Raw genomic sequence first — 57,671 nt, 5'->3', positions numbered from 1 at the left:
TTGGAGGACCCGGGCTTGGTCTATTCGCGATTCGCTTCGACAAGGCCCATCGCAACGAGATTCGCAACGCTCCTGGACGTTTCGTCGGAGGTGCAAGGGATCGAGCCGGCAACAATGGAAAAGTCATGGTTCTCTCCACTCGCGAACAACACATTAGAAAGGAAAAAGCGACGTCGAACATCTGCTCCAATCAAGCGTTCCTCGCCACCCTTGTAGGGGCATCGCTGCTCACTCGTGGAGCCGAGGGCCTTGAAGAGGCGGTCAATTCAGCAAAGGCAGATCGAGCTTACTTCCTCAAGGAGCTAGAGAAGATCCAAGGCGTTCGCAACGCCTTCCCCGAAAGCCCTGCCTTCCTCTCCGTCACCCTTGAGACCGAATACTCAGTTGATGAGTTTATTGAATCGGGTCTTTCCGAAAACCTGTTGGTAGGTACGGCTGTGGGAGACCGCCTTCCTGGCGAAAAGCGCAACCTTATCAAGCTCACTTTTACGGACAGAACGAGCCGCCGCGAGGTCGAGCAAGTGCTTGCCCTCTTTAAAGAATTGGAGACCGAATCCAGTTTCACGTTCACTGCACCACCCTCACCGACCGCCGACCAGCATCGCGCAAGCGGACCGGCGATTCCCCGATTTTCCGAGGATGAGATCTACCATTATTACACACGCCTTGATGCCTTAAACGCTGCACCCGAGGAAGGCCCTTACCCTCTCGGATCGTGCACGATGAAATACAACCCTTATTTGAACGAATGGGCTGCGGGTCTGGAAGGATTCACCCGTATCCATCCATCGGTTCCGGAAAGCTGCGCCCAAGGTTCGCTCGAGGTGCTGTTCGAAATTCAGGAATGGTTTCGCGGCCTTACAGGTCTCGCGGGGGTGACGACTCAACCTGTTGCCGGAGCACAGGGAGAACTCGTCGGCCTAAAAATGTTTCAGGCCTATCATCGAGCCCGGAATGATCTTCGGCGCGATGTCATGCTCATTCCGAGTTCTGCCCACGGAACCAACTTTGCCTCAGCCGCGATGGCTGGTTACCCGGCAGGAACAGGGATTGCCCTTTTGAAAGCAGACTCGACCGGCTGTATCGATCCCGAAGATCTTGATGCAAAAATCGAGGAGTTCGGATCACGAATCGCTGGAATCATGATCACGAACCCGAACACCGGAGGCATCTTCGAAACCGCGTTCGCCGAGATTGCCGAGAAAATCCACAACGCCGGTGGCCTGGTCTACCTTGACGGGGCAAATCTAAACGCTATCGCTGGTTGGATTGATCTGGGTGCGATGGGCGTCGATGCGGTGCACAGCAACCTCCACAAGACATGGACCATTCCCCACGGCGGAGGAGGCCCGGGAGACGGAATCGTGGCCGTTAGCGAGAGACTCCTCGACTTTCTCCCCGGAAAGCAAATCATTCGAAAAGACGGTAGGTTTACTTCAGTCACACCTACCCGTTCTATTGGCACGTTTCACCGCAACTTTGGAAATTTCGCTCACAAGGTGCGCTGCTATGCCTACCTCCTGCGCTTGGGGAATGAGGGAATTCCCCGCATGAGTGGAACTGCAGTTCTTGCGGCCCGCTATCTCCAGACCTCCCTTCAGGACAACTTTCCCTTGCTGCCAGCAGGAACAGAAAAAGCTCCAAGAATGCATGAGTTCATCCTGACGCTGACCGAGGCGCAGTTTGCGGCACTGGAGTCCATCGGCGTATCCCGCCAGCAAGCCATCCCCTCCTTTGGCAAAATGTTCCTCGACTTCGGATACCACGCACCAACCGTCGCGTTCCCAGAGGCTTTGGGATTGATGTTCGAACCAACCGAAAGTTACACCAAAGCTGAGTTGGATCGACTCGCCGAAACCGCAAAGGCCATCGGCGATCTCGTCATCAATCATCCGGAGATTATCCGGGATGGACCTCATTTCTCTCCCACTAGACGCTTTGACGAAGTTGCTGCGAATCGGACTCCGATTCTCCGAGAGTCTGTTCAAGAGCTACCACCGATTCCTAAGATCGGCCGCACCTCAGTAAGCCTGATCCAGAGACCTGTTGAGGCGATCGTAGACGAACTGAAGTCACTCTCCGAAATTGAAGCACCCATAGTAGCGTAAACCGTCTTTCCGGGAACAAGGGCGGTTTCATTGCTCTTACCCTTCCGTTATTGTTCGACGAGTCTTCTGCCTTTCACCACCGTAGTTATACCGAATTCGGTATTACAAACCCATGGTGAACGGTGCGAAAGCTAATCAACAAGGAGCCTCCACACTCCTTTACGTTTCAGCCGTCCTCCTCGTTGGCCTTATCGGTCTTGCAATCTGGCGTTGTTCGCTTCCCTGGAGAGTTCTTTCTCCACTTGCCGGGAGCGAGGCTAGTTGGGACCTGCGCTCGGACTCAGTTCGCATTCAGCCTCTCCGAATCAGTGACGGTCCCCTCACTCTCATCGCACCAATTGCGCGAGCAGAAAGCCCGTGGCTAGATCTTCTCGCAGACGGAACGATCAATCTCCTCCGAATCGTCGATGCCCGAATCGAATTTGCGGACCCTCCGGATCGTTTTCAGGAGATAGACTTTTCCAGATGGAGCGAACAACTACGCCCTGACCGACTACCCGTCGACAAGCTCGATTTTCCAAATGCCAAACTAAAGATTCCCATCTTTCCAGCCACTCTTGAGCTGGACGTATCTGCTATTCGGAACCGAGCAGGCGCACTCGAATCAACTGCCCACGTTGAGGGAGGCGGGCTTACCCTTGAAGGGTTTTGCCGCCTCGGATGGGACTCTCTCGAAAGCGGTGGATCGTTCGACGGTACCTACCTCAGGCAGGACAATCCCTTCTTCTTTGCATTCTTTGGAGAAGAGCCATTTCGATCTCTACTTCGTCCGTTTCGGCAAATTCAGTTTGAAGGTAGCTTTGTCCTTGATTCGTCGTGGCGGTTCAGTGAGGGGATCCGGCTGATCACCGCGGCGCAGCAGAGTGCTGATTTTGGAGGAGAAGAGCTACGGGAGCTCGCTTTTTCCGGTGCTACTGTCTTTCCCAACTCCTCTCATCGAGAGAATCGCGCGATCCTCGAAGGCCTTCTCGCAGATGAGACGACATTCTTCCAAATCGAGATCAACCGCCGTGCAGATGGACCGATTCGTATCGATGTATCCGTGAACGAATCCAAACTGTTCCGAGTCGAAGCCAGCGCATGGGTCGATGACGCTTCTGCAAGAATGATTCTGGATGAAAACGAACGAGAGATTCCAGGCCGTCTACGAGTGGATAAGGCCGGAGGACTTGTCTTCACCCCCGCAGAGACAATCCGCACATCCTACGAACCATTTCATCTTCCTGGGATTTTCGGACTCGCTGAGAGCCTATCCTTTTAAGAATCTAGAAAGGTTTGTACTAGCCGACGCAACTGCAATGAATGATCCGCAATCCGCTCTACACAAATCTCTGCTTTTCTCTCTAGCCCTCTTGTTTATAGCTGGGTGTTCACGCCCTGAGAAAAAGATGATTCCGGCAGGTAATGTATGGGACTTTGTTCAGGATCGTGCCGCTGATCACCAGCTTGATCCCGGTTTCGTTTTCTCAATCGCCTTCGCAGAGAGTTCGTTTAACGCCTACGCGGACAGCGGAAAAGCGCGAGGGATTACCCAAATGAGTGGTATGGCTTGGGAGACGGTTACCGACATCTCTTTCAACCGCGCTTGGGACTGGAGAACCAACCTCAATACCGCAATGCTTTATCTAGTGCACTGCAGAGAGCTTCTCACTGAGGCAGAATCATTCAACTATCCACTTTTAGCGGCGGCCTATCGATACGGACCAAATGCAGTGAAGGACGCCGGCTACCAGATTGAACAATTGCCCGAGCCTAAAAACGACATCTACCGAGCTATTTTCAACGGACACATCCATCCGCACCCGCCACCGGACGAAGATGGTTCGTAATACCCTTCGGGTTAAGTCTTGCCTAATCCACTCTCTGATACGAACCCCGTTCCAAACGGTTAATCGAGATCGTCTTCGCCGAAATAGTCCTCATCAAACTCCTCTTCTTCTTCAAGATCGCTGGACCGCTTTTTCTTCCACTTGGATCCTACCCATATTGCAATCTCATAGAGGCCGTAGAGAGGTCCGGTCATGATCATGAGAGTGATGGGGTCTCCGGTCGGGGTGATAATCGCCGAAAGAACCAGGATTCCGATGAAAACCAGCTTCCGCTGGCCTCGTAATGCTTCTGGTGTCAAAATCCCAAGGTGAACGAGGAGAACCAAGACTACAGGAAACTCAAAGAGCGCCCCCATCAATACACAAAGCCAGACCACTAAACTGTAGTATTCGGATGCGCTCCACAGAAGCTCGAGACCCAACATTGAGTTGAGAGCGATCGACACCCGAAAAGCCGCGGGGAGAATGACAAAGAAGGCGAAGGCAACGCCGAGGAGAAAGAGGAAAAACCCCACTGTTAAAGCTGGGACGAGGACTTCCTTCTCCTTTTCGGTCAAGGCAGGTGCTACAAACTGCGCGAGGGCGAATAGCATAAATGGCAACGAACAGGAAAGCCCTCCGAGGAAGAGCACCTGCAACATCACAGTAAATACCCCCATTGGGCGGCGGGAGAAAAGCCCTTCCAGCATATCCGGATCGCTAGCACCCTGAGCCCAAACAAAGGGCATTCGTAGAAAATCGGTCAACGAAGGAAGAAAAAATGCAAGGATGATTACTCCTACAGCGAAGGCTCCGATGCAGCGTGCCAGGGTGAACCGCAGTTCCTCGAGATGCTCGAGGAAAGTCATCTCGTCATCCCCGCGAATGATATTTCTAGATGGCCGTTCTTCGGATTCCTCTTCCTTATCCTCGGAAGAGTTCAATTACGAAACCTCCTATCGTTTCCATTACTTCCTTCACGAAGACGGTTCGCCGTTGATTCGTCCAAGCCACTCTGTTGCAGGTAAGTTTCCAATCCAGAGGGATCTGTTTCCTGCCAGCTAGACGCCACCCTCTGCATGACCCGGTTTCGGGTCTGCTCAGTAGCAATTGACTCCGCCCATGACATCGCTCCTGCGGGATCTTCCCTTGACGCTCGGACAGAATAGACTGCTACCGCACGATCAATCTCTGGCGAGGGCGGGAGCTCATTCAACCATTCAGCAGGACCCTCCAGATCGTATCGAGACCATCTTTCGATTAACGAGGAAACCGCTACTTCGAAAGCTGGATCAGAAGTATCCAGAGCAGCAACGAAATCCGATGCAGCTTCAGGATCAGACTCTGCCCAGTTACGAACAATCCCCGCAGCCACCCGTTCACTATCTCCTGATCGGTTCTGCAAAAAATGTTCTGATGCCTGAACAGGGTCTTGCTCTGCCCACTCTGAGTAAAACTCTTCCAGAGCTTCTCTGCGGACCGGCCCTTCCGGGAGGGTTTGAAGCCAAATCTCCACTTGTTCAAGGTCACCGTTCGCGACCTGAGAAGATATCACTTCTTCGACAAGTTCCCGTTTGAGGCGGGTTTCCAGAGAGCTTCCCTCTGGAAGAGCACTGGCATAAGCAAAAGCGGCACTAGGGTTCGAACGGGCGTAACCCTCTATCCAAGCTTCAAGCCTTTCAGAACGAACGCGCCCTGGAAGTCCAACTGAATTCTCCTCGAGCCACATCTGTGCTGCCGCAGGATCGTGCCCACCCCAAACCTCTAGTATGCGTCTCCTTGCCTGTTCTTCTGAAGTAACGGAAGTGATTTGACTCGCCAAAGCCATTGCCACCTGTGGATCTTTTAAAGCTACTCTTCCTAGGAGTGTAAGGAGGAGGTCATCGCGGCGCGGACCCTGAGGAGTTTCGAGGAGTGCCTCAACCCAAGACCTAGCCTCCTCCGAAGACAGTAGCCCGGCTTCCAAACTCGCCTGTTCCCATACCAGAGGGGCTCCCGCTCCCGCTAAAACTGCCTGCAAGCTATTGGTTTCTGAACCTAAAGAATCAACCACAACGGGAGCTTGTAGCTCTTCTGAATCCATACCCTCAAAACTCTCTTTTGAACCCGTAAGTTCCCAATCCTCTTGCAGAACAGCACCAGGTTTCATAACCGATTCATCTGCGGTTCTCGTCGGAGTAGAGGTCATCCAGTAGCCCGCCCCAAAGGCAGCCAGTAAACTGGCAAGCCAACCGGATAAATAAAAATACAGCCTGCGGCCCACCTTCATCCTAAAAGATTACCAAAGGCACCCTTAGTTGGTCGACCGCAAAGTGCCTCAACCGCAGAGAGCTGGCTAACCTTAAGTCTTACGACCGAACGATTCTCGTATTCTCTCTCGGGGACTCTCTTTCCCTCAACATGCTCACTAAGCAACTAGACCCAAGAGGTATTGAGGATGAGGATTTTAGTCCTCTGTAGCGGTAGACTTGTCTCTTGACAAGATTCCTCCGGGGCTGATCAGAGTTGGGTTCTGGAAGAGCGAGTTGGATTCTGTGCCAGCGAAAGACTGTGCCGCCGGCGAACCCCCTGGGCTGATCAGATTTGCTGTGACAAAGATGATCAAGTTGAGTTTTTGATTCGTTTCACCTTCCGAACGGAAAATTCTGCCGATCAAAGGAATATCCCCAAGAACCGGGATCTTTTCGTTGTACTCCTTCACCTCTTCTCTCGTAAGACCGCCGAGAACAACTGTAGCGCCGTCAAAAACAGTTACTTCCGTCTCCACCGTGCGGGTTGAGAAAATAGGTTGAAAATAACCAGAAGGAGATTGGACTGACGAAAAACTGGTGAGCGCGATGTTCGGACCTCCATAGGATACGTATCCTTCGAACTCAGTAACTCGAGGTTGGAGCGCCAAATTGATCTTATCATTAGGTTCGACTGTGGGAGTAACGGTTAATTCAACCCCTAAGTTACGAGTTTCAAAATCTTCCGGCACACCTGATGCGACCGCAACAGCGCCACCGCCGCCACCGGTTATGGAGCTACCTCCTCCAGAGTCCGCAGTAACCGTCGGCTCGCCGTATGAAGTTGGGTAGATAAACTCCTGAGCAACCACGATATTTGCTGATTTTCCTGACATAACGGTCACACGCGGGGCTGAAAGGAGATCGGACCCCTCCAGCCGGGAGACCGCACGAACCAAGAGATTGATATCAAAGTTCCCGATCACCCCACTTGTAAAAAAGTTGCTGATAATATCAGCTCCGAGATCAAGGGCGTTTGGAGGATCACCCGGTGAAACATTAAAGTTCTCAGGAACACCTCCTGTCGTTATGGTTCCAATTGCAGTTTGAGAATTGGTTCCGAAGATCGTCGCGAGTGATGTTGCGTTATTTTCGAATCCTCGGCTTGGCGTGGTCGCCGGATTTCCAAACGAATCAAAAACCGGTGATACAGTGGACGTAGTCGTCGAAGTGCTTGAAGAGTTATTGCCAACCGTGGAAGAAGAATTGGTGCCGAAAAGGTTCGTAAAACTGGAGGTCGCAGGCGGACCAACAGTAGTCTCATTAAAGTCGTTAGTAGTGGTGCTAGTAAAATCCCTATTGTCGCCGAAGGTAGAACTGGTCGTCGTCGCCTGCGTCCGATTGATCTGGGCCTGTCCCTGGTTCGCGATATCCCATTGAAACGCTAGTTCGTCCAAGTTCCCTTGAAGAACCTCCATAAATTTCGCTTCAATCTCAACTTGGTCGGTAATGTCGAGTTCGCGCAAGGTCTGGCGAATCTCCTCAATATTACGAGAGGTCTGGTTGACAAGCAGCCGCGAGCCTCGGTTTACAATACTGGCACCTTGAATATCACGGAAGTTGATACCAGAAGCTTCGAAGAAATTCACTAGCGCATCTTGACGGTCATCCGTTGCCGGGCCGGTTGGACCCGTAGGCGCAGCGAACGGATCATCAGCGATTCCACCGCCACCGCCACCGCCAGCCGCGGATTGAATGTCCAGAATAAGGTCCAAAGTTCCCTTGGAGATCGGAATGATGGCCCGTTGAAGGCGGTTGTTTCCACCAGCCGCTTCGCTTGGATTGAACACCACTACCTGATCCACAACATCCCACTGGAACCCGGTTTGGTCAGCGACGATGTCTAGAATGCGAAGAAGCGAGAGGTTGCGAACCGAAAAATTCACCAAGCTGTCGGTCCCCCCAGTTCCAGTCACAACCATGTTCACTCCGCGGGTTCCGTCTGCACTTGCCGACCTGTCAAACTCTTCAGACATTTCCGACAGAGACTGAACCGCGCGAGGAAGACTAGTGTCGCGGAAGGTGACCCGCGGTATGATGATTGCCTCCAGTTTCTCTAGAACTAGATTTCCTTCTCCCGGTCCCGGTCCCGGTTCAACATCCTCGATATAAACTCTAGGCTGCTGCCATCCACGGCTCACCTGGTTCAGCATTTCCTCTCTGGTCTTAGTCCGGTCTAGGTAACCCTCTTCATTCGCCCGTTTTGCGATTTCATACAGAAACGCTTTGGCTTCGACGTTTTCCGGGCTGATCGTTTCGACGAGCGCAAAAGTCTGCCGTGCCCCATCAATATCCCCATTCACAAACTGAGCTCTCCCCCGAACCAGCAAATCCTGAACGCGCTGAAACTCGGCGACAAAACCAGGGCTTAGATCACGGATGTTGTACGCGTATGGATTCTGGACCATTACCTCGACCTCTTTCGCCTTATTCTGAAGAGACTTTCTACTGCTTGGGTCTCTTTGGTAGCGCTGAAATGCTTCAAGGGCCTCGTTTCCTTCCCCTTTGTCTGCCAGCTCCTCAGCTTGATCTAAGAGAATTTCTCGCCGCGTATCCTCCAGTTTTTCGATCAAGTCCTCCGTGCCGGTGTTTAGCGGAAGGCGCGTGATTGCCGCATCCAAAAGGCTGTAGGCAGCGGCGTAACGTCCTTCGGATGCCAAATCTTCCGCTCTCTCCATGTCATCCTCGGAATTCTCCATCGCTGTTTCCAAGGTTCCTGCCTCTTGCTCGATGATGTAGGCAGCGATCAAATCTCCAGCCTCAGCTTGAGCACCAGGATCGTCACTCTCTGCCTGGACATTATTTAATAGGGCAATGGCTTGAAGGTATTCTCCTGCAGCGGCAAGGTCCTTAGCATCTTCAATCGTCGCTGCGGAATTCATTCCCTCCGGTTCGGGAACGTTGACCAATACATCATCCCCGACCGAGTCAGTTCCCGGAGACTCCTCCATGGAGTCCTCCATATCGGTGTCAATCACTGCAAAAGGGATACCTTCTGCATCCATCAAATCGACTAGTTCCTCGTAGAGGCGATTCACCGACGGATCTTCCGGAGAAACTTCCCGCAGAATCATCACCCTCTCGAAAGCCTGAGCGTACTCGCCCTGATCCTTGAGCCGAAGTGCCGAGGCCATTAACCCGACCTTTTCGGAAGGATTCACTTCCGCACTTAATGCGGCGGAAGGAAGACTCAATGCCCCAACAGACAAGGCAACAGACGTAATAATTATTCGAGGAAGGCTATGCAGGGTTTTCATCAATAAAATTTGTCTCAGGGATGTGGATTCAGGGAGGATAGTCTGGTTAGTTGAAGAAGAAGTCGATCCCCGAACCCTCATCTTCTGACGGGGTTGGCTCAGGAGCAGGCTCTACAGTGACTGGAGAAGTGGGTTGAGGGTTGAGAGTTTCGCGTTCGGGAACATCGAGATATTCAGCCTCTTTTACTAGCTCCACCGTTGAGCGTTCAAGGTTAATCTCTGATACCGTGTAGGTTGCATCGTTCATCACGAACGTCTCCCCTACATTACGAACAATTGCCTCTTCTCCAGTGTCTACAGTTGAAGCAAATATCAGGGTCACTCCCTCCTCAAAAAGTGGCTCGCTATCTGACAAGAGGACGATTCTCCCGCTATCAAGATCCGTCACGGTTACAGTGTGGACGATTTCGAGGCCTCCGTTTTCCGCACGGATTTCAATTCTCTCAATATCATCAACCCGGAAATTAAATTCTTCATTCACCTCCTCTTTTCTTGCCCTGATCGTTGGAAGCTGAGTCTCCGTCGCGTACACATTTTCGAAGCTAAGAATGGCAGAATCAATGTTGTCCATGTCTTGCTCAAAAACAGCGGAGAGCTGAAGCCGATAAAGCTTTCGGTCGATCTCCACCAGACGAACACCAAATGGTGGTGGGGGATCGGGCTCCGGTGGAGGTGGCCCAACGAACGGAAGCTCTGGATCGAACGCTCCGTCTACAATGTAAAGCTTTGGTGGCGTAAATACGCGATAGAGCCATTTGCCCTCCGCATCTTGGAATTCAGGTTCAGGCCACTCTGCATCATCAGGGATAAACATTCTCTGATAAGCTTTTAACTCAAAACCCCTATTGATGGCTGGAACGTCTCCCTCACTGGGTCGTTCTCCTGGGCCACCAATAAAGACCCAAGCAGCAACCCCAGCGACCAGCAGGAGAACAATAAAGAAGACTATTTTCTCCAGATACTTCACGCTCCGGCCTCCGTTTCGTCGTCGTCCATGTCGATTTCCAGCTCAACGAACTCGATTACAATCGTAAATTTAGACCGCGTTTCGGTGATGACGGGCTCCCGATCATCTTCGGGCACTGACTCTTCTACTTCCTCTTCCTCCTCTTCGGCAAAAGAGGTTCCGAACAATGCTGCAAGCGGATCATTATCATCTTCATTCGCCGCTTCTTCCTCTTCTGGGACATCGTCTTCTTCAGCAGGGCGGACCTCGATACTTCTTACAATGAGCGGTAACTCAAAATCGGCTAGCCGATTGATAAAATTCCTCAGCACGTCGGTTTGACCCGTGAAGACGAGGCGAAATGCAAAGGTGTCGATAAACTCGTTGTATCGTGCAGTGACCAGTTCTTCGATCGTAAAAACATCATCTTCGGGATCCTGATTCCCTTGATTTGCCTGCGAGCCGTCCACCGGCTGAACCCGCTCAACCTCTTCACGCTCCACGGATAAAATGGCTTCCGGCTGGGAGGCTATTAGCTGCCTAAGAATGTACTCCAGAACCTGACGCTGATGATCAAGAAGAGGGATCTTGTCGATTGGTGGCTGATCCCCGATCCGTGCGTATCGCGCAAAGCCAAACGCCTCGTCCGGCTGCAGTCCTACATCATCTTCGGCGAGAGACCTCATTCTTGAGATGTAGGACTGGAGTCGCGGCAAAAAAGTGAACTCGTCTGCAGGTGGCACCAAAATGTTTTCAGACCGGGCCAGCATGTCGTCGCGAATCTGAACCAAATCCTCGTTTACTTCGAAGAGCCTTGCCTCGAGTATCGCCGTATTGTCAGAGGTGGGTGTTATCCGCGCCCCAGTTTCCTCATCATACAACGCTCCGCGAGAGACTTGTTCAATCTGTCGCACGTCAGAATCATACCTGTCCATAGCCTGAGCAAGCTTGCCACTTTCACCAATGGCCAGATAGATCCCGCAGCCAAAAACGAGAAGCAAAACCAACAAGGTGATGCAGAAGATCGGGTATCGTTTAAAGAAGGCCATATCTACAAGGCCCGTTGGGGCTCAATCGCAAAGGTAAACTCGAATGGAAGCAGCGGCTGTCCTTCCTGAATTGATTGGAAATCGATCCGGAGGGATAAACGTTCAGAGATAAAAGGAGACGCCAGGAACACGTCGGAGAGCGTTCGTATCCGTTCGGAAAGAAGAGTCTCATCAATCTCGGCCATTCCGACCACGCGATCAGAGTCCGGATCGCGAACAAGCAGTCGACCGTCAACGGTCAACTCGAACTGAATGTTGTTTCCACTCCCGGTTCGGTTGACGACAAGCTCGTCCAGCCACACGTCACCGATGTCAAAAAGAGCCGATTGCAGCTCGGAAAAGAACAGGATCCAGTTCGATTTAGAGTTTACCAAATCATCGAATCGATCCACCTCTACCTTAGCAGCGTCGATCTCTTCGATCAAAGCTTCGATCTTAGCCAACTCTCCCTGCCGCGCGGGCAACTGACTCCGAACCCGTTCTGCAGCATCGTTGTAAACCGCATACTCCTGTTTCGCCTGCACAATAAACGGCAGGGGGGATACTGCCAGTAGAGCTGCAGCTGCAACGATCCACGGGCGCTTTTTCTTGAAGCTAATCTCCTTCCGGAGCTCCTCGGGGAGGAGATCGACTCCCACGCCATTCTCAACCTTTTCCTTAGCAGCCTCTCCGATGAGCTCTGACGCTTGGAAAATCTCCATCGAATCTGCGGCCAGATTCGCCTCTGCACCAAGCTCGATCTGATGTCCGGGCTGGAAAAACGCGACCTCAACCCGCTGTGATTCTGTAAGGAACTCTGTCAGTCCCGGAATCAGAGCTGACCGGCCCGTAAGATAGATCTTCTTAGGTGCACCACCCTTCTTTTGTTGCCGGAAGTTTACGATAGAACGCGTCACCTCTTGGGACAACTTCCGCATAAAAGTCATCGAAGCTGAGTCAATGATCTCGGTCGACGAATGGTCCGTGTGCTCGGAGACGAAGTAGTTGACCTTTATTTTCTCAGCCTCAGCGAAGCTCTTACCCAATCCGTCTGCAAGGCCCTGAGTCAGAGCGTTTCCTCCGAGATTGATATTTCTTACGAAGAAACCTGACTCTTGAACGAACGTTAAATTGGAGGCGCGGGCACCAATGTTGATCACCAGTGCATTTTCCGATTCGTCAGGATAGGCCAGCTGAAACGCGTTGTAGTCTAGAATGGTAGACGCGTTTACCGATACTGTCTGAAATCCCAGTTTGGAAATCTCGTCGCAGAATCGCTGGCAGATCTCTGACCGGATCCCAATGAATAGAACCTCAGTCTCAATCCCATCGTCAGAAAGAACCTGGAAACTCCAGTTGAGGTCGGACAATTGGTAGGGAATGCTCTGCTGCGCTTCGTAGGCAATCATCTGTGCCTGCTTTCCTCCCTCTACATGCGCAATCCGCAACGTCTTTGTGAGGAGCAGAAACCCAGGAAGAATAACCTGAACTTCTCCAGAAATCTTGTCTTCACTGGTTGCTTCCCGCAGTGCACCGAGGGTGGCACTCAGCCACTGATCTTCTTCAGAAAAGTCATAAGACAAATCCCGGGTGACCATTCGCTCCAACGTGGGGGCGTTTCCATCTAAGGAAAAAACGCCGAACGCGAACTGGCTTGCCCCGCAGTTAAGGATGGTAATTTGGGAAGAACTCATACAGGGAACCGTCGATATAGGACTACCGAATACTGTGGATCAAGGATCGAATTACCCGGTTCAATTATCAGGCTCGAATCGGTAGAAAGAAGGCACGTCCCGAAGGTTTGGCCTCGACTCGTTGACGATAAAAATCGGCGCGAGATAGATAGGTAGAAGTATTCCATCATTAACCGCGCCTTCGGAATTCGCTTTCGAGAGAAAGTTTGCAAAGCCTTCCGGTGAGACTTGGATATTCCCGCCAGCTTGGTCGGCTGCCGGAGCCACCTTCTGGCCCCCTGCTTCCATCTCTATCAACCATGCGAACGGATCCACTTTCAGGTCGTCACGATCCCGCACCACCCCTGGAAGATAGAACTTCATGGAGTAACGCTTTGAGCTTTCCAGGGAAATGATACGCACCGTGGAGCGATAAAACGAGTATTGGTTACCGCCTTCGGGAGCATCGACTTCAAAGCAGACGTATATCGTAAAAAGAACGTCGTCCAAAAAATCGCGGTCTCTCGCGTCAGGCGAAGGATTCTTACCAGCTTCAATTTGGATCGTTGGAACAATCCAATCGTTGCCAACTCGATCAAACCGAACGTTCGTGACCTTGATTTCAGGTGCCTCCTGCGCAGACAGGAATGCCGGAAATGATGAGAGTAGAAGGAAGAGGGCTAGAGGGGTTAATGCACGGGACATCTGCTCTAATAACGAACAACCGAAGCCAGTGGTGCAAGACTTTTCCTGCTCTCCTGCAAAACCATTTTCTCAAGGAAAACGGTCCTGACGATCCGATCTCCACCCGATCTTCTGTATCGGAGTGTTAACGAAGTAGCCCTCGCTAACACTCCACAACCTCGCTACTGCTATTTTGCAAGTCAATCTAAGTCCATTTTCGCCAGCGTTCGCGCTGGTTCATTGCTTGGACTTGCGATCAATTTCATCGTTCTTTCGAAACTAGACTTTCTCTCTCTTTACTTAATCGCCACCAAGTTCTTCTTTCCAGGTTCTCTTCTTAGCATTATCGTGGTCTGCCCTTATGCTGTCCGCTATCAGCGAAACACGGAAGCGCATCACCTCTACGAATAGACGATCAACGAATCTCATCTAACCATCAGCCCTTACCTATTATGGACAGAATCCGAATCTTCCACCTAACCGAGTACCATTTCAACGAATCGGTCCAGCTTTCCGAACACACCCTGCTTCTTCGTCCCCGTGAGGGTCATGATATTCGGATCGAGTCCTCTCAACTGCGGGTAACTCCGAACCACACGGTAAAGTGGTACCGCGACATCTACGGAAACTCCACTGGCGTTCTTTCCGAACTCGAGCCTACAGATTGTTTACGGATCGAAAGCGAAGTAGTCATCGAACACTACGCGACCCAACCGCTGGATTTTGTTGTCGATGATCGAGCGGTTACCTTCCCATTTGCCTTCGAGCCAGAAGAGAGATTGGACCTGCTCGCCTACCGGACTCATACCTGGCCCAATGATAGCAAACACCTGAAGCCCTGGGTATCCCAATTTTGGATACCAGGACAAGCCATCGAGACCTATGTCCTGCTGGACCAGATGGCTAAAGAAATAGTCGCTGCCTTCTCTTACGAAATGAGAGAGGAGCCCGGAGTTCAGTCACCGGCAACCACACTCACCCGGGGATCGGGGAGCTGCCGTGACTTTGCCGCGCTATTTATTGAAGCCTGTCGCTACCTTGGTCTAGCTGCCCGCTTCGTGAGTGGCTACCTCTATAACCCCGGCGCTGAGCAGCACGGCGCTACTCACGCATGGTCCGAAATATACCTTCCCGGAGCCGGCTGGATCGGGTTTGACAACACCAGCGGTCTTGTTACGGGATCAGCGCACATCGCCACTGCAGTTCACCGGCACCCCGAATCCGTTCCTCCTGTATCCGGTGGATTCACCGGGACTTCTTACGCCAGTCCAACTCTCTCCGTCGAAGTCAATGTAGCGAAAGTGTAAAGCACTTCACGGTTCTTCCGCTTTCTGAAAAGTGCTCGCAGCGACTTCCCTTTCAGAGATGATTGTCGCTCGCACTCCAAGAGAAAGTCCGACCTCAAGTGTAGTCCCGCCAGTCGTATAAAACTGGATCTTTGCGGGGACCACGGTCACGGTAATTTCTCATAAGCTTGCGCAAGGCATCATTCCCACTCGGCTCGTCGCCGCCTTCTTCAGCGCCGACCTCTTCATCATCCATCGCATCGCCAAACTCTTCCTCCAGAGCCTCCATGTCCTGACCCTCTTCCATTTTGCGGACCATCTCTTCCATCTGCCCATCCAGAGACTCTCCTGTAAGCTCGGACATCCTCCTCATCAGCCGCCCCATCTGCCGTGGATCGGGATTTTCCTCATCCATACCCGACATCTCGGACTCCAGCTCCGCCATCGCCGCTTCCATGCGCGAGTCGTCCATATCCCCGAGACCATCGCCGGCCTCCTTCTCAGCGTGGCGACCCGTCACCGAAAAACCCGAGACCAGTCGCTCCATCTTGAAACGGGAATCCGCAGGACAACGCGGGATTTCTTCACCGGAAATAGATCGCTGACTCAGGAAACTGTAAACGGTGTTGTTTTTTGGACAATAGAACTCGTAGATGGGCATGTTGAATTCTCTCTTCATACATGAATTGAACCTGATCCCGTCAATCTTTTCCGCTCTATCCTTGAGCGTAGGGCATCATTTACTTTTCCTCCCTACTTCGCCCTATCCCTGAATGTCCGAACGCAAACTGATCACTTTCAACATCGCCCACGGGCGTGGTCTTTCTCTCTATCAGGGATTTCATTCGCCAACGGGTATACTTAGACAATTAGAGAGAATCACCCGCCTCCTCTCCCGCTTCCATCCTGATATTGTCTGCCTGCAAGAGGTCGACGAGGCGTCGTATTGGAACGGAAACATCAATCTTCTTCAAGAGATACAGAACAAGGAATCCCTTCCTTACTCTTACCTCGGTGTCCACAATCGCCGTGAAGGCTCGAAGCAACTGGCCTATGGCAACGCAATCTTGTCACGGTATCCTATTCGAGAGGCAAAGACGGTGCCATTTGGAAAACAAAAGCTTGGCGAGAAAGGTTTTGTCTTTGCGAGAATAGAGTTTCCAGAGGGTCTAGTCTCTGTCCTCAACCTGCATTTGGATTTCCGGTCCCGTGTGAAACGATTGGAACAGGTGGAGCAGGTGATCCGGTTCTTGCACAAAGAGCTCGATTCCCCAGGAGATCCGCTCATCCATCGCCCAATCATCTGCGGTGATTTTAATTCCAGAGCAGCCATGAGACGCGACGCGGTTGCTCAGCTTTTTGGCTACATGAAGAGCCACCATGAGTATGAGCTCTACCCCAAGAAAGCCCGCTCCTTTCCTGCTCACAGTCCCGTGAAGTGCATTGACTTCATTTTTCTTCCTCAGCCAATGGAGTGCAACGCCTGCCAAACGGTGCGCAGCTACGTCAGCGACCACCGTCCGGTCTTCATGAAATTTGAAATACCCGAACCAGGACTGACCCAAGAGCAATAAAGACTACGTTTTCTCCGAAGCTCCAGTCTGCCAGTCGTACTTAGGCGTTAGTTCTCGGTCTTCCACATGTTTCCGGTCGCCTTTGTGCCACCAGAAGAAGATCGGGCTTGCGATGTAGATTGACGAAAAGGTTCCGGTCACGATTCCGATCAGGAAAACGAATGCAAAGTCAACGATGATCCCTGCTCCGGCGATGTAGAGCGCAAGAGCTGCCATAAAGGTAGTCACACTTGTAAGAATCGAGCGGCCGAGAGTGAGGTTGATCGCAAGATTGACCACCCGCTTCAAGGTGTGGGTCGGATTCAGGTCCAACTCTTCGCGGATTCTATCAAACACTACAATCGTATCGTTGATGGAATATCCCACGATCATGAGGATGGCAGCAATCATCGGTGCGGTGAATTGACCATCTGCAAGGACGAAAATTCCTATCGTCATCAGCACGTCGTGAATCGTCGCGACTACCGCACCGACTCCGTAGCCCACCTCAAAGCGCAACGCGATGTAGAGCAAGATCCCAACCAAAGCCACCACGACCGAGATAATCGCATTCCTCTGGATCTGCTCACTCACTGCAGCACCGATGCTCGTCTGTCCTTCGAATGAGAGTCCTGAATCCGGAAAAGCGGTCTCAAGTGCTTCGTAAAACTCCATTCCTTTGCCGACCTCCGTCTGTATTGCAAGGGTCTCAGATCCGTCAGCCAAGCTCACTTGATAGACCGACGAAACTTCACCAAATCCACCATCGGATGCCACCCCCTCAATTCCCGTGACTGGAAGGCGTTCTTCAAAAGCCACCGTAATCTCGTCTCCGCCCACAAAGTCGATCCCGAAAAGACGATCCCAGTGAGACCAAATGGCGAACACACCGCAACCGACGATGATCCATGAGATGAGGAACGCAGGCTTACGAAAGCGCAGGAAGTCCACCGAAAATGGCCCCGGCAACCCCCATCCGAGAATCTTCTTCACACCTGCCTTGAAAACGAGAGTCTCCAGAAGAAAACGGCTGACCACTAAAGCACAAAATACAGAGGCACAAATGCCGATCGCCAGCGTGACCCCGAAACCTTTCACGGGACCCGTTCCCAACCAAATGAGAATCGCAGCGGTGATCAAAGTCGTTACGTTTGCATCTACAATGGTCGAAAACGCTTTGTCATAACCTCCGATCAACGCGTTTTTCGGACTTTTCCCGAGTCTCAACTCTTCCCGAACTCGTTCAAAAATCAAAATGTTCGCGTCGACTGCCATGCCGACCGTGAGTACTAAAGCGGCAACCCCCGGAAGCGTCAGGGTAGCTCCCAGACTCGCAAGAACACCCAACACAATAAGCACATTCGCGCCAATAGAAAGCACTGCAACGATACCGCCCAGTCCATACCAGAAAATCATGAAAGCGATCACAAGACCGGCCCCAATCTGTGCGGCCAGAACACTCTTCGCCCTTGAATCCTCAGCTAGAGAAGGCCCAACCTCGCTCATCTCATCGACGGTCAGCTCGTACTCGAGAGGGTTGTTCAGGATGTTCGCCAATTCGATCGCCTCCCTTTGGGAAAACCGGCCCGAAATGCGCGCACCTCCCCGGATCACCTCCCGCACCGTTGGGGCACTCTTCAGTTCTCCATCAAGAACGATCGCCAACTGGCCAACTCCCCCCTCCTGCAGATTGGCTTCAACAATCTTCTCCGTCGCCGAAGCGAATCGGTCGCTACCATCCGAAGTAAAGTCCATAAAGACCTCAAACCCGCCGGTCTCGTTCGGCATGGCACCGGCCCGTGAAACGATCGCCCCAGTAGCCTCAGCGACTCGTTTCACAAAGTAGCCTACCTCTTCTAGCTCACCGTCGTCATTCTCCCGCTCCATAAAGAGCGGCTCATAGTTGAGCGGGGTTGGCGTTCCCTCCCCTGGGAATACGCTTCGGTTGACAAGTCTAAACTCGAGGCGTGCTGGCGCTTTGAAAACTTCGATACCTTCCGGATCCTCGACTAGCGAGACTCCCGGAAGTTGAATCTGAACGCTATCATCGGAAACCGGCCGGATGGACGGTTCCGTTAACCCAAGCGCGTTTGCGCGCCTCTCCATCACCTCGACAACCTGCTTTAGCTGCTCTTCGCGCTGAAATCGCCCGACGTCTTCGACTGCAGAGTCATCGAGTCTGAGGGTAAAAGAAACCCCGCCCTCGAGATCCAGGCCCAGCCTTAAATTGCTCTTGGATTGGTTCAAAAGCTCCCTCAGCAGGACCTCATTCCGTCTTTCCTGATTGCGAATATCGACCAACTGTAGATCCGGAAAATACTGAGCCAAATCGATTCCCTCACCATTCGCGATCTCCCGCAGGCCAATGTAGACTGAAGGGTAGACGTTTTCGGATACCCCTTCCCGAGCCCGATCAACCAAACCCAAAAACTCTTCCTGGTTCGCCCTTTCAATGACAAACGAGTCAAAATCCCTGTCCTCGAGAGGGACAAGGTTGAGGAAAGCCCATGCAACGATGGCAACCGAAAGAGCTGCCTTCCAGAGAATTCCCCCGGACATCACTACCCCCAGATCCGACTGCCTCCCCTAGGAAGCGTCGTCTACCTTAGTTGCGACAAACGTCCGACCGACCTCAACCTTTACGTTGTCGCTCACCTTTACCACCAAACGATCGTCCTTGACGTTGGTGATCTCACCGTAGAGGCCTCCGGAAGTGATGATCTTATCACCCGTTTTCAACGCCTTGATCATCGCCTCCTGCTGCTTCTGTCTTTTCCGCTGCGGCGCAATGATGAGAAACCACATCCCCGCGAAAAGAAGGATAAAAAATATAATCGGTGTCAGCCCTCCACCGGGAGGAGGAGCTGGCTGCTGCGCGAGGATGAAAAAGGAGTCCATGGAAGGGAGAGGGTTTTGGTCTGTAAAAAGTAAGAAACCCTCGACAAAAGGTCGGTGGCGCAAGGTTGGCAAGGCTGAAAAGAGATTGACTTGCTTACCCTTCGCGTTTTTCCTCATCCCTTTTTTCCAAAACATCGATGGCCAACACCAAAGCATCTCTCAAAGACATCCGGCAGATTGAAAAGCGGACCGAACACAACAAGCACATTCGAACCCGCCTGAAAACTCTTGCGCGGAAGGTGAAAGCTGCGCGGGAAGCAGGCAATGATGAAGCAGCGAAAAGCGTTGCTCGGGAATACGTCGCTGCAAGCGACAAGGCAGCAAAGTCGTCGATCATCCATCCGAACAAAGCCAACCGGCACAAAGCTTCGGTGGCTGATCTTACCAATTGAGTCAGCCCTTTTATCTCCGCCCTGGGGAGTGGGGAGAAAAGTCGAGAAAAGTTGAGGTCTTACTCGCCAAGGAGCGGGCGGCCGTCTTGGTGCAGCCGGAGCCAAATCCGGAAAGCACGGCTGATCAGGCAACGACCACTCTTCAAACGGTGCTCCGCCAGAGGATCTCTGAGAGACAACCTCCGCCTTTTGCTTCAAATTGGACCGGCGCATCGGCCATTTTCTCCCTTCCCTGCCCGGGTCCTGTGGTCTTTGCCGGCGACCGGGAGACCTACTCAACTCTCCGAGAGGAATACGGGTCCGAACAATGGTCCCTGCATTTTTTACTCTTGGTTCGAAAAGGACCTCAGAAAGATTTCCTTTCTTGCGATCTTCCAGTCGCTTTGCACAGGGATGGCACCCGCTCGCTCATTTCGCATAAGACTGGGAAACAGGCCAAGACGGTGTTCAAACGAGTTCATGACGAGAGCACTCTCTCTCTTTGGTTAGCGCAGACCTCATTTCTCAGGCCAGACCAAATCCGACTACACGCTGCGGAATGCGGACTGGAGATTGCCGGGGAGTCGATCTACGGATCCGTTGAACCATTGACCCGGGAAGACCTTCCAGGGCAGCGCCACCCCGGAGGTAAGGGGTTCGTCCTCGTTGCAGGACCGGCGATTCACCTTCTCCACCTTTTTATTCCATCACTGAGTCCCATTGCCTTCCATGGACGCCCTTCCAAACCGATTCAGAAATGGATCGATTCACAGGCTGGGCTGGTCGACTTGGAGGTGAGCCAAGAGCTTTGAGGCACCCAGCACCACGAAGAAAAGGGTTTACAAGCCACCATAAACCACATTTTCTCCATCTTTTTCTCAATTCCAGACCGCTCCACACTCATGGGTAATCTACGCAAGAAACGCCGTCTCAAAATGAACCAGCACAAACGCCGCAAGCGCCTTCGGGCCAACCGGCATAAAAAGCGGGTCATCTAATTGCTTTCGCTCTGGATGAGCGACCGTCCCTACCCTGCTCCAACAGCTCTGTGCAAGGAGCGGCTGACTTAAGTCGCCGATTCGGGACCCCATGATCTCACTCAAACACTGAGATCACACAGACAAGAGAGCTGATTTTCACTCATCTCTCTCGAATTTACTCTTCATCTCCTTCCATCGTTCAACCCTTTCACGGATTGCTTTTTCTGAACCGTTGTCTTTCGGTTCGTAGAAGGCCCGAGGTTCAATCATGTACTCCTGTCCACTGATCGCTTCGGTAAAATCATGACTGTAGAGATAACCCTCTCCATGTCCGGCTTCCTTGGAAACCTTGGAGTGCGAGTCGCGCAGCCAGAGCGGAACGGATTGAACTCCATTGCGCCGAATATCCCGCTTGGCCTCACCAATCGCCAGACAGGCTGAATTACTCTTGGGTGCCGTTGCGAGAAACAAGGTCGCGTGTGCCAAGTTCAGTTCGCACTCCGGGAGCCCAATCACCTCGCAGGCCTGATAGGCAGCAACAGCAAGCGGTAGTGCCCGTGAATCGGCCAACCCAATATCCTCCGAGGCAAGGATGACTAGTCTGCGAGCGATGAACCTGGGATCTTCGCCTCCGACCAACATCTTCGCCAACCAGTAGACTGAGGCATCCGGATCGCCACCGCGAACTGATTTGATGAATGCTGAAATCGTATCGTAATGCTCGTCCTCTCCCGAATCATACCGGATCTGGCGCTCCTTGAGAAACTGCTCCAATTCTCCCGGGCCAACTGCCGAGCCAACGGGCTGGCTGAGAACCAAAGTCTCGAGGTAATTCAATCCGCGACGCAAATCCCCGTCCGCAATCCGAGCCAAGCGTGTCATTACATCCGGTTCGACGACCACCCGAGCAGCTTCCATCTGAGGATCCTCGGTCAATGCACGCTGAAGTACCTCCTCAACGCTATCCGGCCCTACCGGCTCGAGGTGAAACAACTGGCTCCGGCTCAACAATGCAGGTATTACGTAAAATCCCGGATTGTAGGTAGTCGCACCAATCAACCTTACCCAGCCTTCTTCGACATCCGGCAGCAGCAAGTCCTGCTGCGCTTTGTTGAAGCGATGAAGCTCGTCGATGAAGAGAATCGTGGCTCGATCTCCAGTGTTCTTGGCATTTGCCAAGTGTTGGCGTAACTCAGCAACGTTTGAAGCAACCGCATTGACGCGCACAAACCGACAGTTCGTTTCTGTGGCGATCACTTCGGCCAAAGTCGTTTTCCCGCACCCTGGAGGACCATAAAGGAGTAGACTGCCAAAAGCATTCTCACGAACCAGTCGCGCCAGCAGCGCATCGGGCCCAACCAAATGGTTTTGCCCAACAACCCCCGATAACTCCCTAGGCCTCATTCGAGCCGCGAGAGGACGATGCAACGGCTCGGAGGGTTGTTCAGAAAACCAATCCTGCTGTTCACTCATCCAGTCCCTCACTCCTCTTCCGGTTACGCCGACATCGCTCTGAACAATACCGAACACGATTCCAATCCTTCTTCCACTTCTTCCGCCACGAGAACGGCCTCCCGCACACCGGGCACACCTTCTGAGGAAGTTCCGACTTTTTCACCCCCAACCCCTACCTCCCACCCTCAAGTAGAGCGAAGAAAAATCCTCAAAAACTCCGTCAATTATTTTTAACCTGGTTTATTTTGACCTATTTTGACCAGCATCCAGATCGCTATCCGCTTGCCTCCCTGAAAGATACAACCGGTAGTGGACGCAGTTCGTCCGAATTGCTGTGCCGACTAAAAACCGAGCTCAATCGCCGGAACCTCTCCGGTCTCCGTTGGCCTTGCTGGTCTTACCATTCGCCTGCGGTCTGGCGACCAGCCGAATACTACCGAACGACTTTACACTAGGGACCTCTCTCTTTCTGGTTTTCACTTTCCTCCTCACTTTGTGCCTTCTGTCGATACATCGCCTAGACCGCCCATACGGATGGAACTTGGCGTTTCCACTTTTCGTTGTCGCACTGGGAAATTTCTACGGCACTTCTTTCGCCGCACCTCCCAATCTCCCACAGCCCTCATTTAAACCTATTCGGGAAGCACTTTTCGAGATTGAGCCCACCCAGACCTTCACCTCTCCGCCATACGCACCGGATCAAGTCGGACTAGCGAATGTATCTGGGAGAGACACTTTGTTGTATTACTCGGTTCCATCGCTCCAGGGGACCATTCTTCTCGAAGGTTTTTCCTATGAGGTCGTTGGCGTGGAGCGTCCCCTCTCCGAAGAAATGGAGGCTGAAAGTTTTACAGAATTTCTCCTGTCCCGAGGAGTTTCTGGTCGTCTTCGATCTTTTGAACCGGCCCAAACGATCGCCGTCACTCGCCCAGCCAAGGCACTCTTTGCAATACTTCTGGAGCGGGCAAAGAGTTCTCTTTCTCTCGGAAGCTCTCTAACTGAACCGGCCACGAGAGTTTACAAGGCTATCGTTTTAGGCCAGAGAACCGCCCTCGACACCCAGCAGAAACAAGTCTTTCGCGATACGGGAACCGCACATCTGTTCGCAATCTCCGGCCTTCATATTGGGTTGATCGGCATGCTTCTCTTCTGGCTATTCGGGAAGGCTCCGATTGGTCAACCCGTTCGCGTCAGCTGCACACTCTCTATCCTGCTTTTCTACGTTTTACTCACAGGTTCGACCCCATCCGCTGTCCGTGCTTTCCTTATGATAGCTTTCCTCGTTTCCGCAAAGGCGTTCGCTCGAGGTTATCGCCCCTCTTCCGCTTTGATGGCGTCTGCCTTTGTGGTTCTCTTGTTCGATCCTCGCCAACTGTTTACCTTGGGGTTCCAACTATCCTACCTAGTCGTGTTTTCAATTCTCGTGTTTGGAATTCCCCTCGCTTCCAGACTCATGGAACAAACCGACCCCGAATACTGGTTGCCCGGAGATTCCGGCTCGCCCTTTCACCGCTCCCGCAAGTGGCTTTTGGGTAGTTTCGCGATCAGCCTATCAGCGTTTCTCGGGAGCAGCCCTCTTGTCATGAGCAACTTCGGTGTCCTTCCACTTGCTTCCATTCCCCTCAATATCATTCTGATTCCACTCGCAACCGCGGTCCTCTTCACCGGTTTTATCGCTCTCCTCTTTGGTCTACTCGGACTCGATTGGATCGCCACCCTCTTAAACGAGGTGGCACTACCGATTACCGAATTGATGACGGCTATTGTTGCCTTTACGGCAAAAAGTCCCCTCGCCGCCTTGCCAATCTCTTGGAACAACGACTGGGCCGGAACGGCCGGCGTTCTTATGATCGTTCTCTCGGCTCTCTGGGTATCTTTTCAAAAAGAGTTTCGCTACCGATACCTTCTTTTCCCTTTTCTCTCGCTGCTACTGTCCCTTGGGATCGGCTACCTTTAATAGAGACTAATCCGAAGACGGTGCGCGGTGAACCGTAATTTGTTGAAACGGAATCTCCCAGCCATTCTCATTGCAGCAATCCACCAAAATCCTTTGCAAGGCATACTGCACCTTTTCAAAGTCAGCAGCAGCTGAACCCGCCAAATCGACCTCAATCTCGTAGTCGAGCGAACTCGCTCCCGCGGAGGCAAACTGCACCTGGACGTTTTGGATCGCCTCTGCACCGACTACCTCCCTAAGTCCTGCACTCAAGGACTTCTCCATAGCCTGTGGGATCGAAGTTGTGCACTCCGCCTGGTGTTTGTAATCCACTCCGAAACGGGTCTCGACCCGGAAGCCTTCCAACGAAAGATTCCGAGGGGAGAGAGCCAGAAAATCCGGGGTAGTCACCGAAACCTGCGCCCCACCCAGCTCCTCAAGGACAACATGGCCAGGGTTCTGAGCCACCGTTTTTCCCATTCGACCATCCGAAAGCTGCACCCAGTCTCCACGCTTGCAAGGGAACTCTTCTTCCCCTTCACACCACGGCCGCGAATGATAACCTACAAGATGACGGACGGGCAATAATTGGTACGCCGAGTCCAGTTTCGAGTTGGCCAATTTCGAGGTAAATCCGAGCGATTCCACGTTCCACGGGATATCGTCGAAAACGATCCGCTCGCCCTCTTTCACCATTCCTATGTTGAGGATCAGCTTTAGTGAATCGACGAATTGAGGCAGAACTTTGAGTCCGCTCCAGGCTACTCCGAGCAAGAAGAGGAGAACAAAGCTGAAAAGAAAGACGTCCCCGGTGACGCTGAAGACCGCCATCATGGCCGCCAAGCCGCCAAGGACACTCAATAGATTGGCAGCCAAAACAAATACACGACTCCCGAAGTTCTTCGGGTTATCGGTCTTCCGAAACTTTCGCGCGACAAAGAGAATTCCCCGCACAAAGAAAAAGACCGCCAGCGCAGCTCCAATGCCAAGGACAAGATTCAGTCCCCGCTTCTGGACAAAGTTCCGCACATACTTCGTTGATCCTTCAACAAATCCCTCCCGTTGCGCTTCCAAATTTTCCAATTGGAGCCTCGCTGATTCTTCCTGACTACTGGCGAGACTCTCCACTTCCTGCCAATGCTCCAACTGCTCGGAAAGCGCTGTTTGTAGTTCTGCGGTTCCTCCTACGCCGAGTAATCCTTCAATCGCTGCAATCGCAGTACGGGCATCCTCAGCTTGAGCGGAGAACCGTTCGACATCGTCGCGAAGCTCGGTCATCTTTCGCGACTGGGACGTTGCCTCCCGCAACTCTGCAAAGAAAGGTTCCGCCACTTTACCAAACTCGTTTTCCAGGGAGAATGGCTCCTTTACCTCCTCCTCAAACATTCCAAGGTCTACACCTGAAGCTGTCTCGCGAAACTTCATCTCGAGGACCCTCAACTCATCAGTTGCCTTTTGCAGCTTCTCCAAGACGTCCGCTCGACTGATCTCATTGGTCTCTAATCCGAGCTGATTCTCCAACTCGGCAACATCATCTCTCTTGATGTGCAACGCCTCCAACTGAGCCATCAGCACGGAGACCATTCGCTGTCGAGCCGACTCTTCTTCGGTCAACTCCGTCACTTCGACGACCGCGGCCGGACTTGCGCTGGAAAGGCTCTCACTCTCGTTCTGCCCAAACAAAGTCGCTGAAGACAACGCTAGTACAGAAGGTATCCACCCTACCGAAAATATACAGACCGTTTTCATGGGAATAAAAGCTAATCGAAAACCTCTCCATCGGAAGTTGAAACTTCGTCTTTTGCTATAAATCACAGCCATTCCAAACATGTTCAGCCGTAACCGATCGACATCCGATTTTACTCGCCAAAATTCTCCTTTGTCTATTTCTTTAAGATTCCTCTCATGAAAAAGCTATTTGCTCTAGTCGCCTCCGGTTTTCTCCTCACTGTTTTAGCCCTCCTAATATTCACAGGGAAAACCATAAGTGAAAAGCCTGTCCCCAGCGACCCGGATTCTACCCATACCGCCGAGATCTCGGAGCCCGTAACCGGCGTTCCTCCTCAGCCCCCCGTTCAACTCTCCCGCGAAGACGCTCCTTTTCCGGACCTCCCCCCCAACACCACCCGCTCCTCAATTGAACAACTCGTAAAAGGCGCAACTGTTAAAGTTACGGAAGACTCCCAGCCTAACAGTGCAGGCAGGTTTATCCGCAGAACCCTCTACGGTGATGCCAACTTCCATTACCGCAGCGTTCTTGTCGAAGAAGTCTTTGAGGAAACGGGTCCAGACCAGTTTCAAAGTGCCGGAATCAGCGCGATCGTGGGTGACCACGCCATGATACGCTTGCCGAAAGAGGCAACAGAACCCGAGTTAACCGAATGGATAGAAGACAACGGATTCCGCCTGCGATCTCAGTTGGAAACGGCTCCGATCTACATCGTGGCCACTGATGAGGTTTCCGTGCGGGCTGTCGATAACGTCATCTCTTCCTTTCAGCAGACGTTTTTGAAAGAGCAGGAAGATTGGGATCTCCGAGGCGTAGCAGAAGCAGACCACCTCGCCTTTTTTACCGCCACCCCAGACGATATCGACTTCAATCTACAGTGGTCCCTTGAAAACACGGGCCAATTTATCGACAGCACCCCAGGAGCAGATATTGAAGCTACCATCGGCTGGAACGCTGGTACGGGTTCCTCTGACGTAATCGTCGCCGTCATCGACAGTGGCATGCAACTAAATCACCCGGACCTTGCAGGAAACCTTTGGACGAACCAGTTTGAAATTCCCGACAACGGGATTGACGACGATAACAACGGCTTCATCGACGACGTAAACGGGTTCGACTTCGTGGGAGATGCTTGGGATGCCGGAGACTCCCTCAACCCGGATAACGATCCAACCGACCAGAATGGCCATGGAACCCATGTCGCTGGAACTGTGGGAGCGGTTGGGAATAACGCTACTGGGGTGACAGGAGTGAATTGGGCTGTCTCCATTATCCCGTTGAAAATCGGAGGAGCAGGTCGAGCGGTATCATTCTCTGCTGCTATCGAGGCCACCAACTATGCCGTGGCTCAGGGGGTTGACGTAATGAACAATAGTTATGGAGGAGTGCTACGTCCCGAGGACCGAAATCCTCCGATCCTTTTTGAAGATGCGATACGAGCTGCCGGGAACGCCGATATCCTTTTCGTGGCTGCGTCAGGAAATGACGCCAGCGACAATGATTCGATCCCGCAGTATCCCGCCTCCTATACCCTTTCTAATATAGTATCTGTCGCTGCAACTGACTGGAATGACGAAATTGCTTCGTTTTCCAACACGGGTGCCGTCAGCGTAGATATAGCAGCTCCAGGGGACTTCATTTTGAGCACGGTGCCGGGAAATAACTATTCGTTCTTCAGCGGAACTTCCATGGCTTCACCTCATGTTGCTGGTGCTCTCGCCCTTTTAAAAGCAACTGAACCGGCAATTTCCGGTCAAGTCGCTAAATCGAGGCTTTTGAGTAGTGCTGAAAGACTCTCCTCTCTGAGTGGAGAGGTGGCCTCGGGCGGAAGGCTGGATCTTCAGGCACTGCTCCGCGCATCCGGCGATTCCGGAGGAACGCCGCCTTCCATAGGGACCAGCCTAGCTGTGTCCTCCATGGTCACCTCTGACACGCTCGCTGTTTCGCCGCACAATAATGGCGACGGCATATTCAACCCGGGTGAGCTAATGGCCATGAGCTATACTATTACCAACATTTCCGACGAAACGGTCCACGTAATCTGGAGTGATATTGAGGCGACTTTTTCAGAGTTGTTCCCCGGTATCCGAATCGGGTTTGACAGTCTCAGTTTTGGAAATCGGGCAATCGGCAGCCTCGCACCCGGGCGTTCGGTCACTGATTCAAATCTCCGCCTCTTCTGCTATGGAAATACGCCTGTTCCGTTTACAGGTTCTTACACGATCACCCTGGAATCGGGTTTGCCAAACGCCCGGTCCGCGCAGAGCTTTACATTTACCGCAGGCGTTGGAAATTCTGTTCGTATCTCTGGAACTGTGTTGACCTTCCCCGGCGGGGTTCCGTTGGCGGACGCTACAGTGACCCTAGAAGGAAATGCTGCAAACTACACAACGACTTCTGATGCGAATGGAAATTTTTCTGTACGGGCAATCGGAGATACCTACACAATTTCCGCAACGATAGGAGGATTTGAGGACGACAATCCATTCTCCATTAACGCCTCTTCGGGAGCATCGGGAGTTGAACTCCTTGTGGACGTCCCTTTCATAACAGTGCTTCCAGATACGATAAGTGCTTCGGTCCCTGCTGGAGACACATCAATGGAAACTGTTAGTATTGGAAATGTGGGTTTTGCTGAAACTTTCTTTGCTGTCACGGGAGACGTGACAGGCATCTCTACCTTACCAGAAGGCACCCCTTCTATTGATCCACTCCTTGCGTTTCCCTCATGGCTCAGTGTGGACCCTGTCTCAGGAATAGTCCCGTCTGAGGATGTTATCGATTTAACTCTCACTTTTTCTCCAGCTTCGACGGATACTGGAACACTTACTGCAGAGATTACCGTTACAACAGCTGACCCCATTAATCCTGAAATCGTTGTCCCTGTTTCAATGATTGTTACCGGCGGTTCGACAACTGGTTTCCCTGTCGCAAGCTATCAGCAATGGCTTCGGGAACAGACTGGCGACGCCATCTTGACGATTAGTGATCCAATCGCACCCGATCTCGACAACGACGGCCTACCAAACCTAATCGATTTTGCCTTGGCAGACCCGGACGGAAGCCCCGAGTTGGTGATGCAGTCGGACGGAGACCTTTCCTTCGATCTTACGATGCGCGAGGATGTTCCCAGCTCTTTACTATCGGTTCTTGCTTCCGAAAATTTAACAACGTGGACTGTGCTTGAGCCTGAGACAGGCTACTCCATTACCGAGACCGTTGAAGGCGATGGAACAAAAACCGTTTCCATCATACTTTCGGAGGAAGGTTCTGAAACCAACCGTTTCTACCGCTTACAGCTGACCGAATAACTTGCTAACTACTTTCCGAGTAGTTCTTTGGCGCGGTTCAAGGTTTCTTTCTCGCTCTCGGTCAACGACCCAAAGCCGGAGGAGTTGATCTTGTCGAGAATTCGATCGACTTCCTCCCGCAGATTCTTGGACCCGTTCGCACCACTTGGTTGGGAATTTTGTTTGCGGGGTTTTGAGACATTCACTTTGTAGCGGGGCTCCAGCTTCTTCGCCTTGGAAGCGCTCCCCAAGCGGACGCGAGGGACCGAAATCCCCCGAAACCACGATTCGTAGCGAAAGAAAATGAATCCTGCAAAAATACCTCCCAGATGCGCCGAATGAGCGATACGGTCCGTTTGAGGGCCCAACTCGTTGAAAGCCAGACCAAACACGGTGATACCGGTAATCCCCCATCCTACCCACTTCGGCAAAACGGTAACGGGCAATACGAAGAAAAGAAGTAAAGTAATAGGTTCGTTGGGGTTGCGGAGGCAAAAATAGATCAGCAGCCCAAGAGCTCCTGCCGAGGCACCAATAACCAAACCACCGGAACCTCCCAAGTGGATGAGCGTCCAAACAATACCTCCTCCAAGAACCGAAAAAATGTAGAGTTTGAGGAGGTTCTGCGGGCCTATCATCGACTCAACAATTCGACCCATGAAAAAAATGATTAGGAAGTTCGCAATGAGGTGAAACAAGCCGCCATGAAGCAATCCGTAGGTCAGAAGGGTCCAGATCTTTAGCTGAGATATATTCGTCTCGGTAAGAGCCACCCAATCGATCAGAAAGGTTCCGCCCCCGGTCTGGCGGGTACCCACAAGCCCATCCACTCCAAAGAAGAGGACCAAAACATTCTGGAGTATGTAGACAGCCGCCGTAATGATCATAATCCAACCATACATCGGAATCTGACTCCGACCTGGATAGGACTCTCGCATGTATGGGCGGTCGTAGAGCATGTTTCGGGAAAGAGAAGGAAACAACAGAATGGCGCGTAAGCAATGCTAACCGAGCCAATTGCCTTCCCTGGCAACTATTCCTTTTCGTCTGGAGTCTCTACTTCGAATCCGTGGACTCGCTCCGTCTCTCCTTTTGTCGAAATCACTTTCCAAATGCACCAGGCGAAAAGAATCGTCACACCGCCTACCGAGAGAATCATTACTAGCCAGCCTCCCACGGTCATAACCCATCTCCTCTCTTTTCAGTTTCCTCAATACAGGCTCTGATTTCCTTTTTCCGTGGCACGTTCAATATACCGAATAGAAAGAGGAGGACCACCATGATTACGCCAATCCAAGCAGCTGGATTCGGATGGATGAATAGATCGACAACGTTGTCACTATATTCAGGTTTTCCAGATCCTGATCCTAAACCAAGGACACTTTTGTAGATCCAACTGCCAAAGATCACAAAGAGAAGAGCCGGTGTAACAAATTGAATCACGCTCTTAAAAACACCGGGAATGCGGATCGTAGCACCAAGGTGCGCTTCTCGAAGACCTTTCTTGATCCCAATCACCCATCCGAAAAGGACCACCTGAATAAACGCCAGCAGGACCATAAGAAGGTTTGTAATCCAAAAGTCCAACGTGTCCAACAACTTGAGGCCCGCACTAAAGTAGATGACCAGGACCCCACCAATACCCGTTACAAATCCTAAAACAGAAACCGACTGGCGCCGATTGATTTGAAGCGAATCCTCTAGATAGGCTATTCCAGGTTGGAGCATTGAGAGTGAGCTCGTAACCGCTGCGAGGAAAAGAAGGAAAAAGAAGGCGAAACCAAAGAATTGTCCCGCGGGCATCTCCGCAAAAACCATCGGCAAAGCCGTAAAGCCTACTCCAAAAGTGCTCAGCCCCATCGAAGCAAGGCCCGCCACACCAAAAAAAGCAACGCCCGCCGGGATACTGATCAAGCCACCCAATGCAACCTCACAAAACTCGTTTGCACTGGAAGCTGACAAGGAGCTTAGAACCACGTCGTCACGACGTCTCAAATAGCTGGCGTAAGTAATAATCACGCCGAACCCTACTGAGAGTGTGAAAAATATCTGGCCTGCCGCGGCCAACCACAAATCCGGGTTGGCTAGCTCTTCCCACACCGATCGCTCCTCAAGAGCAAACATCTCTGGATTCTGAGCCACAAGCTGCTGAGCCTCCACCAGTGTTTTTTCGGCCACAACGTCCAGCGTCTTGTCTTCGTTCCACACCGGCTCACCTTGCTCGTTCGAAAGAGGTGCTCCTTCAGCATCGACCTCCCGCTCGAGGAGGAACGTCTTTGAGGGATTCCACATAAAACCCAAACCGGTATCAATGTTTCGATCCGGATACTCTGGGTTGGGTGTCCCGAGAGTGAGAACACGGACCAAAATAATCAGAGCGATAAGGACAAGAGTCGGCATGGCATACCGGCAAAACAGCTCTATTCCTTTCGCAATTCCGCGGTAGATCAGGACGTAATTGAGTAGGAATACCAGGAGAAAATAGAGGCCCACGTGCTCGAGACTGATCTTGAACGCCGCTCCATTACCGCCGGATCCGACCAAACTGGCAAAGAATCCACTGGCCTCCTCTGGTGCCTGGAAATTCATTTCTCCCCTCAGGTAGTTCACCGCGTAAGCCAAACACCATGCCTCGATGACCACGTAATACATGTAGATCGATACAGGGATCACAAATGCGACTACCCCAAGATATCGGGCACCCATCATTTTCGTGATCGCCCCAAAAATACCCGGCGCACTATTATAGCCAAAGCGACCACCAGCGCGTCCCATCGTCCACTCTACCCAGCAGACCGGCAGTCCAATCAAAAGGAAGGCCAGGAAATAGGCGATCATGAACGCGCCTCCACCGAATTCGGCAACCTGCCCTGGAAAGCGGAGAAAGTTTCCGAGGCCTACCGCACTGCCGGATACCGCAAGGATGATTCCCAACCTCGAGTTCCAGCTTTCCTTTTGCCCCGACATCCCTCGACCCTAGGTAAGGAAGTAGCGAGGAAACAAGCTATTAACCCGATCCAGCGCCTACTCTTTCGCCGAAACAGTATCAATCATCTCTTTCACTGAGACGCGATCTTCGTAAATCGCCCGACCGACTATAACGCCAGTGAGGTTTTTGTGAGTGTGGGACAACTCGTTCAGGGCCTGTACATCGGCAAGACTAGCGACTCCTCCAGACGCGATTACGGACAAATCCGGGCACGATTCGCAAAGCTCCGCTTGTCGTAGAAGATTCGGACCCGTCAAGGCGCCGTCTGTTGAGATGTCCGTGTGGATCACTGTCGTAATTCCGTCTCCTTGCAACCGCCTACCGAATTCCACCGTCTCGATACCCGAGTCCTTGACCCAACCCTGAAGGGACAATTTCCCATCCTTTGCGTCCAACCCAATAGCCACCGCATCAGATCCGAACGCCTCAACGATCTTCCGGGGGAAATCCGGTTTTTCGACTGCGGATGTTCCAACCACAGCCCGGGACGCACCCGCCTCCAGAGCCCGCGAAATCGATTCCTCATCTCGGAGGCCACCACCCATTTCGACCTTCATGCCTAAAGCCGCAATCCTTCGGATGAGATCCAAGTGGGTAAGCTCTCCGGTGAACGCACCATCCAAATCGACCACATGTAACCATTCGGCCCCCTGTTCCATCCACATGTCCGCGGCCTCCATAGGATCTTCGAAATAGACGGTTTCCTTGTCCGCACGGCCATGCAGGAGGCGAACACAACGGCCCCCTTTCAGGTCAATCGCTGGATAGATTGTAAACATGTTCCGGTGATGGAGTGAGCCCGCGAAAGACTCAACCCCAATCCCCCAGCGACTTTAAGGGCCCCGTTTCTGTCAAATAAATTAAACCTGGTTTATTTTGTTTCATGTAGTCCTGTAGCAAACCGCTCCTGCCTCGCATGCCTTCACCCAAGGATTGACGGAGCATGGCCGGATCGTCTGGAATCCTCCCGATGTCCAAGGAAGATTCCCTACTGGTCACTTCACTCTACCGCTTCATTGAAGTTGTGGATCCGCCTGCGCTTCGTCAGCGGATATACGATGCTGGTGTCGAAAGGGGCTTGAAGGGAACTATTCTTGTCGCTCCAGAGGGAATCAACGGGACCATTGTCGGAATAGAAGAGGAGGTTGAGCGATTTCTGAGTTACCTTGAAACAGAGGAAGGCATCACGGACATTCCGATAAGAGAAAGCCGCTGCAAAGAGTTTCCCTTTCAGAGGTGGAAGGTGCGCCTAAAAAAAGAGATTGTCACCCTTGGCGTAGAAGGAGTGAGCCCAACCAAGCAGGTCGGCAAGTATCTCGAACCCGACGAATGGAACGAGATGCTCAAAGGTGGGGACGTAACCGTTGTAGACACCCGGAACCATTACGAAACCCGGATCGGAAAGTTCGCACACGCCGTTGATCCTGCGACAGAGAACTTTCGAGACTTTCCCCGATGGGTGGAGACCCACCTCGATCCGAACATGAGTCCCAAGGTTGCCATGTATTGCACCGGCGGGATTCGCTGCGAAAAAGCGACCAGCCTTCTTTTGCAAAAGGGGTTCAAGGAGGTTTACCACCTGAAAGGGGGCATCCTCCGCTACCTTGAAGAAACTCCTTCAGAAGAGAGCCTGTGGGAGGGCGATTGTTTTGTTTTCGATGATCGCGTCTCTGTCGACCCAAACCTCGAACAAGGCGCATACACCATTTGCGAGGGATGCCAGTTACCCGTTTTGAGGACCGAGCTGGATCAGTGTAACTGCCAGGAACTGAAGCGTCCCAGCAAGAGCATCAACCAAACGGTGCTTTAGCACTTCGGACGATGCTTGTCGGTGGACGAATCCTGAGCCGCTATCCGGTCTGGCTGACTAGCGTAATCCGCAATCACTCTTGTCATATCCTCTAGCAGGAGAGTCGCCATATCGCGACTAAAGTCTTCTTTCACTACGATCCTCAGCACCGCAATATCTTCAGCATTTTCAGGCAGTGTGTAGGCAGGTATCAGCCACCCGCGGTGTCGAATATGTTCCGAGATATCAAAAACCGTGTAGTTCACGTCTGCATCCTCACGAATGCGAAAGGCCAGAACGGGAATATCTTCACCCGGACCCAGAATTTCAAACGGCCCGATATCCGGTAGCTTCTGCGTGAGGAAGCGAGCCGTGTCCCGCGAGGTTTCCATCACCCTCCGATAACCGTCCCGACCCAAACGGATAAAATTATAGTACTGCGCAATCACCTGATTCCCCGGTCGGGAGAAATTCAATGCAAACGTCGGCATGTCACCCCCAAGATAGTTGACCTTAAAGACCAACTCCTCTGGGAGCTCATCCTCGTCCCTCCAAATAATCCAACCAACCCCCGGATATACCAGCCCATACTTGTGCCCCGAGACGTTGATTGATTTGACCCACTTCAAGCGAAAATCCCATTCCAAATCCGGCTGGAGAAACGGCGCGACAAAACCCCCGCTGGCTGCGTCCACATGGAGGGGCACATCCCAGCCAGTCTTGGCGTTTAGTTCATCAAGAGCGTCGTTGATCTCTTTGATAGGCTCGTATTGACCGGTAAAAGTGGTGCCCAATATCCCGACCACTCCGATCGTGTTCTCATCACATCGCTTGATCACCTCTTCCGAGTTCACCATGTAGCGACCCCTCTCAATCGGAATGTAACGGGGCTCGATCTCCCAATACCGACAAAACTTTTCCCAGCACACCTGAACATCGATCCCCAGGATCAGGTTCGGTTTGTCGGCGGGTTTCCCTGCCGCTTCACGCCTTTTGCGCCACATCCACTTCAAGGCCATTCCGCCGAGCATGGCAGCTTCGCTGGAACCGATCGTGGAACAGCCGCACGGTTTCTCGTCCTCCGGCGCGTTATACAGCTCCGACATGATGTTGACGCACCGCATTTCGATTTCAGCCGTTTGTGGATACTCATCCTTGTCGACCATGTTTTTCTCGAAGGTGAGCTGCATGAGTTCTTTTGCCTCGGGCTCCATCCAAGTGGTTACGAAGGTTGCCAAATTGAGCCTCGCATTGCCATCAAGCATCAGCTCGTCGTGAATGATTTGCGCGGCCGTCTTTGGCGGCATTTCTTCATCCGGCATCCGGTATCGAGGAATTTCCTTGGAAATGTAACGCGACCCAAACGTAGGGTTTAAGGTTTGGTCTAAAGAATCGGGGCTCGCTTTCTTGTGTAACATGATCTGTCAGCTAGAGGTTCGAGCTCGATTCAAGGCAGGACAAAGCCGTGTTGCAAAACCAAATCAGAAAAGACCTCGATTTACCCAGAAGGGTAAGTCGACGAATTCACTCGACCCCTCCCCCAGAGCAAGTACCCTTCGGTGCATGAAAATATCATTCTTTGTTGCCCTCCCGCTGTTCTTGTCCGTCACCTCCGGCACATTCGCTGAAACCGTCGAGTCCGCACCATCCGACGAGTCGATTCTGGAGCTAATGGAGCTGATGGAGGTGGAACAAATCCTCGATCAAACCATCCAGAGCATGGAGAGCATGATGGAAATGGCGATCAGTCAGTCACTCGCCACCAGTGGCGCCAGCAAAAAGGATTTCGAGGAAGCCGAAAAAGTGAGGGAAGTCATGATGGAGTGGCTTGAAGAAGAGCTCAGCTACGACTTCCTTATCGAACTCTACGTGCCCTCGTATCGGGAGACATTCACTCAGGTTGAGGTGGATCAGTTGATTGAGTTTTTTTCAGGTCCAGTCGGCCAGATGTTGATTCGCAAGCAGCCCGAGCTTATGAACAGCTTCCTTCAGAAGTATCAGAGTGAAATCGGACCGATGATGGAACGTTTTCAAACCAAACTTACTGAAAGTCTTTAGGATCTTTCTGAGTGGCTACGTTGACCAGAAGGTTGCCACTCCAAGACCTCCTTCTGCGTCATCCCGGAGGCTCTCATCTCGCGAACCGCCAAAGAGCGTTCCGACTTTGAGAGCCGATTCCCTTTCTCGTCGTAAACTAAAGGGAGGTGGCGAAACGAGGGCGGCTCCTTGCCCAAAGCCTGATAAAGAAGAATCTGGCGCGCGGTCGAAAGAAGCAAATCTTCTCCCCGTACGACTTCTGTGATCTCCATTGCGATGTCATCCACTACAACCGCCAACTCATAGGAAGGCTCACCTGTTTTACGCCAAACAAGAAAGTCCCCAAAATCCTCCCCTGCGACAAAATGCTGAACGCCCTGAACCCCGTCCTCAAAAGTGATCTTTAAACCCTCCGGCACTTTGAATCTCCAGTTCACTTCTTCGTCCATCGCGTCTCCGCGGGCAAATGCACTTTCCCGTTTCGACGGGGGGATTTTCCAGGACCCGTCCGATTCTCTATCCAATCCCATTAGACTCAATTCTCTGCGCGAGTAGGAACAAGGGTAGATGAGTCCATCTTCTGCCAGGCTTTGCCAAATCGACCTGTAGTACCCCATTCTCTCGCTCTGACGGTAAGGCGAATACGGCCCTCCAGGATTTATCCCTTCATCCCAGTCGATTCCAAGCCACTCCAGATCTTCCAAAATAGCTCCTTCAAACTCATTTCGACACCTCTCCCGATCAATATCTTCCATCCTAAGGACCAATGACCCTTTCTTACTCCTCGCACGCCGCCATGCTTCAAAGAACGTCTTTGCGTGCCCGGCATGCAGCCATCCTGAGGGAGTGGGGGCGATTCTTCCCCTGTAGAAGCTTTCATTCTGCATGGTTTGCTACCTCAAGAGAGAAAAACCTCCCATGATTAGCCGTCTGTGGGCGACTACATTCTCGTCAGGAATCTACCGCAACGGGTTCTACCTCCACCATCACTTCAAACTTTTTCAAAAACCAGAGCGTGAAGGGACCATTCCAATACACCGCAACAGGATCGCCGACCACCTTCCATTGCTCATTGGCGGCTAGCCAGGCGAAGAGTTCTTCTTCTTTTTCGCGGTAATTGCTTTCGCTGTAGGAACCACGACCACCTACGGACACAACGGTGCGCTCTGGGACTTCAACCACTCTCACCTGCTCCGTATCGCCCGTCACTTTGTCCACTTCGTCTGCAGCAACCCAAAAATACATTTCCCCCGGATTCACCTTTGCCTCTACAGGGGTCGTCATCGCAATGTCTCTTTTGTCTATGTAGTCAAAGAGTGGCCGGAAAAGTTTCCCTGAAGAGGCAAAATAACTAGCGTCCGAATTGCTCTCCAAAAGAACCCCTGCGGGCAGCTCCTTTACCTGAATCTCTCCCGGCGGTGTCTGAGGAAAAGCCTGCTCGTAACCAAACAAAGAACCTCCGGTCAAGAGACCGGAGAGGACCCATCGTGTCACCTTCATGATCTACGATTCCACGATGGAATCCATATTTCAAATCAGATGTGCACAACTGTTCGAACGGCCCGAGGAAAATTCTTGAGAGGCATTTCCTGTCAACGTTGCGGCGAGGGAGTTCCGTTGAGAAAAGCCTCGTTCTCCCACACCGGATCCTCTTCAACAGGGGGAAGTTCTACTTCCTCAGACCCGCGGTTGTCCTTCTCATTTCGAATGGCCTTTTCCTCTAATCGACGTTCGAACTCGTTGAAATCGAAGATCTCAAAACTCCCATCAAAATGCTCCACTAAAACCGTTCTGGATTCAACCCAGTCTCCACTGTTCAGGTAATGGATTTCCTCGACGAATTTGTCTGCTGCCGTGTGGATATGTCCACAAATCACTCCGCAACAGTTTTTAGACCGCGCCAAATCCCTAAGCTTGTCTTCAAACTTATCAACAAAACTGACGGCACCCTTAACCTTCGCCTTGATCTGCTTGCTCAGCGAATAGTAGGGCTTCCCTCTCCATGACCTGAACTTGTTGTAAATCCGGTTGATCCGAAGGAGGGTCTGGTATCCTACCGCCCCTAAGATAGCGATCCATTTGTGGTTGGTGGTAATGGAATCAAAACCATCGCCGTGTACCACCAGATAGTCTCCTCGGGGCGTTGAGTGGATGAACTCATTTACAATATGAAGGCGGTCGAACTCCAACGGCAGGAACCGATACAAGATATCATCGTGGTTCCCCCGCAAGTAAACCACCTCCGTATCCTTCTTCTCCAGTTTCTTCAAGATTAGCCGGATAAAACGGGTGTGTTGTTTGGTCCATCCTCCTTTGCGGGATAGGCTCCACCCATCAATGATATCTCCATTGAGAATCAGCCGGTCGGAGTGAGAGTGTTTTAAAAAGAAGTTCACCTCGTCGATCTTGCAGTCGCGGGTTCCGAGATGAACATCTGAGAGAATAATTGTCTTAAACTTCAGAGTGACTCTTTTCACAGGCTATTGTCCGGTTTCCCCCACCAAAGCCTAAGCCACGACCACGTCAACGAAGATGTGCGTTTGCAACGGGATTGTGACGAACACGCCCAGCGTCTGCAGCGAGAGACGTTGACCCAAACTCCAAATTTAGTCTATCCTCTGCTCTATGCCAGCTGTATTGCTATGGTTGTTCCGCCGGTACGTCGCGCGAGTCGCCCTGTCGCTGGCAGGGCTTCTTTCGCTGAGCTTCATCGCCGAAGGCAAGGTTCATGATTTGATCTCCATCGACGGATCAACCATCAAAGCTGAGCTCGTTGAAATGGTGGGGAGAGATTCGGTTACGATCCGCAGGGAAGATGGAAGAGAATTCTACGCTGTCCCTCTGGACAGATTTTCTGGCGATACTCGCACTGCAATCATCGATTGGTTTAAGTCTATTGAAGACGCCCGGCTTTTTCCCGACATAAACAGTGATTCCGAAATCAAGATTGGCTTCTCGAGAGGACGGGACGACGACCTGAACGAAGATGGAGATCCTGATGATCGGGTTGTTACGTTAGAACCAAGCATCGTTTTCTACAGCGACAATTTCGAAATCACCTATCAGAACGTCGAGGGAACAGTCATTGTTATTGGGGAAAGCGTCCTGACCCGAGATGAGATGAAGGTTCTCAATAGACAAAATTTCACCGTGACGATTCCGCCAAGAGAAAATGTGCGTTGGGAGGGCAAGCCTTTTACCAATCGCTACGACTCCAATGCCAGAAATGGTTCTGCACATGGCTACAAATACGAGGATTATCTCATCATACTCTACAACCGAGAGGGTGAACCAGCTATCATCACTTCCTCCAGAAACTTCTATGAAAAAATCGCTGACCAAATTATGAAAGCGTCGCCAAAAAAGAGCTACAACGAGGACTTTTCGGAAGAAGTAGAGGAGTCACGAGTTTAGCGATTGTCAAAGTTCCTCCAAAATGATGACCTGTCGCTTGCTTTGACGCACTGCTATGTCTGAAAAAAAACTAACTTCTCCAGTCACGATCCTCATCGATCTCGCACTCACAGGGGCTTTCTTCGTTTTTATGACCGTGATGCTTCGTCCCTTTGTGCCCGCCCAGACTCCTCTCTACGTCTGGGGCTTCGCGGCCTTTACCGCTCTTCCTTTAACCGGTGTCTTTTGGCTGGCCTCGCAGATGTTCAGGGTAACCTTGACCGACCAACTGCGCCGTTCCAAAGCCGAAAAAGAGGCTTGATTAGAAGTCTTTTCAGGGCATTCTCCCTCCTTTTCCTAAATTGTCATGTCACAGCATCGTAGTTTTCAAGCTGGTGGATCCGCCAGCCTCAAAAAGCGCAACGTTCTTTCCCGCTTTGAACGCGTAGAGCTCCTTCGCAAGCGCGGCGAGTGGAAGGCAGGCGACCGCGTGGTCGGTCTGAAAAAGACTAAGCCCGAGGAATAACCCTCACACCAGAGAGTTCTGGCCCCAAGAACTACTTCTTCTTCGGAAACAAAACTCCGCAAATCGGGCACTGCTCTTTCACGCACGAGCGGGCTTTGCAGTGCTCACGCCCGAAAAAAATCATCCGCAAGTGTAGTTGGCCCCACTCCTCACGAGGGAAAAGGCGCTTCAGATCGCTCTCCGTGGTCACCACGTTTTTTCCTGAGCTCAGTTTCCAGCGTTTTGCAAGGCGATGGATGTGAGTGTCGACAGGAAACGCCGGCTGGCCAAAAGCCTGTGCCATCACCACCGACGCGGTCTTGTGACCCACTCCGGGCAACATCTCCAATTCTTCAAAGGTCTCGGGAACGTTCCCACCGTATTCCTCAAGAAGGATTCTCGAAAGACCGGCAATCGCTTTTGCTTTCGTGGGTGAAAGGCCGCAGGGGCGAATGATTTCTCGAATCTCTTCGACTCTGAGTAAGACCATTTCCTGAGGAGTCGAAGCCTTGGCAAAGAGCCCAGGAGTCACCTGATTCACCCTTTTGTCGGTGCACTGAGCCGAAAGTAAAACAGCAACCAGTAGCGTGAACGGATCCGAGTGGTCCAAAGGCACTGGTGTCTCTGGATAGAGTTCCGCGAGCTTTTTACGGATAAATTCAACCCGCTCTTTTTTTAGCATGATCAAGGAAAGGGATTCGGACCAGTGACCTCCTAAGGTCCAAGAGGCACTGTCTTCACTCGGTCATTTCACCACCCTCAAAGTGAACTTGCGATTTGCTCGACTGACCATTCTCCGACCGCAATCGAAAACCTCGTTACTCGTTCTCCGCCATCGAGTAGCTAAAGAGGTCCTCTCTGGTATCGATAACCCATTCCCCGGAACCGTCCATGAAGTCGTACTCGTAGCGAATCAAACCAACGTGTGGAGCCATATAGTACCTCTCTCGCATCGATGCGTCAGCGTCGTCCTCGACCAAGTCGGTCATTTGATAAACAACTGCTTCAAACGTGCCTGCCGGAACCGTAATCTCCTCATCAACCGAAAGAACTTCGTAGGATAGACCATCTGCCTCATACTCGTGCCCTGCCTCCGTCGGGAAAGGCAGAGTGAGTGCGAAGTCCGAGAGTGAACTGGGTGGCGCTGGATCTTCCCAATCTTCCCAAAAATTGTAAGACCCCTCGTCCGATAGATACTCCCAATAATAGCTGTAGCTATCTGGGTCGATCTCTGCACCCATCAGCCTTTCAAAAAGGGTCCTCCAGTCGGTTAGCAGTTCTATGCGGTAGATCGTCTTACCTTCGAGCTTCTTGACTTCGACCACCGTTTCTCGGGAAGTCCCACCAGAGACCTGTTTACCGTCCTCGAAGTAATAAGCGGTAAAATCCCACCGCGCATCCTCTGCACGTGGCTGAATTTCTTTAGCCGAAATCCATCCTGTTCCCCCAAGGGAAGCCGCCAAAACAAGCACCGTCCAATCTTTCCTTTTCATTGCTCGGTTCCTAAGCCAATCCGTCCAATTCGACAAGAAGTTGTTGCTCGATGCCGCGGCTTCTTAGAAACGGCAAGAGGAGAAAAAGTGCCGCTTATTATAAGTTTTTCTTGTCAAAGATTTATTTTTTATTCAGAATTTCTAATCACCTTTTCGACACCCCATGAAAAAACCGACCCACTCCATCCACGATGGGAACGAGGCCGTGGCTTCCGTTGCTTACCGTCTTAGTGAAACCATCGCGATCTACCCGATAACCCCCTCCTCTCCCATGGCAGAGCATTGTGATGAGTGGTCAAACGCTTCCGTGCCCAACCTCTGGCAAATCGTTCCCGAAGTCACCCAGCTCCAGTCCGAGGGCGGGGTTGCTGGTGCTATCCACGGGAGCCTTCAGGCTGGAACCCTGTCGACAAGCTTTACCGCATCTCAGGGTCTGCTCCTAATGATCCCCAACCTTTATAAGATCGCGGGAGAACTAACTCCATTCTGCCTTCACGTAACAGCGCGTAGTCTGGCGACTCACGCACTTTCGATCTTCGGTGATCACTCGGACGTAATGGCTTGCCGTCAAACCGGGTTTGCACTGCTCGCATCAAATTCGGTGCAGGAGGCACAGGACCTCGCTGCTATTTCACACGCGGCAACCCTTTCTTCCCGCATACCCTTTCTTCATTTCTTCGACGGCTTCCGGACCTCGCACGAGATCAACACCTACGAAACTCTTTCCGACAGCGAACTTCGCGAGCTCATCCCACTGCGTGATATTACTTCTTTCCGCTCCCGCGGATTAACGCCAGACGCTCCAGTCCTTAGAGGAACCGCGCAGAATCCGGATGTCTTCTTTCAGGCCAGGGAAGCTGCGAATACTTTTTACCACGCTTTTCCCGGTATTGTGGAAGATACCATGGAAAAGTTTCACCGAATCACGGGGCGCTCCTACCATCTGTTCGAATATACCGGTGCCCAAGACGCAGAGGATGTCGTCATTCTCATGGGATCGGGCGCTGAGACCGCTGGGGAAACATCCAACTGGCTCAACCAAAACGGCCGAAAAACCGGAGTCCTAAAAGTGAGGCTGTTCCGCCCCTTCTCCGTGGAGCGCTTTCTTCAGGCCCTCCCAGCGACCGTTCGCAGAATCGCCGTTCTTGATCGAACGAAAGAACCGGGTGCCATCGGTGAACCACTTTATCAGGATATTTTATCCGCTCTCTCAGAAGGACGACAAAACCCTCTCTACTCAAGCGTTTCGGAACCACTCGTCGTAGGGGGTCGCTACGGCCTCGGTTCCAAAGAATTCACCCCGGCAATGGTGAGAGCTGTCTTTGACAACCTCGTCGCAGAAAACCCGAAGAACCATTTCACCGTCGGGATCGAAGACGACGTGACCCATCTGTCCCTGCCGGTGGACCAAGATTTCGACCTTACCAACGACGATTGCTTTGAAGCAGTCTTTGTCGGACTAGGATCCGATGGAACCGTCGGGGCCAACAAGAACACGATTAAGATCATTGGTTCCGAAACCGAGAATTTTGCACAGGCCTACTTCGTTTACGACAGCAAGAAGTCCGGTGCAATGACCGTGTCCCACCTTCGTTTCGGACCCAATCCAATCCGCGCCCCTTATCTGATCAAAAACGCGAGTTTTGTCGGGTGCCATCAATTCTCATTTATTGATCGCTACGACGTTCTCGCTCACGCAGGGGACGGTGCCATTTTCCTTCTGAATTCACCCCACGGCCCGGAATCCATTTGGGACCGACTCCCAATCGAGGCCCAAGAGACCATCCTCGCGAGGAAGATCCGCGTCTATGTCGTAGACGCCTACAAGGTCGCCCGCGAAGCCAAGATGGGGGACCGGATCAATACCATCATGCAGACTTGCTTCTTCGCGATCTCAGGCATTCTACCGCGCGAGCAGGCAATCGGAAAGATCAAGTCCGCGATTGAAAAGACCTACGGAAAGAAGGGAAGGCCTCTCGTTGAGAAAAACTTCGCTGCCGTAGACGGTTCGCTTGCTAATCTGCATGAGGTAGCCGTTCCGCAGGATGCAACACCCTCGAAGAGGAGAATTCTTTCTCCCGTTCCCAATGAAGCGCCAGAATTCGTCAAGCGGGTGACTGGTGTCATGCTTGCAGGGAAGGGCGATCTCCTGCCCGTTTCCGCATTTCCTCCTGACGGCACCTGGCCCACCGGGACGACGCAATGGGAGAAAAGAGGGATCGCACAATCAATTCCACTCTGGGAATCCGATCTTTGCATTCAGTGCGGGAAGTGCGCCTTTGTATGTCCGCATGCTGCCATTCGCGCCAAGATTTATCCTCAATCATACACGGGAAAGCTCTCACCCGAATTCCGGTCGACGGCTTACAAGTCAAAAGAAGTCGACGACTTCCTCTTTACGATCCAAACCGCACCCGAGGACTGCACGGGATGCAACCTGTGCGTAACCGTCTGCCCGGCGAAAGACCGAAAGAATCCTGGCCGAAAAGCCATCAACATGGTTCCGCTTCAGTCTGTCATCGAGCAGGAGCGGAAGAACTATGACGAGTTTCTCAAGCTCCCCGATCCCGATACCACTTCACTCACCCTCGACCCGAAAACCAGTCAGCTGCGCAAGCCTCTGTTCGAATACTCAGGCGCCTGTGCCGGGTGTGGGGAAACGCCCTATCTCAAACTACTCACCCAACTGATTGGGGATCGCCTAATCATCGCCAATGCGACTGGTTGCTCTTCAATTTATGGAGGCAACCTTCCAACCACTCCTTACACCGTAGACGAGAACGGACGCGGTCCCGCGTGGGCGAACTCCCTCTTTGAGGATAATGCTGAATTCGGATTTGGGATTCGATTTGGCGTCGAGAAAAAGTCGTCGATGGCTCGCGAGTTTCTCGGGATGCTTGGGGGTTCTCTTGGCGATGAACGTGTGAGCTCGATCCTCGCTGCCCCACAAACGACCGATCTCGATATCAAAATCCAACGGGAGCGAGTCTCCGACCTGAAAAATGCTCTCCGCAATCTAAACGACCCGAGAGCCGAGGCCCTTCGACACCTTGCAGATTACCTCGTTCGGAAATCAGTTTGGTGCGTTGGCGGTGATGGATGGGCCTACGACATTGGTTTCGGCGGTCTCGACCACGTCCTCGCCAGTGGAAAGAACATTAACGTTCTCGTTCTCGACACCGAGGTATATTCCAATACAGGCGGCCAAGCCTCGAAGTCTACTCCGATTGGCGCCGTAGCAAAATTCGCGTCCGGCGGAAAGGACTGCGGAAAGAAGGATCTTGGCCTGGTTGCGATGAGCTACGGGCACATCTACGTCGCTTCCGTTGCGATGGGTGCCAAAGACGGCCAAACCTTGAACGCATTTCGGGAAGCCGATTCTTACGAAGGACCTTCTCTCGTCATCGCCTACAGTCACTGCGTCGGACACGGGTACAACTTAAGCCAAGGGGTGGACCAACAGAAAAAAGCCGTCCAGTCCGGTTATTGGCCATTGTTTCGTTACGATCCCCGACTTGCGGACGAAGGAGAGAACCCGCTACAACTCGACTCTGGCGACCCGAGAATTTCCCTGCGTGAATACAGCGAAAACGAGGTCCGGTTCCGGATGCTCTTCCAATCAGACCCGGAACGAGCGAAGGACCTCCACTCTTCTGCAGAGAAAAATCTCTCTCGCCGTCGCAGATACTACCAACATTTGGCCTGCAAGTAGTCGCACTGTAATGGAAACCACACTACGGACAAACTACCTCGGCCTCGCCCTAAAACACCCACTGATTGCGGGTGCTTCCCCTTTGGTTGATTACACTTCCAAGGTTCGTGAGCTCGAGGACGCTGGCGCAGCCGCAATCGTGATGCATTCTCTCTTCGAGGAGCAGCTGTCCTTTGGGATCGAAGGCGAGAATGCCCACGTGCATGGTCATGAGGAGACCTTTGCAGAAGCGACTTCGTATTTTCCCGGTGATGTCGATTTTACCCTCGGTCCCGATCATTACCTTGAGAGAATCACAGAAATCAAACGGATGGTTTCGGTTCCAGTAATCGGTTCTCTCAATGGACGAACGCCAACCGGATGGACAGAATTCGCGGCCGATATCGAGGCGGCTGGTGCCGATGCACTGGAGCTCAATCTCTACTTCCAGCCAACGGACGCACAAACCTCATCCGAAGCACTGGAAGCAGACGCGGCCCTAACGGTCGAAAAAGTCTGTGCCCGGATATCGATTCCGGTCGCTGTAAAGCTCTCTCCCTACTTCTCCTCACTCCCCCACTTTATCCGCCGACTCGAGAATGCCGGAGCAAAAGGCGTCGTTCTCTTCAACCGATTTTATCAACCGGATATCGATATCGAGAATCTTGAAACCCTTACAACCCTTCACCTTTCCGACAGCCAGGAACTCCTGCTTCGCCTTCGCTGGCTTGCCATTTTACGCGACCGATTTCCGATCGATCTTTCCTGCAGTGGCGGCGTGCACAGTGCCTCTGATGCCATCAAAGCAATCATGGCGGGTGCTGATACCGTTCAGCTGGTCAGCGCCCTTTTGCGAAACGGTCCCTCATTTCTGGCTACCGTGCTGCGGGAAATGGCTGAATGGTTTGAGGAATTCGAATACGCCTCGGTCGACGATGCCAGAGGCAGCATGAGCTACCGCAAAACACCCAACCCAGAAGCGATCGAACGCGCAAATTACCTGAAGATCCTGCAAAGTTGGAAACCCTGATTCCAAGACACGTCAAAAGTTTCCCGATCAGTAGACACTTCCAGAATATCTTCGAGTAAAATCCCGGTTGTGGTTCGTATTCGCCTTGGCGGCCAAAACCTTTTCATAGTTCTTTTCCCAGGATGGCCGGCTTCCTTTCACATGAGTCACGTCGCCATTCTGGTTTCGAATTACCACAAGATATCCCTCATACTTATACCCGAATTGGGCGTATTCATTGTCATCGTAGCGGGCGCCTCAAAAAGAAAATGACCGTTCTGTGAATCGGTAAAGGTTCATTCTTGCTCCCACCAAACAACTATACAAGTTTTCACTGGTTTCCGTCCTCTCTCATTCGCTGATGAACCTATCTCTTTCAAATGAACTGAACCGTCTCTTCGGCTTCAGCGATTTCCGTGGTCCACAGGAGGAAATCGTTCAAGATATGATCGAGGGTCGGGACGTTTTGGTGGTTCTTCCTACCGGTGGGGGGAAATCTCTGTGCTACCAATTGCCCGCTCTCCTCTCGAGAGGCATGACCCTGGTCGTATCTCCTTTGATCGCTCTCATGAAGGATCAGGTGGATGTGTTGAAAGCACGAGGCGCGCCCGTCGCCGTCTTCCATAGCCTCCAATCAGACGAGGAACGGCGGGAAACCCTCGAACTGATCCAATCCGGTGAATGTCGCCTACTTTATGTCGCACCCGAGCGTTTCCGCGCCAACGGATTCATAGACCTTCTCAAAGCGCACAAGATTGATCGATTTGCGATCGATGAGGCTCACTGCCTCTCTCAGTGGGGCCACGATTTCCGACCGGATTATCTGCGGCTGGGAGATGTTGTCTCACAACTCGGCCGTCCTCCTGTGGCTGCATTCACTGCGACCGCTACACCGATCGTGCGCAAGGACATCGCCGATCATCTTGGGCTGATCAATCCGGTGATTCGCGTCTCCGGTTTTTCGCGACCAAATCTCGCCTTCCGGGTGCGGAGAGTAAACGGAGAAAAGGAGAAGCTGGAAGCTATCGGAAATTTAGTTAGCAGATGGAAAACGGGAATCATTTACTGTGCGACTCGCAAGAAGGTCGAGAAAGTTTCTCAAACTCTATCCGATCGTGGAGTTTCGGTCATTTCCTACCATGGTGGAATGGATGGTAGTGCTCGCGAAGATGCGCAAAACCGTTTCATGGCCCGCGAATACGACGTTGCCGTCGCGACAAATGCTTTTGGAATGGGAATTGATCGGGCGGACGTACGCTTCGTGATTCATCATGAGCTTCCAGGCAGTCCAGAGGCCTACTACCAAGAGGCAGGACGCGCCGGGCGCGACGGTGCCCCTGCTGAATGCGAACTTCTCTACAACTACGCAGACCGCAGAACCCAGGAATTTTTTATTGAAGGCGCCAATCCGGATGCTCACCTGATACGGGCAGTCTACGATCTCCTCCGCACACTAGCGGACTCCAAAAATGAGGTTCTGCTCACGATTGACGATCTCGTCGATCACTTGCCAGACCGGGAGAACCCTATGGGAGTTTCGACCTCTATTGGAATTTTGGCACGAACCGGATGGATCGAACGTTTCGATGTTTCTGGACGCAGACTCAGGGGGACCCGCATCCTCCAGCCAAAGAAAGAGGGTTCGGAAATTCCTCTCGACGAAAATGCGCTTCGCGAGAAGAGGAGAAGGGACATGCTTAAACTGGAGTCGGTTATCCGGTTTTGCGAAGATCAGAGCACCTGTCGGCAGGAGTGGATACTCAATTATTTTGGTGAAGAAAGCCTGTTGCCTTGCGGAAAGTGCGATTATTGCACTTCCCGGGAGGATCCAGACTTGCGCGCCCCGTCCGCCGAAGAACAACTTGTTGCGAGGCAAATCCTCAGTGCCGTCGCACGCATGTCCTTTCGCACCGGTCCCCGGTCATGGGCACCCAGATTCGGTAAAGCAAAGATTCTCGATTGCTTGCTCGGAATCGAATCTGAAGGTCCGACCGCCAGTTTCATCAGCGGTCTCTCCACCTTTGGAATCCTCACTGATGAACCAAAAAAACGAATCCAAACTATCATTCGCGAGCTGGAAAAACGTCACTATCTCCGCACGGAAAAGCCGGACCTGTATCCCCTCGTCAATCTCACCGATAGAGGGGTCGCCGTTCTTCTTGACGGGCAAGCCTGCCATTTGGACTGGGACACAACGCCAAAAGGTAAAAAGCGCCCAAAAAAGACTTCCGAAAACAATAAGATTGTTGAAACGTCTGACCCTGAAACGCAGGCACTTTTCGAAGAACTCCGTGATCTACGAAGACAAATTGCCAGTGAAAGAGGTGTTCCCGCCTTTACGATTTTTCATGATCAAACCCTGATCCATCTTGCCAAGGAAAGGCCGCCAGACGTCACGGCCGCAATTCGAATCAGGGGAATTGGGCCAGCGAAGGTGGAGAAGGAACTACCTTTGTTTTTGGAGAGAATCAGGAAATGGGAAAAAACAGGAGCTTCATCCTTTTGATTTCAAAAGCAACGACACCACTAGCTTTTCCGGATTCTCCTTTGTAACGGAATAAACAGAAGCATGTAGGCGAATCGACTCGCACTATCGGAGTTCGGGCGAGACCACTCCTACACATCTCCCGCATGGGGATCGAGTTCTTCCGGACCTTTTCCGACGTTTGCCTTGAAGTAACGCCCTGTAGTTTTGTCTCTCTCGTATTTAGTGAATCCCGCTTTCGTTAACTTCCCTGATTCCAACTTTCCATCCCAGTCAGCGTAGGTGGTATTGATCCCCGGAGAGGTGAAAACCTTGCGCAAAAGCTCACCAGTGACTGGATGTAGCTTCAACGGTTCTGCACCCAAGGGTTGCTCTGCTTCAAAGATCTCGACCACCTCGCCTTTTTCATCGAGCACCTCGTAGGCATAGATAGGCATGGATCAAACGGAATCTAACCTTTCCGAACTACGTCCTTTTTCTCCTCACACTCAGCTTCAAGGCGGTTCTTTTCGTCTCGAAGTTCTCTCTCCAGAGACTCGACTTCTTCCAAGGCACCTTTCGAGCGGGCTGCGACAATCTTTCCCTGCAGGAACACCTCCCTCTCCGCTATCTTCGCACGATAGGTCTGAGAGATTTGCTCTAGCTCGGCCTTCTGGCTGTCAGAGACTTTTTCGGTGGATGGTTCGTCTTTTTCCAGGCGTTCCATCGCTAATTCGTAGGCACTTTTCATGGGAGAGAAAGTAGCAGGTTTAGCCTGAAACACCAACCCTCTTTAGCCATACCCCTCCTTGCCTTCCACAAGGTTCCATGCAATCACCTTACGTATGGCAAGCCTCTCTGAAGTCGTCTCTTTTTGCGATCGGCGCACCCGCCGCCGCGACATTGTTGATTTCGCTCCTGCCCATAACGGATTGCAACTGGAGAATGACGGCACGGTCACAAAAATCGGTGCTGCAGTAGACGCCGGAGAGGTTCCCTTCCGCTTAGCAGCCGAGAGAAATATCGATTTCTTGATCGTTCATCACGGACTGTACTGGGTAGCACCGATTCCTATTACCGGGCCGCACTATCGTAAAACCCGCCTCGCACTCGAAAACAATCTGGCGGTCTACGGAAGCCATCTTCCTCTAGACTGCCACCCCGAGATCGGAAACAATGCTCTTCTCGCAAAAGCGCTAGGCCTTACCCGAATCGATACGTTTCTGCCTTACGAAGGAACACCCATCGGGCTCGTTGCCTCTTCCCCAGAAAGCCGTCAACAGCTGCGGTCGAGGCTGGAACAGCTCTTCCCAAGCCATGTGATCGCGATAGAAGAAGGTTCGGAGAATCCCGGGAAGGTCGCTATCCTTACCGGCAGTGGCTCAAGCGCAGTGGAGCACCTTTCTGAGATCGGCGTCGACACGCTCATCACCGGAGAATTGAAGCAACACTTCTTCAACATCGCTCAGGAAGAACGGCTCAATCTGTTTCTCTGTGGCCATTATCGAACCGAGACTTTCGGCGTAAGGGCACTAGCAGAGGAAGCCGCCGAATACTTCGGCCTCCCCTGGGAGTTTGTCGAAACCGACTGCCCAATTTGATAAAACGGCTCGATCTATCTGCTTCGTCGACAGTTAAAACGAAAGGGATCGAACCACGAAGCTGGCTTGATTCACACAATTCGAGAAGCGTTGAATCTCATCTCGCCAAGACTTAAAAATCCGCTCGTCTAATCAAAATTTGGAACATTAACTCTCCACATGGCAACTTCGTGCTCTATCGGGCTGATGAACGGTCCCAATCTCGGACGGCTGGGAATTCGAGAACCCGATGTCTATGGAAGCATTACTCTGGACCGGATTGAAGAAGCTTTCCGAATCGAAGCCGAGAGGCTTGGTGCCGCTGCTGAGTGTTTCCAATCCAACCACGAAGGAGAGTTGATTGATCAACTAGAGAGGTGGACAGATGCTGGTTTCGCGGGAGTTATCATCAATCCGGGTGGGTTTACACATACAAGCGTTGCTCTTCGGGACGCAATCGCATCCACGGGACTTTCCGTGGTTGAGGTCCACTTATCGAATATCCATAGCCGGGAAGAATTTCGTCATCGCTCGGTTACGGCGGGTGCCTGCTCCGCTGTTCTGGCCGGCATGGGTCCGGAAGGATATTTAGCCGCTCTAAGATTCCTCGTTCAGATCCAGAAGTAGCGGTTCCCATAGTGCGAGCGATTGCTCGCCCTTCCTCGCACTTCTTGATCTAACCTTCAAGCCCGTCCTCAATTCTGTCCAGTTCAAGCTCGAATGAGGCTTTCTGAGAAAACGAAAGGTCAGCGACTTCGAAGCCGTTTCGGGCGATTTGAACGAGTTCACTCCGCGAAAACCCACAATGCTTGTAGAGCATTTCATAGTCATCGATTAAGCAATTTCCAAAAAAGGTAGGGTCGTCGGTGCTGATCGTGACCCGGACTCCTTCGTCGAATAGCTTCCGAACTGGATGATCGGACATTCGCTCGATCGAGCCAACCCTCAGTTTCCAGTTGCTAATCGGGCAGACGTCGAAAGTGACACCCTCCTCCTTCACCAAAGCGACGGTCGCCGGATTCTCGATTGCGCGAACTCCGTGTGCCACCCTTTTCACTTGTAGATCCCGGACCACGGTCTCAACAAAATCGGCTCCTCGAAACTCACCCGCATGCGCCCGGTTCGACTTACCCTGTTCGCGGTTTACTCTCCAAACTTCTGCCGTCCAGTCCTCAAAGGGCAAGGTTTCAGGCCCGTGGAGATCGAGACCAAAAAGACTCTTCCATTCTGGAGACTCGTCTATCCAGCCCTTGAGCGGGCTGTTGTAATCGTTGTGAGCGAGGCCCGCATAAACCCTAACCTCCAACCCAGAAGGTGCCTCTTCCAGAATTGCCTGAATCACTTCTTCGGGGTGCAAATTTGAGATTCCCATCACGATTCCCAGGTGGAAACTCACCTCCAGATAGCGGACGCCCTGCGCCTGACACTCTCGAAAAACAACATGTGCCGCCTCCCGGTAGCGCTCGAGGGACACAAAGAAAGGTAGCGCACAAGACAGAAGTCTTTCGTTAAATTCGTCGAACTCCGCGTATCGAAATTCAGGGTCTTCAACCGGATTCGCACCCCTTGGCAAATCGGGCACATACTTTTGATAGAGCCAATAGGGAACGGCTCCTTCGAGATGAAGATGGGTTTCTGTCTTTGGCAGAAGAAGAAGAAACTCTCTCAGCGAAGTATCCGTCACGCGGGCAATTGTTTTAGCCAGGCTGAAATCCTCTGCTCTAAATCCTGGGATCTTCAACCAAGCTGAGAGGAAATCCCTCTTCGTCGACAACGAAACGAAAGCCCACCATTCGATTCCGCTCACCCCGATCGAGGGGAACTGGTTCTAGTTCCCGTATCTGGGTTTCCATCATTCGTAGATTCCCCCCAATCTCAACTATCGATTCTCCCGGCACGGTGGATACGACCATCTCCGACACATTCCCGAGCAAATGGTAAAAACCATCCTCGTCTGGATCGTTTGCCTGAACCCGACGTGTATTACTTTCTCCAGCCTCCGATGAAAGAACAGTAAGCGCCTCCATTTCAGCAGATTTTTCGGCCACCAAGAGGAACTCATTCAGGGTAGGCAAGCGCACCGTTTTGGCCGTCACCCAGCTAGCCCTTTTCAGAAACAGTTCAATCTCTGGCAATGAAACGCTCTCTACCGGTAAATCGCCTCCAACATTTCGACTCGGATTCGTCTCGGAGACTAGTTCATAGAGAAATTGAGGCACTTCCGAAGCATACATGAGGGATCCGGATTCCCCAGGGATCGGAAGCAGATCTGTTTCAATCGCCGATGAGATGCGCCTAAGGTCCCTCTTTTTACGATTCAAGTAGGCGACTCGAAGAACGAGCGGCTCAATCGGTAAAGTGCTCAAGGAGAAGCGCAGTTGAAACTGATCCAATTGACCCTGAAGCTCGCCGATGATCCTCTCTGACTCTCCATAATCACCATCGTTAAGCGCCTCGTTCAGATCCGCTTCCAAGCGTTTCATTCTTTGGTAGGCCTGAAAACCTGCAGCGTTGTCTTTTCGGATCCGGAGACTCTCTTCGCGAGACCGGGAGGCATAGGGACTTTTCGGAAACTCCAGCGTTAGGCTCCGCTGCAATTCGCGAGCTCGCGCAAAAACCGTTGATGCTTCATCGTAGGACCCCTCGAAAATCAGATCGTCACCCTCATCAATCAGGTCATCAATTTCACGCTTTAACTTCCCGGAGAGGACCTCCGCTTCTTTCTCTCGCAGGCGATTGGCTCGTAGTGGTTTTGCCAACGAAAGCCCGGGGTAGAGCCGGTTGATCTGTTCCTGTATTTCCGCTGCATCAGCAAACTTCTCTACCGCCAGCACCAGCTCACCCTGTTCCTCGAATTCGTCCCCTTCCCTCTCCAATTCAACCGACCTCTCGTAGAGAGGCTGGACATCCATCTGCTGAACGAGGCGCTGCAGGCGAGACAAACGTGCAAAATCGTTGAACGAACTAGTCCCATGATTCTCTCTTAGCTGCTCGCGAATGCCAAGAGCCCTCCGGTAGAGAACCAAAGCCCTTCCCGAATCAATTGCCTCAACCGCCTTGGCTTCAGCCTCAACCCGCTCCGCTTCGCCAGCTAAAATTTCTCCCTGGTATTCGCTGAACTTACTTTCAAGTCGTTCAAGACGGCCTTCTGCAGAAAAGTCCCTCGCTGGAAGTGAAGCGATAAACTCTTTCTGCAAATCAATTGAACGTTGGAGTACATCCATGTCTTCCCCATCGACTATGCCTTCAATGATCCGGGAGTCGAAATCCCGCTCGAGCTCCTCGCTTCGTTCAAGAATCGCCAGTGATGTCTGATCGGAAATTCGCTCATTGCTATTCGTTCCAGCTGGCCGCGGTCCGAAGCTGGACAGCAGGAAAAATAGACCAATGATCACGATCGCAAAAATTGAAACAATTAGCCAATTGATACGAGTCGGGGAGGGACGTCTGCGGTGAGGAGCCATCTTACGGTAATTGCCCGCATTAACTAACAGCCGAGCATTGGATTCAACCTTTTACCGATCTGAAGAATTTGCGAGCGCAGGATTGCCCAAAGCCTTTTCACTATCCTAGGTTCTGTAAATGAGCACCTTTGACACAGCGACGGTCTTGGGAGTCGGTCTTCTGGGAGGATCGCTTGGCTTGGCGCTCCGCAAACACCGCATCGCTGAAACCATTTTCGCATGGTCTCCGAGTGCATCCACCCGCGAGGCCTGCGAAAGCGCATCTTGGTGCGACGATGTCTTCGACAATCCCAAGAGCGCCTGTGAGGCTTCTGATCTCATCTTTCTCTGCGGACCTGTAGATCAGATTCCTCCACTGATGGAGGAGGTTTCTTCGGCGTGCAAAAAAACCTGTTTAATCACTGATGTCGGAAGCACAAAAAAACGGATCTGCGAAGCCGGAAACAAAATTTTTCCGCCCGGAACGGGGCCTACATTTATTGGATCCCATCCAATGGCAGGTTCAGAAAAATCCGGCCTTCGATTTGCCTCCGCGGATTTGTTTCAGGGAAAGACCTGTATCCTAACTCCAGGAGAAGCTCACCTTGATGCCGCCGAAACCATAGGGTCTCTTTGGAAACAGGTCGGCATGAATCTTTTCCAATGCTCCCCGGAAGAACATGACCAACTCGTTGCACACATGAGTCATCTACCCCATGCAATTGCAGCCTCTCTTTCGAAGACGCTACAATCGTCACCGCGAAAATGGCTGGAAAGTGCGGGTGAAGGCCTCAAGGACACAACGCGAATCGCTGCTGGAGACCCACAACTGTGGAGTGCTATATTTCTTGAAAACCGAGAGGCAGTTCTTGGTGCGATCTCATCAGCGTCAACCGTCCTCAATGAGTTCCGTGATGCGCTCGAACATTCCGATCGCGATAGTTTGGTAGAATTTTTGAAGCATGGAAGGTCGTTCCGCAAATTACTGGAAGGCATAGAAAAAACGGATGAGTGATCTCCCCGTCATTCCGTTTCGGAGGGCGGTAAACGCCGTTGCAAGAGTTCCCGGTTCAAAAAGCATTTCAAACCGGGCACTGATTCTTGCCCTGTTATCTGAGAAAACGGTCACGTTGAAAAACCTCCTGCACAGTCAGGATACAGAAGTAATGCGGAATTGCTTCGGTGAATTGGGGGTTTCTGTTACCGAACCCTCCAAAGGTACAGTTGTCATTGAAGGAGGTGCGGAACCTGTTCGGTCGAAAGAAGCCAATCTTTTTGTCGAAAACGCCGGAACTGTGGCGCGGTTTCTTCCGGCGGTTCTCTCCCTTCTGCCTCGAGGAGAGTTTTTCTTCGATGGATCTGATGCGATGCGAGAGCGACCGATGGTAGGATTACTCGATAGCCTCCAATCGCTCGGTAGTGACGTTCAGTTCAAAGGCAGAAGCGGATTCTTTCCTTTCATCCTTCGGGCAAACGGATGGTCCAAGAAAACTCTCGTTGTCGATGCATCCCAAAGTAGCCAAATCCTGTCTGCCCTTCTCCTTTCCGGAACCCGTGCACCGCATTCAATGCGATTCGAGCTTTCGGGAGAGACGGTATCCAAACCTTTCGTCCAAATGACTCTCCGTATGATACAGCAATTCGGCGGGCGTGCTGTTCAGGACGATAACCTTTTCGACGTGACCCCGGGCCTGCCCGGTCCCGAGAAGGAGGAATATGAGATCGAACCAGATGCCACCGCCGCATCCTATTTCTTTGCCCTTCCGCTTGCGGTGGGTGGAACTTCGCAGGTCCACTGCATTCCGGAACAGTCCCTTCAGGGCGATCTAGAGTTTCTCAAGGTGCTTGAAAGAATTGGTTTCACCGTAAACAGACAAGATCAAACGGTCAGCACCACCCTTATCGGTCAACCCTCTGCCAGCGATTCTGATTTCAACGCCTTTTCGGATACTTTTTTGACGCTCGCTGCACTCGCGCCGCTCATTGAAGGCACCACTCGGATCCGAGGCATCTCCCACACTCGCCACCAGGAAACAGATCGGGTCTCTGCGATGGCCAATGAATTGCGCAAACTGGGCCAGATCGTAGAAGAGGACATGGACAGCCTGACCATTACTTCCGATCGTTCCGCTCTAACCGCGAGGACAAAGGAGGCTCCACTCACGGTTGAGACCTATGAAGATCACAGGATAGCGATGAGCTTTGCTATCCTAGCCAGCCACGACCTTCACGGTGACGGGCGGCCCTGGATCTCAATCCACGACCCGGACTGTTGCCGGAAAACATTTCCAAATTTTTTCGATGAGCTTGCTCGTCTCCGATCAATCTCCAACTCTTGATTCAACCCTTATGCCCGCACTCTCAGACGAGACCTCTCCTGAAATTGTTGTGACCACTATAGATGGCGGTGCTGCCACGGGAAAATCTTCGACCGCTCGTGGCGTTTCCTCACGCTTGAATTTTCTCCACGTCGACACCGGATCACACTATCGAGCCCTCACGTATCTTCTGATCGAAAGGAACATAAGAGCTGAAGAGAGTGAGGAAATGAGCATCGCCCTTTCCGAACTCGATCTCTCTGCACACGTCGAAGGCAATCTAGCCGTTCTTGAAGCCAGCAACGAATCAATCACTTCAGAGACTCTCCGGAGTAAAACCGTGAATGAAAACGTTTCGGCCTTTTCGGCTATTCAATCTGTCCGACGAAAGCTTCTGAACTACCAACGCTGGCATACTCAACTCGCCGCCCAAGAAAGTTTTGCCGGAATTGTGATGGAGGGGCGGGACATAGGTTCGGTCGTTTTTCCGAAGGCTCCCTTCCGGTTTTTTCTTGAAGCAGATACGGATACAAGAATTCGGCGTCGCTCCGACGAGGGTCAGCAGGACTCTGTCGCTGCTCGCGATAAAGCCGATAGCGGACGAAAAAACGCTCCACTACAGTGTCCGGAAGGTGCGGTTCGGATCAACACCGTGACTTTCTCGCTAGAAGAGGTGATCGATAAGATCTGCTCCATCGTTGAAGGCAGCGTCTCCACCACCAATCATCCAGCCAGCTGATTCTGCATTTAGGCTAATGGGAGCAGAATCAAATACGTATCCGGAGACCCCAACCAAACCCCTTTACCGTATCGGATGGAATCTCTCTATGGCGGTTTTCGATTCTCTCTTTCGAATTGAGAACTATGAGAATCATCATGTTCCCGAGCGGGGTCCGTTTCTTCTCGCTGCCAATCACATCAGTTATCTTGATCCTCCTGCGATCGGTGTCTCGTTCAGACGGCCGATTCATTATTTTGCTCGCGATACCCTGTTCAGGGGCCCGGCGGATCGAATTCTCCGTGGTGTAAATGCGGTCCCGGTCAACAATCGCGGTGGCAGCGACCTCACTGCCATGCGTCGTGCGCTCGATGTCCTAAAAGAAGGAGAGGGATTGTTGGTGTTTCCCGAGGGCACCCGATCACCGGATGGCAATTTTCTTGAACCCCGCCGAGGCATCGGACTCCTAGCCTGCAAAGGTGGGGTTCCAGTCTTGCCAGCCCGCCTGTTTGGTACCTTCGAAGCGCTTGGACGAGGAAGGAAGCCCCGATTCGGAGTTCCGCTGCGAATCCGCTTCGGACCGCTATTACAGCCAGAAGAGTTTGATCCTGGCCGTTCGGCGAAAGATCGTTTCGATCAAGCAGCCGAAAAGATCATGGCCTCCATCCGAAGGATCAAAGACCCATTCCCGCCAGTAGCGATTTAGAAAAAGGGCTGGGGCACCAATTTGGACCGCGGACTTCAGTCCGCATCCGTGCGTTAGCGAAGGTCAGATATCTATGTAGGGTTTTGAACTTCTGACCACTCCGACGATGCGGACTAAAGCAACTGTGATTAAATCAAGCGCAAATGGGATCATTTTTCGAAAGATTGTCAGGGAGAAAGTCTGGTTTGTTGAGAAGGCTTTGCATACAGATGAGGATTTTTCTCATAGCGGCAACGATGGCGCATT

The 57,671-nt window shown here is 52.1% G+C and carries 51 protein-coding genes (1 of these 51 running past the window's edge); 24 read left to right on the top strand and 27 right to left on the bottom strand.

Features of this window, described 5'->3' with window-relative positions; genetic code table 11:
* The 3 genes from gcvPB to AAGJ81_11590 form a co-directional block, all read left to right on the top strand.
* Positions 1 to 2,108, top strand: the 3' portion of a protein-coding gene (gene gcvPB, locus AAGJ81_11600; protein ID MEM0966784.1) for an aminomethyl-transferring glycine dehydrogenase subunit GcvPB. Its footprint begins 928 nt before the window's first position; 2,108 of the gene's 3,036 nt are visible here — the last part of the coding sequence; its start codon lies off the left edge, out of view; its stop codon occupies positions 2,106 to 2,108.
* 112 nt (positions 2,109 to 2,220) lie between these two features.
* A complete protein-coding gene (locus tag AAGJ81_11595) occupies positions 2,221 to 3,369 on the top strand; it encodes a hypothetical protein (protein ID MEM0966783.1) in 1,149 nt (382 codons plus the stop codon).
* 127 nt (positions 3,370 to 3,496) lie between these two features.
* On the top strand, positions 3,497 to 3,937 hold the full coding sequence (locus AAGJ81_11590) for a transglycosylase SLT domain-containing protein (GenBank protein MEM0966782.1): 441 nt from the start codon (positions 3,497 to 3,499) through the stop codon (positions 3,935 to 3,937).
* Between the two features lie 59 nt (positions 3,938 to 3,996).
* Here AAGJ81_11590 and tatC read toward each other — a convergent pair whose 3' ends face one another.
* The 7 genes from tatC to AAGJ81_11555 form a co-directional block, all read right to left on the bottom strand.
* A complete protein-coding gene (gene tatC, locus AAGJ81_11585) occupies positions 3,997 to 4,860 on the bottom strand; it encodes a twin-arginine translocase subunit TatC (protein ID MEM0966781.1) in 864 nt (287 codons plus the stop codon).
* On the bottom strand, positions 4,857 to 6,185 hold the full coding sequence (locus AAGJ81_11580; protein MEM0966780.1) for a hypothetical protein: 1,329 nt from the start codon (positions 6,183 to 6,185) through the stop codon (positions 4,857 to 4,859). The genes tatC and AAGJ81_11580 overlap by 4 nt, the downstream gene beginning before the upstream one ends.
* A gap of 177 nt (positions 6,186 to 6,362) precedes the next feature.
* Complete coding sequence (locus tag AAGJ81_11575) at positions 6,363 to 9,461, bottom strand: hypothetical protein (GenBank protein ID MEM0966779.1); 3,099 nt, start codon at positions 9,459 to 9,461, stop codon at positions 6,363 to 6,365.
* Between the two features lie 46 nt (positions 9,462 to 9,507).
* Positions 9,508 to 10,428, bottom strand: a complete 921-nt coding sequence (locus AAGJ81_11570) for a hypothetical protein (GenBank protein ID MEM0966778.1) — start codon at positions 10,426 to 10,428, stop codon at positions 9,508 to 9,510.
* The gene (locus AAGJ81_11565) at positions 10,425 to 11,456 is read right to left on the bottom strand and encodes a hypothetical protein (GenBank protein ID MEM0966777.1); all 1,032 of its coding nucleotides are present in this window, start codon (positions 11,454 to 11,456) and stop codon (positions 10,425 to 10,427) included. The genes AAGJ81_11570 and AAGJ81_11565 overlap by 4 nt, the downstream gene beginning before the upstream one ends.
* A gap of 2 nt (positions 11,457 to 11,458) precedes the next feature.
* Entirely contained in the window at positions 11,459 to 13,129 is a 1,671-nt protein-coding gene (pilM, locus tag AAGJ81_11560) for a pilus assembly protein PilM (protein MEM0966776.1), read from the bottom strand.
* A gap of 60 nt (positions 13,130 to 13,189) precedes the next feature.
* Complete coding sequence (locus AAGJ81_11555; GenBank protein ID MEM0966775.1) at positions 13,190 to 13,813, bottom strand: hypothetical protein; 624 nt, start codon at positions 13,811 to 13,813, stop codon at positions 13,190 to 13,192.
* A 431-nt stretch (positions 13,814 to 14,244) separates the two neighbouring features.
* Here AAGJ81_11555 and AAGJ81_11550 point away from each other — a divergent pair, with 431 nt between their 5' ends.
* Positions 14,245 to 15,099, top strand: a complete 855-nt coding sequence (locus tag AAGJ81_11550) for a transglutaminase family protein (GenBank protein MEM0966774.1) — start codon at positions 14,245 to 14,247, stop codon at positions 15,097 to 15,099.
* A gap of 94 nt (positions 15,100 to 15,193) precedes the next feature.
* On the opposite strand, the gene AAGJ81_11545 is transcribed toward AAGJ81_11550, so the two are convergent.
* Positions 15,194 to 15,757: a cytochrome C gene (locus AAGJ81_11545; GenBank protein MEM0966773.1), complete on the bottom strand. Its 564-nt coding sequence runs from the start codon at positions 15,755 to 15,757 to the stop codon at positions 15,194 to 15,196.
* Positions 15,758 to 15,851: 94 nt separating this feature from the next.
* Between AAGJ81_11545 and AAGJ81_11540 the strand changes: the two genes are divergently transcribed.
* Complete coding sequence (locus AAGJ81_11540; protein ID MEM0966772.1) at positions 15,852 to 16,652, top strand: endonuclease/exonuclease/phosphatase family protein; 801 nt, start codon at positions 15,852 to 15,854, stop codon at positions 16,650 to 16,652.
* A 3-nt stretch (positions 16,653 to 16,655) separates the two neighbouring features.
* Here AAGJ81_11540 and secD read toward each other — a convergent pair whose 3' ends face one another.
* Positions 16,656 to 19,190 (bottom strand): protein translocase subunit SecD, encoded by a 2,535-nt coding sequence (gene secD / locus AAGJ81_11535; GenBank protein MEM0966771.1) that lies wholly within the window; start codon positions 19,188 to 19,190, stop codon positions 16,656 to 16,658.
* A gap of 27 nt (positions 19,191 to 19,217) precedes the next feature.
* Entirely contained in the window at positions 19,218 to 19,646 is a 429-nt protein-coding gene (gene yajC, locus AAGJ81_11530) for a preprotein translocase subunit YajC (GenBank protein MEM0966770.1), read from the bottom strand.
* Positions 19,647 to 19,666: 20 nt separating this feature from the next.
* Between yajC and rpsT the strand changes: the two genes are divergently transcribed.
* The 3 genes from rpsT to AAGJ81_11515 all read left to right on the top strand — a co-directional run bounded on the left by rpsT (position 19,667) and on the right by AAGJ81_11515 (position 20,898).
* The gene (rpsT, locus tag AAGJ81_11525; protein MEM0966769.1) at positions 19,667 to 19,921 is read left to right on the top strand and encodes a 30S ribosomal protein S20; all 255 of its coding nucleotides are present in this window, start codon (positions 19,667 to 19,669) and stop codon (positions 19,919 to 19,921) included.
* Positions 19,918 to 20,712, top strand: a complete 795-nt coding sequence (locus tag AAGJ81_11520; GenBank protein MEM0966768.1) for a hypothetical protein — start codon at positions 19,918 to 19,920, stop codon at positions 20,710 to 20,712. Before rpsT ends, AAGJ81_11520 begins: the two co-directional genes overlap by 4 nt.
* Positions 20,713 to 20,802: 90 nt before the next feature.
* The gene (locus AAGJ81_11515; protein MEM0966767.1) at positions 20,803 to 20,898 is read left to right on the top strand and encodes an AURKAIP1/COX24 domain-containing protein; all 96 of its coding nucleotides are present in this window, start codon (positions 20,803 to 20,805) and stop codon (positions 20,896 to 20,898) included.
* A gap of 138 nt (positions 20,899 to 21,036) precedes the next feature.
* On the opposite strand, the gene AAGJ81_11510 is transcribed toward AAGJ81_11515, so the two are convergent.
* Both AAGJ81_11510 and AAGJ81_11505 read right to left on the bottom strand, forming a co-directional pair.
* Positions 21,037 to 22,410 (bottom strand): replication-associated recombination protein A, encoded by a 1,374-nt coding sequence (locus AAGJ81_11510; protein ID MEM0966766.1) that lies wholly within the window; start codon positions 22,408 to 22,410, stop codon positions 21,037 to 21,039.
* Complete coding sequence (locus AAGJ81_11505) at positions 22,346 to 22,498, bottom strand: DUF2256 domain-containing protein (GenBank protein ID MEM0966765.1); 153 nt, start codon at positions 22,496 to 22,498, stop codon at positions 22,346 to 22,348. Before AAGJ81_11505 ends, AAGJ81_11510 begins: the two co-directional genes overlap by 65 nt.
* Positions 22,499 to 22,876: 378 nt before the next feature.
* On the opposite strand from AAGJ81_11505, the gene AAGJ81_11500 reads away from it, so the two are divergent.
* The gene (locus AAGJ81_11500) at positions 22,877 to 24,292 is read left to right on the top strand and encodes a ComEC/Rec2 family competence protein (GenBank protein MEM0966764.1); all 1,416 of its coding nucleotides are present in this window, start codon (positions 22,877 to 22,879) and stop codon (positions 24,290 to 24,292) included.
* A gap of 6 nt (positions 24,293 to 24,298) precedes the next feature.
* Here the strand turns inward: AAGJ81_11500 and AAGJ81_11495 are convergent, their stop codons facing one another.
* Complete coding sequence (locus AAGJ81_11495; GenBank protein ID MEM0966763.1) at positions 24,299 to 26,020, bottom strand: hypothetical protein; 1,722 nt, start codon at positions 26,018 to 26,020, stop codon at positions 24,299 to 24,301.
* Between the two features lie 156 nt (positions 26,021 to 26,176).
* Between AAGJ81_11495 and AAGJ81_11490 the strand changes: the two genes are divergently transcribed.
* Complete coding sequence (locus AAGJ81_11490; GenBank protein ID MEM0966762.1) at positions 26,177 to 29,311, top strand: S8 family serine peptidase; 3,135 nt, start codon at positions 26,177 to 26,179, stop codon at positions 29,309 to 29,311.
* 8 nt (positions 29,312 to 29,319) lie between these two features.
* Here AAGJ81_11490 and AAGJ81_11485 read toward each other — a convergent pair whose 3' ends face one another.
* The 4 genes from AAGJ81_11485 to hisA all read right to left on the bottom strand — a co-directional run bounded on the left by AAGJ81_11485 (position 29,320) and on the right by hisA (position 33,058).
* On the bottom strand, positions 29,320 to 30,249 hold the full coding sequence (locus tag AAGJ81_11485; GenBank protein ID MEM0966761.1) for a rhomboid family intramembrane serine protease: 930 nt from the start codon (positions 30,247 to 30,249) through the stop codon (positions 29,320 to 29,322).
* 74 nt (positions 30,250 to 30,323) lie between these two features.
* Positions 30,324 to 30,449, bottom strand: a complete 126-nt coding sequence (locus AAGJ81_11480) for a hypothetical protein (GenBank protein ID MEM0966760.1) — start codon at positions 30,447 to 30,449, stop codon at positions 30,324 to 30,326.
* Between the two features lie 20 nt (positions 30,450 to 30,469).
* Positions 30,470 to 32,257: a sodium:calcium symporter gene (locus tag AAGJ81_11475; protein MEM0966759.1), complete on the bottom strand. Its 1,788-nt coding sequence runs from the start codon at positions 32,255 to 32,257 to the stop codon at positions 30,470 to 30,472.
* 57 nt (positions 32,258 to 32,314) lie between these two features.
* The gene (gene hisA / locus AAGJ81_11470) at positions 32,315 to 33,058 is read right to left on the bottom strand and encodes a 1-(5-phosphoribosyl)-5-[(5-phosphoribosylamino)methylideneamino]imidazole-4-carboxamide isomerase (GenBank protein ID MEM0966758.1); all 744 of its coding nucleotides are present in this window, start codon (positions 33,056 to 33,058) and stop codon (positions 32,315 to 32,317) included.
* Positions 33,059 to 33,249: 191 nt separating this feature from the next.
* Here hisA and AAGJ81_11465 point away from each other — a divergent pair, with 191 nt between their 5' ends.
* The gene (locus AAGJ81_11465; protein ID MEM0966757.1) at positions 33,250 to 34,089 is read left to right on the top strand and encodes a rhodanese-related sulfurtransferase; all 840 of its coding nucleotides are present in this window, start codon (positions 33,250 to 33,252) and stop codon (positions 34,087 to 34,089) included.
* Here the strand turns inward: AAGJ81_11465 and AAGJ81_11460 are convergent.
* Positions 34,086 to 35,486 carry a glutamate decarboxylase gene (locus AAGJ81_11460; GenBank protein ID MEM0966756.1) on the bottom strand — a complete coding sequence of 467 codons (1,401 nt, stop codon included), beginning with the start codon at positions 35,484 to 35,486 and terminating at the stop codon, positions 34,086 to 34,088. The genes AAGJ81_11465 and AAGJ81_11460 overlap by 4 nt on opposite strands.
* A 145-nt stretch (positions 35,487 to 35,631) precedes the next feature.
* Here AAGJ81_11460 and AAGJ81_11455 point away from each other — a divergent pair, with 145 nt between their 5' ends.
* Entirely contained in the window at positions 35,632 to 36,126 is a 495-nt protein-coding gene (locus AAGJ81_11455) for a DUF2059 domain-containing protein (GenBank protein ID MEM0966755.1), read from the top strand.
* Here AAGJ81_11455 and gluQRS read toward each other — a convergent pair.
* The 3 genes from gluQRS to AAGJ81_11440 form a co-directional block, all read right to left on the bottom strand.
* Positions 36,123 to 36,992 (bottom strand): tRNA glutamyl-Q(34) synthetase GluQRS, encoded by an 870-nt coding sequence (gluQRS, locus tag AAGJ81_11450; GenBank protein ID MEM0966754.1) that lies wholly within the window; start codon positions 36,990 to 36,992, stop codon positions 36,123 to 36,125. The two genes, AAGJ81_11455 and gluQRS, sit on opposite strands and share 4 nt — an antisense overlap.
* Before the next feature lie 64 nt (positions 36,993 to 37,056).
* Entirely contained in the window at positions 37,057 to 37,605 is a 549-nt protein-coding gene (locus AAGJ81_11445; GenBank protein MEM0966753.1) for a heme-binding protein, read from the bottom strand.
* Positions 37,606 to 37,697: 92 nt separating this feature from the next.
* Positions 37,698 to 38,582: a UDP-2,3-diacylglucosamine diphosphatase gene (locus tag AAGJ81_11440; GenBank protein MEM0966752.1), complete on the bottom strand. Its 885-nt coding sequence runs from the start codon at positions 38,580 to 38,582 to the stop codon at positions 37,698 to 37,700.
* A 148-nt stretch (positions 38,583 to 38,730) separates the two neighbouring features.
* On the opposite strand from AAGJ81_11440, the gene AAGJ81_11435 reads away from it, so the two are divergent.
* From AAGJ81_11435 to AAGJ81_11425, 3 genes are read left to right on the top strand one after another with little or no spacing between them, the layout of a single operon-like run.
* Positions 38,731 to 39,519 (top strand): hypothetical protein, encoded by a 789-nt coding sequence (locus tag AAGJ81_11435; protein ID MEM0966751.1) that lies wholly within the window; start codon positions 38,731 to 38,733, stop codon positions 39,517 to 39,519.
* Between the two features lie 55 nt (positions 39,520 to 39,574).
* Positions 39,575 to 39,820, top strand: coding sequence for a hypothetical protein (locus AAGJ81_11430; protein MEM0966750.1), 246 nt, complete (start codon positions 39,575 to 39,577; stop codon positions 39,818 to 39,820).
* A gap of 45 nt (positions 39,821 to 39,865) precedes the next feature.
* Positions 39,866 to 40,024, top strand: a complete 159-nt coding sequence (locus AAGJ81_11425; GenBank protein ID MEM0966749.1) for a small basic protein — start codon at positions 39,866 to 39,868, stop codon at positions 40,022 to 40,024.
* A 31-nt stretch (positions 40,025 to 40,055) separates the two neighbouring features.
* Here AAGJ81_11425 and nth read toward each other — a convergent pair whose 3' ends face one another.
* Together nth and AAGJ81_11415 are read right to left on the bottom strand one after the other, a co-directional pair.
* Positions 40,056 to 40,685 (bottom strand): endonuclease III, encoded by a 630-nt coding sequence (gene nth / locus AAGJ81_11420; protein MEM0966748.1) that lies wholly within the window; start codon positions 40,683 to 40,685, stop codon positions 40,056 to 40,058.
* A 136-nt stretch (positions 40,686 to 40,821) separates the two neighbouring features.
* Positions 40,822 to 41,496, bottom strand: coding sequence for a hypothetical protein (locus tag AAGJ81_11415; GenBank protein MEM0966747.1), 675 nt, complete (start codon positions 41,494 to 41,496; stop codon positions 40,822 to 40,824).
* Between the two features lie 163 nt (positions 41,497 to 41,659).
* On the opposite strand from AAGJ81_11415, the gene nifJ reads away from it, so the two are divergent.
* The 3 genes from nifJ to AAGJ81_11400 all read left to right on the top strand — a co-directional run bounded on the left by nifJ (position 41,660) and on the right by AAGJ81_11400 (position 48,702).
* On the top strand, positions 41,660 to 45,208 hold the full coding sequence (gene nifJ / locus AAGJ81_11410; GenBank protein ID MEM0966746.1) for a pyruvate:ferredoxin (flavodoxin) oxidoreductase: 3,549 nt from the start codon (positions 41,660 to 41,662) through the stop codon (positions 45,206 to 45,208).
* 10 nt (positions 45,209 to 45,218) lie between these two features.
* Complete coding sequence (locus AAGJ81_11405) at positions 45,219 to 46,217, top strand: dihydroorotate dehydrogenase-like protein (GenBank protein ID MEM0966745.1); 999 nt, start codon at positions 45,219 to 45,221, stop codon at positions 46,215 to 46,217.
* A 340-nt stretch (positions 46,218 to 46,557) separates the two neighbouring features.
* On the top strand, positions 46,558 to 48,702 hold the full coding sequence (locus tag AAGJ81_11400) for an ATP-dependent DNA helicase RecQ (GenBank protein ID MEM0966744.1): 2,145 nt from the start codon (positions 46,558 to 46,560) through the stop codon (positions 48,700 to 48,702).
* Between the two features lie 110 nt (positions 48,703 to 48,812).
* Here AAGJ81_11400 and AAGJ81_11395 read toward each other — a convergent pair whose 3' ends face one another.
* A complete protein-coding gene (locus AAGJ81_11395) occupies positions 48,813 to 49,118 on the bottom strand; it encodes an FmdB family transcriptional regulator (protein MEM0966743.1) in 306 nt (101 codons plus the stop codon).
* 14 nt (positions 49,119 to 49,132) lie between these two features.
* Positions 49,133 to 49,444: a hypothetical protein gene (locus AAGJ81_11390; GenBank protein MEM0966742.1), complete on the bottom strand. Its 312-nt coding sequence runs from the start codon at positions 49,442 to 49,444 to the stop codon at positions 49,133 to 49,135.
* 61 nt (positions 49,445 to 49,505) lie between these two features.
* Here AAGJ81_11390 and AAGJ81_11385 point away from each other — a divergent pair, with 61 nt between their 5' ends.
* Both AAGJ81_11385 and aroQ read left to right on the top strand, forming a co-directional pair.
* The gene (locus AAGJ81_11385; protein MEM0966741.1) at positions 49,506 to 50,261 is read left to right on the top strand and encodes a Nif3-like dinuclear metal center hexameric protein; all 756 of its coding nucleotides are present in this window, start codon (positions 49,506 to 49,508) and stop codon (positions 50,259 to 50,261) included.
* A gap of 159 nt (positions 50,262 to 50,420) precedes the next feature.
* The gene (gene aroQ, locus AAGJ81_11380) at positions 50,421 to 50,867 is read left to right on the top strand and encodes a type II 3-dehydroquinate dehydratase (GenBank protein ID MEM0966740.1); all 447 of its coding nucleotides are present in this window, start codon (positions 50,421 to 50,423) and stop codon (positions 50,865 to 50,867) included.
* A 49-nt stretch (positions 50,868 to 50,916) separates the two neighbouring features.
* On the opposite strand, the gene AAGJ81_11375 is transcribed toward aroQ, so the two are convergent.
* A complete protein-coding gene (locus AAGJ81_11375; GenBank protein MEM0966739.1) occupies positions 50,917 to 51,924 on the bottom strand; it encodes an adenosine deaminase in 1,008 nt (335 codons plus the stop codon).
* A gap of 37 nt (positions 51,925 to 51,961) precedes the next feature.
* Complete coding sequence (locus AAGJ81_11370; GenBank protein MEM0966738.1) at positions 51,962 to 53,704, bottom strand: hypothetical protein; 1,743 nt, start codon at positions 53,702 to 53,704, stop codon at positions 51,962 to 51,964.
* 118 nt (positions 53,705 to 53,822) lie between these two features.
* Here AAGJ81_11370 and AAGJ81_11365 point away from each other — a divergent pair, with 118 nt between their 5' ends.
* The 4 genes from AAGJ81_11365 to AAGJ81_11350 are packed head-to-tail and all read left to right on the top strand — an operon-like array spanning position 53,823 to position 57,425.
* Positions 53,823 to 54,698 carry a prephenate dehydrogenase/arogenate dehydrogenase family protein gene (locus tag AAGJ81_11365; protein ID MEM0966737.1) on the top strand — a complete coding sequence of 292 codons (876 nt, stop codon included), beginning with the start codon at positions 53,823 to 53,825 and terminating at the stop codon, positions 54,696 to 54,698.
* Positions 54,691 to 56,022, top strand: a complete 1,332-nt coding sequence (aroA, locus tag AAGJ81_11360) for a 3-phosphoshikimate 1-carboxyvinyltransferase (GenBank protein MEM0966736.1) — start codon at positions 54,691 to 54,693, stop codon at positions 56,020 to 56,022. The genes AAGJ81_11365 and aroA overlap by 8 nt, the downstream gene beginning before the upstream one ends.
* Positions 56,023 to 56,032: 10 nt before the next feature.
* Positions 56,033 to 56,740: a (d)CMP kinase gene (gene cmk, locus AAGJ81_11355; GenBank protein ID MEM0966735.1), complete on the top strand. Its 708-nt coding sequence runs from the start codon at positions 56,033 to 56,035 to the stop codon at positions 56,738 to 56,740.
* A gap of 16 nt (positions 56,741 to 56,756) precedes the next feature.
* Complete coding sequence (locus tag AAGJ81_11350; GenBank protein ID MEM0966734.1) at positions 56,757 to 57,425, top strand: lysophospholipid acyltransferase family protein; 669 nt, start codon at positions 56,757 to 56,759, stop codon at positions 57,423 to 57,425.
* The last annotated feature ends 246 nt before the right edge of the window (positions 57,426 to 57,671 follow it).

This window comes from Verrucomicrobiota bacterium, assembly GCA_038744685.1.
Lineage (GTDB): Bacteria > Verrucomicrobiota > Verrucomicrobiia > Opitutales > Puniceicoccaceae > Puniceicoccus.
This window is presented reverse-complemented; position numbering and strand designations above follow the sequence as displayed.

What these genes read in the sequence shown, in the direction of transcription:
- AAGJ81_11595 (MEM0966783.1), top strand. Translation starts at nt 2,221, where the DNA reads ATGGTGAACGGTGCGAAAGCTAATCAACAAGGAGCCTCCACACTCCTT.
- AAGJ81_11590 (MEM0966782.1), top strand. Translation starts at nt 3,497, where the DNA reads ATGATTCCGGCAGGTAATGTATGGGACTTTGTTCAGGATCGTGCCGCT.
- AAGJ81_11580 (MEM0966780.1), bottom strand. Translation starts at nt 6,185, where the DNA reads ATGAAGGTGGGCCGCAGGCTGTATTTTTATTTATCCGGTTGGCTTGCC.
- AAGJ81_11575 (MEM0966779.1), bottom strand. Translation starts at nt 9,461, where the DNA reads ATGAAAACCCTGCATAGCCTTCCTCGAATAATTATTACGTCTGTTGCC.
- AAGJ81_11565 (MEM0966777.1), bottom strand. Translation starts at nt 11,456, where the DNA reads ATGGCCTTCTTTAAACGATACCCGATCTTCTGCATCACCTTGTTGGTT.
- pilM (MEM0966776.1), bottom strand. Translation starts at nt 13,129, where the DNA reads ATGAGTTCTTCCCAAATTACCATCCTTAACTGCGGGGCAAGCCAGTTC.
- AAGJ81_11555 (MEM0966775.1), bottom strand. Translation starts at nt 13,813, where the DNA reads ATGTCCCGTGCATTAACCCCTCTAGCCCTCTTCCTTCTACTCTCATCA.
- AAGJ81_11550 (MEM0966774.1), top strand. Translation starts at nt 14,245, where the DNA reads ATGGACAGAATCCGAATCTTCCACCTAACCGAGTACCATTTCAACGAA.
- AAGJ81_11545 (MEM0966773.1), bottom strand. Translation starts at nt 15,757, where the DNA reads ATGAAGAGAGAATTCAACATGCCCATCTACGAGTTCTATTGTCCAAAA.
- AAGJ81_11540 (MEM0966772.1), top strand. Translation starts at nt 15,852, where the DNA reads ATGTCCGAACGCAAACTGATCACTTTCAACATCGCCCACGGGCGTGGT.
- secD (MEM0966771.1), bottom strand. Translation starts at nt 19,190, where the DNA reads ATGTCCGGGGGAATTCTCTGGAAGGCAGCTCTTTCGGTTGCCATCGTT.
- yajC (MEM0966770.1), bottom strand. Translation starts at nt 19,646, where the DNA reads ATGAGGAAAAACGCGAAGGGTAAGCAAGTCAATCTCTTTTCAGCCTTG.
- rpsT (MEM0966769.1), top strand. Translation starts at nt 19,667, where the DNA reads ATGGCCAACACCAAAGCATCTCTCAAAGACATCCGGCAGATTGAAAAG.
- AAGJ81_11515 (MEM0966767.1), top strand. Translation starts at nt 20,803, where the DNA reads ATGGGTAATCTACGCAAGAAACGCCGTCTCAAAATGAACCAGCACAAA.
- AAGJ81_11495 (MEM0966763.1), bottom strand. Translation starts at nt 26,020, where the DNA reads ATGAAAACGGTCTGTATATTTTCGGTAGGGTGGATACCTTCTGTACTA.
- AAGJ81_11490 (MEM0966762.1), top strand. Translation starts at nt 26,177, where the DNA reads ATGAAAAAGCTATTTGCTCTAGTCGCCTCCGGTTTTCTCCTCACTGTT.
- AAGJ81_11485 (MEM0966761.1), bottom strand. Translation starts at nt 30,249, where the DNA reads ATGCTCTACGACCGCCCATACATGCGAGAGTCCTATCCAGGTCGGAGT.
- AAGJ81_11480 (MEM0966760.1), bottom strand. Translation starts at nt 30,449, where the DNA reads ATGATTCTCTCGGTAGGCGGTGTGACGATTCTTTTCGCCTGGTGCATT.
- AAGJ81_11475 (MEM0966759.1), bottom strand. Translation starts at nt 32,257, where the DNA reads ATGTCGGGGCAAAAGGAAAGCTGGAACTCGAGGTTGGGAATCATCCTT.
- hisA (MEM0966758.1), bottom strand. Translation starts at nt 33,058, where the DNA reads ATGTTTACAATCTATCCAGCGATTGACCTGAAAGGGGGCCGTTGTGTT.
- AAGJ81_11465 (MEM0966757.1), top strand. Translation starts at nt 33,250, where the DNA reads ATGTCCAAGGAAGATTCCCTACTGGTCACTTCACTCTACCGCTTCATT.
- AAGJ81_11460 (MEM0966756.1), bottom strand. Translation starts at nt 35,486, where the DNA reads ATGTTACACAAGAAAGCGAGCCCCGATTCTTTAGACCAAACCTTAAAC.
- AAGJ81_11455 (MEM0966755.1), top strand. Translation starts at nt 35,632, where the DNA reads ATGAAAATATCATTCTTTGTTGCCCTCCCGCTGTTCTTGTCCGTCACC.
- gluQRS (MEM0966754.1), bottom strand. Translation starts at nt 36,992, where the DNA reads ATGCAGAATGAAAGCTTCTACAGGGGAAGAATCGCCCCCACTCCCTCA.
- AAGJ81_11445 (MEM0966753.1), bottom strand. Translation starts at nt 37,605, where the DNA reads ATGAAGGTGACACGATGGGTCCTCTCCGGTCTCTTGACCGGAGGTTCT.
- AAGJ81_11435 (MEM0966751.1), top strand. Translation starts at nt 38,731, where the DNA reads ATGCCAGCTGTATTGCTATGGTTGTTCCGCCGGTACGTCGCGCGAGTC.
- AAGJ81_11430 (MEM0966750.1), top strand. Translation starts at nt 39,575, where the DNA reads ATGTCTGAAAAAAAACTAACTTCTCCAGTCACGATCCTCATCGATCTC.
- AAGJ81_11425 (MEM0966749.1), top strand. Translation starts at nt 39,866, where the DNA reads ATGTCACAGCATCGTAGTTTTCAAGCTGGTGGATCCGCCAGCCTCAAA.
- nth (MEM0966748.1), bottom strand. Translation starts at nt 40,685, where the DNA reads ATGCTAAAAAAAGAGCGGGTTGAATTTATCCGTAAAAAGCTCGCGGAA.
- AAGJ81_11415 (MEM0966747.1), bottom strand. Translation starts at nt 41,496, where the DNA reads ATGAAAAGGAAAGATTGGACGGTGCTTGTTTTGGCGGCTTCCCTTGGG.
- nifJ (MEM0966746.1), top strand. Translation starts at nt 41,660, where the DNA reads ATGAAAAAACCGACCCACTCCATCCACGATGGGAACGAGGCCGTGGCT.
- AAGJ81_11405 (MEM0966745.1), top strand. Translation starts at nt 45,219, where the DNA reads ATGGAAACCACACTACGGACAAACTACCTCGGCCTCGCCCTAAAACAC.
- AAGJ81_11400 (MEM0966744.1), top strand. Translation starts at nt 46,558, where the DNA reads ATGAACCTATCTCTTTCAAATGAACTGAACCGTCTCTTCGGCTTCAGC.
- AAGJ81_11395 (MEM0966743.1), bottom strand. Translation starts at nt 49,118, where the DNA reads ATGCCTATCTATGCCTACGAGGTGCTCGATGAAAAAGGCGAGGTGGTC.
- AAGJ81_11385 (MEM0966741.1), top strand. Translation starts at nt 49,506, where the DNA reads ATGGCAAGCCTCTCTGAAGTCGTCTCTTTTTGCGATCGGCGCACCCGC.
- aroQ (MEM0966740.1), top strand. Translation starts at nt 50,421, where the DNA reads ATGGCAACTTCGTGCTCTATCGGGCTGATGAACGGTCCCAATCTCGGA.
- AAGJ81_11370 (MEM0966738.1), bottom strand. Translation starts at nt 53,704, where the DNA reads ATGGCTCCTCACCGCAGACGTCCCTCCCCGACTCGTATCAATTGGCTA.
- AAGJ81_11365 (MEM0966737.1), top strand. Translation starts at nt 53,823, where the DNA reads ATGAGCACCTTTGACACAGCGACGGTCTTGGGAGTCGGTCTTCTGGGA.
- aroA (MEM0966736.1), top strand. Translation starts at nt 54,691, where the DNA reads ATGAGTGATCTCCCCGTCATTCCGTTTCGGAGGGCGGTAAACGCCGTT.
- cmk (MEM0966735.1), top strand. Translation starts at nt 56,033, where the DNA reads ATGCCCGCACTCTCAGACGAGACCTCTCCTGAAATTGTTGTGACCACT.
- AAGJ81_11350 (MEM0966734.1), top strand. Translation starts at nt 56,757, where the DNA reads ATGGGAGCAGAATCAAATACGTATCCGGAGACCCCAACCAAACCCCTT.